This window comes from Rhodococcus opacus (genome assembly GCF_012396235.1).
Lineage (GTDB): Bacteria > Actinomycetota > Actinomycetes > Mycobacteriales > Mycobacteriaceae > Rhodococcus_F > Rhodococcus_F opacus.
In genome coordinates, this window is record NZ_JAAXPA010000041.1 from 1 (window position 1) to 51289 (window position 51289).

The window sequence follows — 51289 nt, forward strand, 5'->3', positions numbered from 1 at the left end:
CCGCGTCCGCGGCGAGCACCCGGATGGTGTCGACGGCCTTGGTGTCCAGTTCGGTCCAGTCGGCGGGGTGAACCGGTTGCGTGAGGACGTGGATGTCGTCTGTGATCGACACGGGCAGAAGTCTCCTATTGCGGGGTGGGAAATATGGGCACTCGATCGCTGCCGGTGCCGGGACTGATTCTGGCCGTCCATTTCTCGACGGGTGGTCTGGACTATGTGTAGGAGTAGAAACCCTGGCCGGTCTTCTTACTCAGACGACCGGCATCGACCATGCGCTGTAACAACGGCGGCGGGCTGTGCTGGCATTGCTGTCGAGTCGTCCCGACTTGACGGCACGGGCGAGGGACGACTGGGTACGGTCCGTTGCGGCATTGGCCGAGGTGATGTCGCGCTCGAGAATGGTCGCTGAAACACCTGCTCGTGCAACTACTTCCGACATCCCTTCCCCATTATTCCGCCGCCGATGACGCCCACTCTCTTCACGTGATCTCCTTGGTCTTCAGGCTGGTCGAGCGACTGGATCGGCTCTCGGGCAGAGTAGTTGGGTGCCCGGTGAAAAGTCGTACAGCGGCGCACCAGGCGATGGCGACGAGCGGTCCGGGTGAGTGGTGGGAATTTCCAGCCACTCCGTAGGGTCGAACACCTGGTGCGCCGCAGACGGTCATCGCACTGTCTATGGCTGGACGTGTGCGGTGACGGTCACCGCGGTGTCTGGCTGGACGGTGCGGTGACGGGCTGGGGTGAGCTAGCCGAGCCGGCGAAGCCGGGGTGCCAGGTCACGCTCGAACAACTCGAGGAAGCGCTTCTGATCGTGACCGGGAGCGTGGAAGACCAGGTGGTTCAGCCCTGCGTCGATGTAGGGCTTGATCGCCTCGACCACTTCGTCCGGGTCGGCGCCCACGATCCACCGCTTCGCGACCTGCTCGATGGGGAGCGCATCCGCGGCGGCCTCCATCTCGATCGGGTCGGTGATGTCATGTTTCTGCTCGGGTGTCAGGGACAGCGGCGCCCAGAATCGGGTGTTCTCCAGTGCCTGTGCGGGATCGGTGTCGTAGGAAATCTTGATCTCGATCAGACGATCGATGTCCTCGAGCTTCCGTTCGGCCTTCTGTGCGCCCTCGGCGACGGCTGGCATCAACTTGTCGTTGTAGAGCTCCATGCCCTTACCGGAGGTACAAATGAATCCGTCACCTGCACGACCGGCGTAGCGGGCGACGACCGGACCGCCGGCTGCGATGTACACCGGAATGCCCTCTACGGGAACGTCATAGATCGAGGCCCCGGTGGTGCGGTAGTACTGACCTTCGAAGTCGACCCGGCCGCCCTTCCACAGTTCGCGCATGAGTTGCACGGATTCGCGCAGGCGGGCAAAGCGTTCCTTGAAATCGGGCCAATCGCCTTCGAACCCCGTCGCGATCTCGTTGAGCGCCTCACCGGTGCCGACCCCGAGCATCACCCGTCCGGGATAGAGCAGTCCCATCGTGGCGAATGCCTGAGCGATGACTGCGGGGTTGTACCGGAATGTCGGTGTCAGAACCGAAGTGCCGAGCTGGATCCTCGTGGTCCGCTCACCGACGGCCGTCATCCACGCCAGGGAGAACGGGGCGTGGCCACCCTTGTGCCGCCACGGCTGGAAGTGGTCGCTCACCATGGCGCTGTCGAGTCCATGACTTTCGGCGAGCACTGAGAGTTCGACCAGTTCACGTGGGCCGAACTGTTCCGCCGACGCCTTGTACCCGAGCTTGAGTTCTGCGGTCATGTGCGTTCCTGCTTTTCTGTGTGTGTACGAAGTGGGTCGTCAGCCGTGGAAGTCCACCGCGGAGTACTCACGGAGTTTGTTCAGACTGTGTCGTCCGTCGATCATCCGGACCGTGCCGGACTTGGATCGCATGACGATCGACTGGGTGGTGGCTCCGCCGGCGGCGTATCGCACCCCGCGGAGCAGGTCACCGTCGGTGACACCCGTCGCGCAGAAGAACACGTTGTCTCCGGAAACGAGATCCTCTGTATGAAGCACCCGGTCGAGGTCGTGGCCCGCATCGATCGCTCGCCGGCGTTCGGCATCGTTGGTGGGGGCGAGCCGGCCCTGGATCGCGCCTCCCATGCATCGCAGTGCCGCGGCTGCGATCACGCCCTCGGGGGTGCCGCCGATCCCCAGCAGCATGTCCGGTGCCGAACGTGGATCCGCGGCTGCGATGGCACCGGCGACGTCTCCGTCCGCCAGCAGTTGGACCCTGGCTCCGGCGTCTCGCACGGTATTGATGAGGTCGCCGTGGCGGAGTCGGTCGAGTACGGCCACTGTCACGTCCGAGACCGACGACTTCTTCGCTCGTGCCACACGTCGGATGTTCTCGTGGACCGGCGCGGTGATGTCGATGACGTCGGCGGCATCGGGACCGACTGCGATCTTCTCCATGTAGAACACCGCAGACGGATCGAACATCGTTCCGCGCTCGGATACCGCGAGCACGGCGATGGCATTGGACATTCCCTTGGACATCATCGTCGTTCCGTCCACCGGGTCGACCGCGACATCGCACTCGGGACCGTCACCGGTGCCGACGCACTCGCCGTTGTAGAGCATGGGGGCGTTGTCCTTCTCGCCCTCGCCGATCACGACGACTCCGCGCATGGTCACGGAGTTGATGAGCTGCCGGATTGCGTCGACTGCGGCGCCGTCGCCGCCGATCTTGTCGCCCCGTCCCACCCAGCGTCCAGCGGCCATCGCGGCTGCTTCCGTTACGCGGACCAGTTCGAGGGCGAGATTGCGGTCCGGCTTCTCCCGGCGGCTCACTGTCATCGGGCCGCTGCCTTCACCTGATCGAGTGCAGCGTCTGCCCTGCTCGTGGAGTGTCCACCGAACTGATTCCGCAGGGCGGAGACCGCTTTCATCGACGGTGAGGTCTCTTGCCTGCTGGCGAACCGGGCGAAAAGTGCAGCCGAGATGACCGGTACCGGAACGGCATTGCGGATGGCCTCTTCGACGGTCCACCGGCCTTCTCCGGAGTCTTGGGTCCAGCCGGAGATCCCGGACAGCTCGGGATCGTCTTTGAGGGCGCGCACGAGGAGGTCGAGGAGCCACGATCGCACCACGGTGCCGCGGCTCCAGGCCTCGATCACTGCCGGGACGTTCTCGACGAGTTCCGTGGCCTCGAGCAGCTCGAAGCCCTCAGCGTACGCCTGCATCAGGCCGTACTCGATCCCGTTGTGCACCATCTTTGAATAATGGCCTGCTCCAATGGGTCCCGCGTGTACGAAGCCTTCGCTGCGCGGGCCTTCGGGGCGGAGGGCGTCGAAGAGCGGCATCGCCCTGTCGACGTGTTCCTCGGATCCGCCCACCATCAACGCGTAGCCGTTCTCGAGACCCCAGATTCCGCCGGACACACCGCAGTCGATGTACCCGATCCCTCGCGCGTCGAGCGCCTTCGCGTGGTGGATGTCCTCGCTGAAGCGGGAGTTGCCTCCTTCGATGACGAGGTCGCCCGGAGAAAGCGCCTGTGACAGGTGCGTGATCGTCTCCTGCGTCGGCGCACCCGCCGGAACCATCACCCAGACGATGCGCGGTGGGGGAAGTGCCTCGACGAGCGCGTCGATGGACGAGACGTCGGAGCTGTTGACGTGCGGGTCGTAACCGAGAACTTCGGTGCCCGAACGGCGGAGCCGTTCGCGCATGTTGAAGCCCATCTTTCCCAGCCCGATAAGCCCGATCTGCATAGCGTGGAGCCTTTCCGAATCGACAGAGCACAACCGGTGGGGGAGGCCGAGCCCCGTGGGCACGCGTGCTCGACCCCCCGTGGGTGTGTCAGTTCTGGTTGTCCCCGAAGATGGCCTTCACCTCGAGGAAGTCCTCCAAACCGAACTTGCCGAATTCACGACCGTTGCCGGACTGCTTGTATCCACCGAACGGCGCATTGGCGGCCAGCGGGGCACCGTTGAGGTGCACCATTCCGGTCCGCATCCGCCGAGCGACCTTCCGAGCACGTTCGGGGTTTCCGGAAGACACCATGCCGGCGAGCCCGTATTGCGTGTCGTTGGCGATGCGCACCGCGTCGTCCTCGTCTTCGTAGCCGATGAACATCATTACAGGCCCGAAGATCTCCTCCTGCGCGATCGTCATGTCATTGGTGACGTCGGCGAAGACGGTGGGCTTGACGAAGTAACCCTCCTGTAGCCCGTCCGGGCGGCCGGTGCCACCGACGACGAGCGTGCCGCCCTCGTCGATGCCCTTCTGGATGAGTCCCTGGATCTTGTCGAACTGTGCCTGCGACACCACGGGACCGACGGTCGTGCCCTCCGCATCCGGAGCTCCGACGACGATGGTGGCCGCGGCCTTCTTCGCGATCTCCACAGCCTCGTCCATGCGATCCGCGGGGATGAGGATGCGGGATCCGGCGTTGCAGGACTGGCCCGAGTTCACCACCATGCCGGTGACGTCGCGAGTGATGACGTCTTCGAAGTCGGCGTCGTCGAGCACGATGTTGGCCGACTTGCCGCCGAGTTCCTGGGCGACGCGCTTGACCGTCGGGGCCGCGTTCTTGGCGACCTCGACGCCGGCCCGCGTCGACCCGGTGAACGAGACCATGTCGACTTCGGGGTGCGCGGAAAGTGCCGTTCCCACGGTCAGGCCATCACCGTTGACGAGGTTGAAGACGCCCGCGGGAACACCGGCTTCGTCCAGGATCTCGGCGAAGATGATTGCGTTGAGGGGCGCGATCTCCGACGGTTTGAGCACCATCGTGCATCCGGCTGCGAGGGCGGGTGCCACCTTGGCGACGATCTGGTTGAGCGGCCAGTTCCATGGGGTGATGAAGGCGCAGACGCCGACCGGCTCGCGCACCACGGTCGTGGTGTCGATCTTTTCCTCGAACGTGAAGTTCTCGAGGGCGTCGAGCGTCGCCATGAAGTGCCCGAGACCTGCCGGTGCCTGAGCGGCCTCCGCGAGGCCGGTGGGCGCTCCCATCTCGCTGGTGACGGCGCCCGCGAGGTCCTTCATACGCCGCTTGTACACCTCGATGATCTTCTCCAGCAGGGCGATACGCTCGGCCGGGGTGGTCGACGCGAAGCTGTCGAACGCCGTGCGTGCGGCGGTGACTGCGAGGTCAACGTCCTGCTCGTTGCCCATCGCGATGGTGGCGATCGGCTTCTCCGTCGCCGGGTTGATCACCTCGAGCGTCTTCGAGCCGATCGGGTCTACCCAGGTGCCGCCGATGTAGAACTTCTGAGTGTGGTCCATCATTTTCCTCCGTCGAAGTGTTGGTGGTGCTGAAAAGTGCTGGGGCCAAGCGATTGATCTCGAAAATGTGCGATCGCCCCCGTCAGTTCGGCGATCTGAGATAGACCGTTTTGGTGGTGGTGAAAAATGTGCGGGCAGCCTTTCCCTGCTCACGATTCATGCTGCTCGAGGCCTTGACTCCGCCGAACGGGACGTGCGGCTCCACACTCGCCGTCTCCCGATTGACATGCACCAGGCCGGAATTGATCCGGCGCACGAACTGCATGGCTTTGGAGATGTTCGATGTGAACAGCGAGGCCGACAGGCCGAACACGGTGTCGTTCGCCGCGGCCAGCGCTTCGTCGAAATCCTCGACCTCGGTCAGGACGAGCACCGGGCCGAAGATCTCCTCCCGCACGAGTCGGCTGGACGGGGCCACACCGGTCAGCACTGTCGGTTCGAGGAAGCAACCCTCACCGTCTGCCTTGCCGCCGACAAGGATGTCCGCACCTTCCTCGTGTGCGAGCCGAAGGTACTCGACCACGGTGTCGCGTTGCTCCGGTGAGGAGATCGGCCCGATGTCGGTGGCCTCGTCGTACGGGTTGCCCACCACGAGTCGGTTGACCTGGGCGAGCAGCAGTTCGCGGAATTCCGTGGCCACCGGGCGCTGAACATACACGCGACTGGTGGCCGTGCACCGCTGTCCGGCGGCCAGCATGGCTCCGCGAACGACCTGCACGGCCGCGTCCTCGAGTTCGGCGTCCGCCAGCACGATGGCGGGGTTCTTGCCGCCGAGTTCGAGTTGCACCTTGACGTTGCGGTCTGCGACCGCCTCACGGAGGCGGACACCGACACCGTTGGATCCGGTGAAGGTCAACGCCGCCAAGCGGTGGTCCCCGGTCAACGAACCGGACAGGGAACGGCCCTTGCCGGTGATCAGATTGAGCACACCCGTCGGCAGACCCGCCTCGGCGAAAATCTCGGTGAGCAACACCGCGCTGCCTGAGGCGACTTCCGCCGGCTTCCACACCACGGAGTTGCCGAATGCGACTGCGGGAGCGATTTTCCACGTCGGAATCGCGAACGGAAAGTTCCACGGCGTGATGGCGCAGACGATCCCGAGGGGTTGCTCGACGGTGAGCAGTACGGTCTCGGGGTCTGCGCTCGGGTAGGTCTCGCCCGAGGGCTGCAGCAGATCGCCGGCGTAGTAGCGCAGGATCGCAGCGCTGCGCAGCACCTCGCCGCGGGCGTCGCGGATGGCCTTGCCCATGTCGGCGGTGAGCCGGCGAGCGGCCGTCTCGACCCTGGCCTCGAGCAGGTCGGCTGCTCGGCGCAGGACATTGGCGCGTTGGACGGCAGGCGTGGCCGCCCATCCCGGCTGTGCCTTCTCGGCCGCGTCGTAGGCGCGGCGGACGTGAGCGGGAGTCGCCGACGCGAAGGTGCCCGACAGGCGATCTGTCCCGTATGGCTCGAATCGTTTAAATGTCTGTTCCGAGGTGCACCACTCGCCATCGATGAAGAGCGTCGCGGCGTCGTCGAGGAGCGTTGCAGACACAGAGGTGTTGGACATGGTCACCTGACCTGGGGCATGGAAGGAGTCGAACGTGGGATTTCGGTTCTTTCACCTGCGGCGATGGAGCGCGATGACGTCGGAGTAGGTGTGTCGCGTCCGGGAATCCCGCCGGGGTGTCCGAGTCGGAGCGTCATCGCGGCGATCAGGCCGGCCGAGGGGCTCGGGGAATCGTGGGCCATGAGGTTGTCAGGGGCATTCGGCATGTGATGAGATTACCTCCGGGGTAGAAACGTTTACATGACAATATGTGCCCATGCCGGAACGGTCAAGGAGACTTCGAATGAGAAACGATCGAGGGCGCACTGTTCGCCCCCACGAGTACCTCGACACCGACGAAGGGCCGGCGTGGGAGGAGCGCAACTCCGCGGAATCCCCGGCCGCGTCCGGCCCTCTCCAGCGGCTGTCCGCCGCCGGCGTTGCAGTGTGGCTCGACGATTTGTCTCGTCACCGCCTGGCGTCGGGGAGCCTGGACGCACTCGTGCGGAACTGGTCCGTGTGCGGCGTGACCACCAACCCGTCGATCTTCGAGAACGCCCTGCGGTCGGGTGAGGCCGCCTACGGTGAGCAGCTCCGCGAGCTGGCGATCGCGGGGGCGGATGCCGCCGAGGCCGTACGAGCGTTGACCACCACCGACGTTCGCTGGGCCTGCGAGATTCTGCAGGAGACGTACGAACGATCCGGAGGTGCCGACGGATATGTCTCGATCGAGGTGGACCCCTACCTGTCGCGCAACGTGCCGGGCACCGTCGCAGAGGCCCGCGACCTTTTTCGCTCGATCGGCCGCCGCAACGTCCTGATCAAGATTCCGGCGACGGCCGAGTGCCTTCCCGCCATCACACAGACGCTCGCGGCCGGCATCGGCGTCAACGTGACGCTGATCTTTTCTCTCGAACGTTACGAAGGCGTCCAGGACGCGTTCCTCGCCGGTCTCGAGCAGGCCCGCGCGAACGGCCACGACCTGGCCGGAATCCAGTCGGTGGCATCATTTTTCATCTCCCGAGTAGACACGGAAGTAGACCGGCGCCTCGGCGAGGACCCTCGCGACTACTTGCGCGGGGCGGCAGCGATAGCAAACGCCAGGCTCGCCTACGAGAAGTTCGAGACGATGCTGCTGAGTCCTCGATGGCGCGCGCTCGAGGCCGACGGCGCCCACCCGCAGCGCCTCCTGTGGGCATCGACCGGTGTGAAGGACCCCGCGTACTTCGACACCCGGTACGTCACCGAGTTGATCGCCGCCCGAACGGTGAACACGATGCCGGAGGAGACGCTACGCGCCGTGGCCGATCACGGCGTCGTGGACGGCGACAGTATTTCCGGTACATACGACACCTCGCGCACGGTGCTCGACAAGCTCACGCTCGCCGGAGTCGATTACGACGACGTCGTCCGTGGGCTCGAAGCGGAGGGACTGCGGAAGTTCGAGGTCGCCTGGAACGAACTCACCTCGACCGTCGCGCTGCTTCTCGACGACGCCCGCGCGCAGATCGACCGGTCCCGTATCCCAGTACAGATGCCACCGTCGTTCCCTGTCACGGCGGTCCAGACTCGAGAAGTGTGAGGCGATGATGGAATTCCTTCAAACCCCGGTCGATCAGCGGCCGCAGTGGGCCGCGCTCGCGAAACACCGAGCACGCCTCGACGGAGTATCGCTTCGCCGACTCTTCACTGAAAATCCCGGTCGCGCTGCCGAGTTCACCCTCGGTGTCGACGGACTGCTATTGGATTACTCGAAGAACCTCGTCGACGCCGAGGTGATCGGCGAGTTGGTCGACCTCGCCTACGCCGCCGGTGTGGACCGGCGGATCGAGGCGATGTTCGCGGGGGAACGAATCAATACGACCGAAGATCGCGCCGTGGCACACGTGGCATTGCGCGCCGCACGCGGTGAGCGAATGGTGATCGACGGAGGTGACGTCGTCCCGGGGGTGCATCAGGTACTCGACGACATGGCGGCCTTCGCGACCCGGATCCGGTCGGGAGCGTGGCTGGGATACACGGGGAAGGCCATCAAGAACGTGGTGAACAGCGGGATCGGCGGGTCGGATCTCGGTCCCGTTATGGCCGCCGAGGCGCTGTCGGCCTACTCGGATCCGGAACTGAACGTCCGTTTCGTCTCCAATGTCGACGGCTCGGACATCGTGTCGGCGGTCCGGGATCTCGACCAGAGCGAAACCCTGTACGTCGTCGTGTCCAAGACGTTCACGACTGTCGAGACACTGACCAATGCGCGCACCGCGCGCCGGTTCCTGGTGGACGCGCTCGGCAACGAGGATGCGGTCCGCAGACACTTCGTCGCCGTCTCCACCAATGCGGAACAGGTGCGTCGCTTCGGGATCGATAGCGAGAACATGTTCGGCTTCTGGGACTGGGTCGGCGGTAGGTACTCCGTCGAGTCGGCGGTCGGACTGTCGTTGATGATCGCGATCGGGCCGGAGAACTTCGCCTCGATGACCGACGGCTTCCGTGCGATGGACACTCATTTCCGCGAGGCGCCGTTCGCCCGCAACATGCCGGTGCTCCTCGCACTGATCGGACTCTGGTACAACAATTTTCACGATGCTCAGACTCATGCCGTCCTGCCGTACAGCAAGTACCTCGCACGCTTTCCGGCGTACTTGCAGCAGCTGGACATGGAGAGCAACGGCAAATCGGTGGACACCGAGGGACGGCCGGTCCGGGTCCGTACCGGCCCGGTCGTGTGGGGCGAACCCGGTACGAACGGGCAGCATGCCTTTTATCAGCTGCTGCACCAGGGCACCCATCTCGTCCCCTGCGACTTCATCGGCTTTCTTCGTCCCGTCGACGGTCCTGACGAACACCACGATCTGTTGATGGCGAACTTCTTCGCTCAGACCGAGGCGCTCGCCTTCGGCCGCAGCGCGGAGGAAGTGGCGGCTGCCGGGGTGCGGGCCGACCTCGTCGCGCACCGAAGTTTCGCGGGGGACAGACCGACGAACACGCTGCTGGCGGGCAGGCTGGACCCGTTCGTGCTCGGTCAGCTGGTGGCTTTGTACGAGCACAAGGTGTTCACCCAGGGGGTTCTGTGGGGGATAAACTCGTTCGATCAATGGGGTGTGGAGCTGGGCAAAGTGCTCGCCCACCGCATCGTCGACGAGCTCTCTCAGGACGAGCCGCCCGCGCTCGGTCACGATGAATCGACCAACTCCCTGGTCTCGCTGTACCGGAAGGCCGCGGCCCGGCGGGTGTAGTCACGGACCGGTGGAGACCGACACGTTGCCGCCGTGCGCTGAGGGAACAGGGCTGTCCACGGTGCGGTATGTGCAGGTCCCGGGCCTGGGGACGGCGTCCGCGACAGGCACGCGAGAATCCTCCAGAACACTTGACGCTCCATAACCGCTCTTGTAGATTAGAAACGAATCCAGTCGGCATTACAACAGGTGGGATGCCAGATTAGATCTCAAAAGTGGAAACGTTTCACACCGGCTAGCAATCCCGGTGGTCGTCGCGGGACTCACCCGAAGATCCAGCACGAGCCAACTGCGCTCAGTCTGCCTGGCCACCATTGTGGATGCTCTCGGAAACCGACTCGAAATGAAGGGAAGACCCGGATGGCCGACTTCGATCCGTCAGCGCCGAACGCGCGACGTTACCCGCGGGTGATCACCGAAGGCGAGATCAGCAGCATGCCGCGCCTACAGTTCAACACCGGCATCGACACCGCGATCTTCCTGTCACGGGAGCGCGACGACGCACGCTACTTCCGCCAGGGCTACTGCTACCAGGAGCCCGACCACGCCCCCTACAACTGGGAGCAGCCCAACTTCGACGAGACGCACTACTGCCTCGAGGGGCACATCAAGCTGAGGGTCAAGGATGCGAACGACCGAGAGGTCGTGCTCGAAGCCGGTCCGGGAGAGCACATCTACCTGCCGGCCGGCTACACCTACACCCTCGAGAACACCGGTGTGCGGACCGTCTTCTTCTGGACCAGCGGACCGTCTCCCCGCGTGGGACTCGTCGAGGTGCCGGATTACCACAAGACCCTCCAAGAACTGAGGAAGTGAGAGAGCAATGGCCGTGACCGCAAGCCAGACCGCCCCTCTGCGGGGCGACAAGAGGTGGGGTTACCTCGACAGGGCCAAGAGCATCCGTGTGGCGAGCGTGAATGCCGACGGGAGCATCTACCTGACTCCCCTGTGGTTCGTCGTCGACGAAAAGAGGATCTTCCTCCCGATCGACGCCGGTAGCCGCCACGGTGCGAACTCCCAGGCCGGCCGGAAGATCGCCGCGCTGGTCGATTCAGGCGACGAGTACGCCACCGTCAGCGGTGTACGCATCCTGGGAACGCTGGTCGAAGCCACCGACGAGGTTCTCGTGAAGAAGCTCCAGGACAAGGTGTTCGAGAAGTACTTCGGCACGGGTCACCCCTACGCCGAGCAGTACTTCGAGTTCGGCGAATTCGCCGACCGCCGCTACCTGGAATTGGTGCCGGACAAGATGATCGGCTGGGATTCACGCGAGACGACGATGCCGCAGGTTCCGGAAGCTCGCGTGCTGCCGGACTTTGTAGGAGACCGGCCGCTCCCCAAGAGCTGACCGATCCGTTCATCGCCGCAGATCACGGCGGACCGGCATCTCTCGTTCACTGACGGGCACGCCGGTCCGCCCGCTCCCGACAACGACGACCGCGGGCGACGGCTCGAGTTGCACACACACATTCTTTTGAAATTTGGAGTAGGTATGACTTCGACTAAGGACGGCGCCACCCGGGTGCTCGTGGTCGGCGAATCGTGGATCAAGCACACGGTGCACATCAAGGGCTTCGACGAATTCCGCACAGTCGAGTACGAGGAAGGCGGCGGCGTCTTCCTGGACTCGCTGGAGGCTTCCGGGCTCGAAGTGACGTACATGCGCGCCCACGAGATCTCGGGGCGGTTCCCGAAGACACTGGAAGAGTTGCAGCAGTTCGACGTCGTGGTCCTCAGCGACATCGGAGCGAACTCCTTCCTGCTGGCCGACGAGACGTTCCTGCGATCCGAACGCAGCGTCAACCGGTTGTCGCTGCTCGCGGACTTCACCGAAGCCGGCGGAGGCCTGATCATGGTGGGCGGCTACATGTCGTTCACCGGGATCGACGGCAAGGCCCGCTACGGGATGAGCCCGCTGGCACCGGTCCTTCCGGTCACCATGCTCGACCACGACGACCGCATCGAAGTTCCCGAAGGCCTCGACGCCACGTTCGACGAGCCGAACCACGAGATCCTCGGCGGGACCCCCGCGGAATGGCCGATGCTTCTCGGCTACAACCGGGTCATCGCCAAGTCCGACGCGACGGTTGTCGCGCGCTTCGGTGAGGACCCGCTGCTGGTCGTCGGTGCAGCCGGCGTCGGCCGCACGGTGGCCTTCGCGTCGGATCTGGCGCCCCATTGGGCGCCGCCGGAATTCGTGCAGTGGCAGCATTATCAGGCGCTGTGGACGTCGATCGTGAACTGGGCTGCGGGCCTCGACACGAGCCTTCCGTCGCCGGTGCACGCAATCGCTGCGGTAGATTGAGAATTTTATGAGCAATGGTCAGCCCCCGACGATGAAAGATGTGGCCCGGCACGCGGGCGTGTCCGTGAGCACGGTCAGCTATGTCTTGAACGACAGCGGACCGGTTGCGCCCGCACGTCGAGCCCGCGTGCTCGATGCTGTGCGGGTCCTCAACTACGCACCCAACGAGGCTGCGCGGGGGTTGAAGAGACGTTCGGCGCCCACGATCGGACTCGTGGTCCCCGAACTGTCGAACCAGTTCTTCGCGCTCCTCGCGGAGGGCGTCGAACAGGCGGCAGCTGCTCGTGGAGTGCTCGTCGTGTTGTGTGCCCCCGAAGCCATCGACGGAGGAGAGTCGCTCAATGGGCGGCTGCTGCGAAGTCAGAGGCTGAACGGGATCATCTACCTGTCGGGGGCGTCGACGTCACCGACGTCGCTTCTCGAACTCACGCGGCTCGGTCCGATCGTTTTGGTGGACGAGCAGGTCCCCGGATTCGACCTGCCGGCCATCGTGTCGGACAACCGCCGCGGTGCCCGGGAAGTTGCTCAACATGTGCTCGAAGCAGGCCATCGCAAGATCGCCGTCATCGGCGGTCCCGAGGGTCTGTGGACGGCCCAACAACGACTCGCCGGTTATCGGGAAGCGTTGGCAGCCGCCGGAATCGAACCCGATACGGTTCCGGTCTTCGGTGGTAGCTACCGGCAGGAGTCGGGTACGGAACTTGCGGCGAAGGCATTGTCCGGGCCGTCGTCGGAGCGCCCGACAGCGTTGTTGTGCGCGAACGACCTGATGGCCATCGGCGTGCTCGAATACTGCCGATCCGAGGGCATCCTGGTGCCCGAAGAACTCAGCGTCGTCGGATTCGACGACTTACCGCTGGTCTCGCTCCTCACGCCGAGATTGACCACAGTCCGCCAACCGGCTCGGGACATGGGTGTGCGAGCCGCGAACCTGCTGTTCGAACTCATCGACGACAAGGTCGACGTTCCCGCTCCCGAGCCGTTCCCGACCCTGCTACAGATAAGAGATTCCGTGGCTACACCCTTAGGCAGTTCATGAGTACGCCGCTGGACGTGGGTACCACCCGGGGGCGAGTGTTCGTCGTCGGAGCGATCAACGTCGACCTGGTCGTCGCCGCTGAGAGACTGCCCGGTCCGGGCGAGACCGTCGTGGGAACCCGCGTCGAACGGTACGGCGGCGGCAAAGGCGCCAACGCCGCGGTGGCGGCCGCGCGGGCAGGTGCGGAAGTGCATCTCGTCGGAGCGGTAGGCGCGGACGCCAACGGCACCGAAGCGCTGGACGAACTCACCGCCGAGGGCATCTGGGTGGACGGTGTCACCGTCCTCGAGGACGAAGCCACCGGGGTCGCGTTGATCGTCGTCGACCCGGGCGCCGAGAACCAGATCGCCGTCGGCGCGGGTGCCAATGCCGCACTGAGTGCCGAACACGTGACGCGCGCCCTCGCTTCCCACCTGAGACCGTCGGATTCGGTGCTGGTCAGCACGGAGATACCCGATGCCGCGGTGGAGGCTGCGGTGATCGCTGCCGCCTCGGCGGGTGCACGCTGTGTCCTGAATCCGGCCCCTCCCATTCCCGGTGTTGCCGATCTCCTCGGGTACGGGCCGATCCTGACGCCCAACGCGGGTGAGTGTCTCGAACTCGCCAAGATGCTGGATGACGACCACACCCATGCCCGCGAGGCCGCCGCCGCGATTATGGCACGCACCGGAGCACCGGTCGTCGTCACCCTGGGAGGTGACGGTGCCCTGGTACTCACGCCCGACGGGAACGTCGACCACGTTCGGCCACGGCCGGCCGTGGCCCGCGACACCACCGGCGCAGGCGATACCTTCAATGGCGTTCTGATCACCCGGCTGGCAGCGGGAGACGAACTCGACGACGCGGTCCGAGCCGCGAATGTTGCTGCCGCGCTGTCTGTTGCACACGTCGGGGCCCGCGCCGGGATGCCTCGCGCCACGGACATCGAGGTCGGCAGCCGGGCGTAACCACCCGTCGAGGCCCCTGTGCGGCGAGCATCAGCGCGGCCGGAGGCTTCCCGAACCGGAGCATATGGAGCAACCATGACTATTGACGACCGTGCAGCGCTGATCGACCAGTTCGTCTACGCCTGGAACATCAAGGATGTCGACGCACTGATGAACCTGATGACCGACGATTGCATCTTCCACTCTTCGGTCGGCCCCGATCCGGGAGTCCGGTTCGAAGGTCATGCCGATGTGCGTCGCGGATTCGAGATGTACCTTCTACCAAGCGGTTCAGCGACTGAAACCGTGATGGAGAAGCCGCTTGTGGGTATGGATTTTGCTGTAACCCGGTGGACTACCTTCCAGAGGCACGAGGACGGTGCCGTTCTGGAAACACGTGCGTGCGACGTGTTCGAGTTCGGAGGCGACCGCATCAGGCGTAAGGACACCTACCGCAAGATTTCCACTCCCGTTACTGCTTCCTAGAAGTTACAACGCAGAGGAAATAACTGAATGTTGTGGGGTGGGGTTGCGGTCGGATCCGCAACGTGATCGCTCTGACGCCACTGACAAGTGTCGGAGCGCGGACCTGCCCGGAGTTGGGGTAGATTGGGCGACCGTCCCGCAATGAGCGGGAGAACCGCATGGTCGCTTCGTCGAGTCGGCACCGACCGGTCCTCGCCGTGCCGGCGCTCGGCCACGGCGCCCTCGACTCCGGCTGCGAGAATACGGCCATTCACTCGTGTGGATGGCCGTATTCGTCTGTGCAGGTGCATGTTGCATCGCCGCTACAGGTCGGTCACGCGGCCGGTCGGCAGCGCGTTCGCGAGTAGCTCAGGCCTCCGCGACCCGAGTAGAACCCTTTCTAGTTTCTGGTAGTTCTACCGGGCCCACGGGTTCTTCGGCGTCTGTACGCGGAGCGCGGACGTGAGATGCGGCCCACTGGTCGTTTACAGAGGATTGTCCAGGCCAGTGGCTACGCGACCCGGTTTCTCGAGCAGGGGCGCGAGCTGAGAATTGATCTCCGCGAACCTCTTGACTGCGAGACTATAAACGTTAATAGTAAGTGTGATGCAGCGCACTGAGAGAGCGAATCCGCTGTATGTCGCCCGCAGGACGAGCATCGGCTCGCTAGATGTAATGGGCCGAAACATATTGATAACCAACGTCATACAGTATCGGGTACTGGGTCGAACGCAGCACCTCGAAGGCGAAGGTTCGGGGCCGCATTCGCGGCAACTCTCCTGGGCTTGGAAAATCCAGACAACAGAGAAGTAGCAACGATCACACCACGAGAAAAGGCGAGATTGCGATGGCATTGGGCCGGAGTTACGACAACATCATCATCAACACCGACAGTTACAAGCATTGTCACTACCCGTTGTATCCGGCGGGGACGGAGTATGTATCCAGTTACGTCGAGTCGCGGGGTGGGGAGTTCCCGGTGACGATGTTCGTGGGGTTGCAGGCCTTCCTTCGGGAGTATCTGCTGCATCCGATCACGCTCGAGGACATCGATCAGGCGGAGAGCATCACCCGTGAGCAGGGGATGCACTTCAATCGGGAGAATTGGCTGGGGATCCTCAACGATCACGGTGGGTTCTTGCCGGTGGAGATCGAGGCGGTGCCCGAGGGCCTGGTGATGCCGACCCGCAACGTGCTGGTGCAGATCATCAACACCGACCCGAAGTACTTCTGGGTGACGAGCTTCTTCGAGACCGCCCTGCTGCGTGGGGTGTGGTACCCGACCACGGTGGGCACCATCAGCTGGCTGGCCAAGCAGGTCATCAAGGAGGCGTTGGCCCGGACCTCCGATCACCCGGAAATTTTGCGGCACTGTCTGCACGACTACGGCGCCCGCGGGGTGAGCTCGCAGCAGTCGGCCGCGCTCGGTGGGTTGGCGCACCTGGTCAACTTCAACCAGAGTGACACCGTGCCAGGGATTCTCGCGGCGAAGGAGTACTACAACGCGGTCGCGCCGGCGAATTCCGGCCCGAACTCCGAGCACGCCGGTTTCTGCGCGTGGGGTCGGGAGAACGAGGCCGCGGCGATGCGGAACATGCTCGAGGTGCACGCACCGAGCGGGGTGGTGTTGCTGCTGACCGACACCTACGACCACGAGAATGCGGTCAAGAACATCATCGGCCGCGAGCTCGCCGATTTTGTTCGGAACTTTCCCGGACTGGTCGGGGTGCGCCCGGACTCGGGTGACGTGGTGCAGGTGACCGCGGAGACGACCGAGTGGTTGATGGACAGCTTCGGGTACACCACCAACAGCAAGGGTTTCAAGGTGCTGCCCGACTATGTGCGGGTGGTGCAGGGTGACGGGGTCAATCGTGACAGTCTCCCGCGGGTGTACGCCGAGCTCGAACGCCGCGGTTTGTCGGCGGAGAACGCGATCTTCGGTATGGGGGGCGGGCTGTTGCAGCACTGCAACCGGGACACGATGAACTTCGGGCAGAAGGCCAGTGCGGTGTGTGTCAACGGTGAGTGGCGGGGTATCGCGAAGGCGCCGACCGGTGATGCGATGAAGGCGTCCAAGCGTGGCCGCCTCGGGTTGCGGCTGTCTCAGGGTGAGTATCAGACGGTGCCGCGGGAGTCGATCTCGCCGGAGGAGAACATCCTGCAGCCGGTGTTCCGTAACGGCAAGTTGCTGCGGAAGTGGGATTTCTCCGAGCTGATCGAGCGCAGTGAGCGGGAGGTGCCGGAGAGCTATTACGCCGATGCCATCGCACCCCTGCACAACGACGCTGAACTCGCACTCTCCTGAGAGCTGCCGGCGACCGGGCGCAACCTTCACAACGCCCTGGCCGCCGGCTCCCGGACAGCCTTGTAACTCGTTCCACACACAGTTAGGTTCACAGCACGATGACTAAGCTGCACGTCTTCGACATGGACGGCACCCTTCTGCAGTCCACTGCTTCGATCGAGATCTCGAGAGCGGTCGGAGAACTCGCTGCGGGCGAGCTGATCGAGCAATCCTGGTTCAAGGGCGAGATCAGCGATGTGCGTTTCTGGGAACTCTGCCTTCCGCTGTGGGAAGGGCTCAGCGAGGCGGACATCGATGACGCGTTCGCCGCCTCCCCGTGGATCGGCGGCGTGGTCGAAGTCTTCGCCGATATCCGCAACCGTGGCGAATACAGCACCGTCATCTCTCAGTCACCCCAGTTCTTCGTGGAACGTCTGACCGGTTTGGGCGCTGATTCGGCGTTCGGCGCGCAGGTGGCCTTGAGGAGCGAGGTCGGCCCGGAGAGTCTCCTCAGCGCCGAAGACAAGGTCTCGATCGTCAGCAAGCTACTCGCGGAGTATGGGCTCGCCGAAGGGGACTGCGTCGCTTACGGCGACTCCACGTCCGACATCCCGCTGTTCGGAAAGCTTCCGAACACGGTGGCCGTCAATGCGAGCCCCCGGGTCCGTGAGCTTGCGACGATCGAGTACGAGGGGTCCGATCTCCGCGGTGCATACGTCCTCGGCCGAGGACTGCTCTGACCGGCGTCGCCGCACGTCGAAGACAGGCACATCAGTACTACCTTCCACCAATACGACAGTGAGGTCCTTGAACGGTGGCCGCCTTGAGAAGCATCCCGACAAGGAGTGGTGTGGACAGCGCTACGTCCGTGGGTACCGCAACGAGCATGCCGATGAATTACGGCAAGCGGTTGAAACTGTTTTCCGGTCGGGCCAACCCTGACATCGCGAAAGCGATCGGTGCCGAGCTGGACGTGGGGCTGAGTCCGGTTGTGCTGAAGACTTTCTCGAACGGGGAGGTGTACTGCCGGTTCGAGGAGTCGATCCGCGACGCCGACGTCTTCATCGTTCAGCCGACATGTACCAATGCTGATACCGGGGTCACCACCAATGACGCACTGATGGAGCTGATGGTGATGATCGACGCCGCAGTGGCTGCCAGTGCACACCGCGTCATCGCCGTCACGCCGTGGTACGGGTACTCGCGGCAGGACAAGCAGAGCGCCCCTCGAGAGCCGATTTCCGCGCGTATGGTCGCCCGGATGCTCGAATCGGCGGGAGCAGACCGACTCCTGGCGATGGATCTGCATGCCGGACAGCTCCAGGGCATGTTCAAGATCCCGGTGGACCACATGACGGCAATGAGGTTACTCGCTCAGTATTTCATCGATCTCGAGATGGAGGACCTCGTGGTGGTGGCACCCGACGCCGGCCGGGTGAAGCTGAACAAGAGTTTCGCCAAGTGCGTCGGCGCCGATCTCGCGATTCTCGACAAGGAACGCCCGAGACATCAGGTCGCCGAGATAGGTCACGTGATCGGAGATGTTCGGGGCAAGACCGCGATCATCGTCGACGACATGATCGATACCGCCGGCACGCTCCGTGCTGCGGGGGAGATGGTGATGAGGGCAGGAGCGTCGAGGGTGTTCGCCGCAGCGACCCACCCGGTGTTCAGCGGCCAGGCCTACGACAACCTCGCCGCATCGCCGTTCGAAGAGATCGTCGTGACCGACACGATCGCACTGTCGCCCCAGGCACCGGCCAACGTGCGCGTGCTGTCCTGCGCCGGCGTCCTCGCCGATTCGATCAGCCAGGTCTTCCGAGGCGGATCCGTCAGCGAAGTGTTCGGCAGTGAGTACCAGTTGTTCTGATCGATCGAAGTGGGAGCCGCCGAGCCGCGCTCGGGGGTTCTCATCACACGGTAGAGGCGTAGAGAGCATCCCACCATGAGTCTCGATATCGGTACGAAGTCAACAATCCACCAGCTCGGCACCACGAACTTACCGTCGGTCGATGACGCGACCGTCCTCACCCTTCCCCTTCCGGAGCTGATGGAACGGGCAGCCGCACTGCGCGACGCGCTCTTCGGCACGAGGGTGACGTACTCGCCGAAGGTCTTCATCCCGTTGACCTCATTGTGCCGCGACGGGTGTGGCTACTGCACCTTCTCCCGCTCACCCGCACGCGCGGAGGCGCCGTACCTCACGCCCGATCAGGTGCTCGCGATCGCGGCGCGGGGGGCGCAGGCGGGCTGTCACGAGGCGCTGTTCACGCTGGGGGAAGAGCCCGAAGACCGATACGACGTCGCGGCCCAATGGCTGGCCGATCACGGCTACAGCTCCACCGTCGAGTACCTGGCCGCAATGTGCCGGCTCGTGACCGCGGAGACGGGATTGCTGGCGCACTCCAACGCCGGAGCCCTCGCACCGGATGCTCTGTCGCTGCTGCGGACGGTCAGCCCCGGTCAGGGCATGATGATCGAGTCGTTGAACCCGACGCTGATGGCCCACCGCGGTGCGCCCGACAAGACACCGGAACGCCGACTGGCCACGCTGGAAGCCGCGGGCGAACTCGCGATTCCCTTCACGACCGGGATCCTCGTCGGCATCGGAGAGTCCCCGCAGGACCGTGTCACGGCGCTGCGAGCCATCGCCGACCTGCACAGACGCTACGGGCACATTCAAGAAGTGATCGTGCAGAACTTCATGCCCAAACCGGACACCGTGATGCGCAACGAACCCGCCTGCCCGCAGGACGAGTTCCTCCGCACGATCGCGATGGCGCGGTTGATCCTGCCGTCGGATGTGCACCTGCAGGCACCCCCCAACCTGTCGGAAGACGTCGGTCCGCTGCTCGATGCGGGGATCGACGACTTCGGTGGTGTGTCCCCGGTGACGGTCGACCACGTCAACCCGGAACGGCCGTGGCCCGCGCTCGACTGGCTCCGCGAGGTGACCGAACGCCACGGCAAATTCCTCGCACCCCGCCTCACCGTGTACCCCGAGTTCGCGCGCCGCCCCGAACAATGGATCGACCCCGGTCTGCGCTTTGCGATCATGGACAGGTCGGACGCCGAGTCGCTCGGCCGCGACGACCCGGGCGCGATGTTCCCCGAGAGCCACGCCGACGCGAAGAACGTCGGCACCGGGGCGGAAGTCGTCCAGATCGGTCGACGCTCGACAGTGTGGAGCTCCGGCTCGGAGTTCGCGCCCACCGATCTGGTGCCGAGCCGCAGGCGAGGGTTCGGCGGCCCCGTCCGTGGCGTCCTCGACGGTATCGCCTCGGGGCAGGAACCGGGAGTGGACGAGATCGTCACCCTGTTCGGAGCTCGCGGGGGAGAGGTCGCCGAGGTCGCCGAGTTCGCCGATCACCTCCGCTCCAGGGCGGTCGGTGACGACGTGACATTCGTGCGGAACCGAAACATCAACTACACCAATGTCTGCACCTTCAAGTGCACCTTCTGTGGGTTCTCCAAGGGACCGTTGTCGCTGAACCTGCGCGGCAAGCCGTACCTGCTGACCCTTCAGGAAGTCGCCGGCCGTGTCCGGGAGGCGTGGGATCTCGGGTGCACCGAGGTCTGCCTGCAGGGCGGCATCCATCCGTCCTTCGACGGCGACTACTACATCGACGTCTGCCGCGCGGCGAAGGAAGCAGCGCCCGACATCCACGTGCACGGCTTCACGGCCCTCGAGGTCACCGAAGGGGCCAAGCGGCTCGGGGAGCCGCTCGAGAAGTACCTACAGCGATTGGTCGAGGCAGGACTGAAGTCGCTACCGGGCACCGCCGCGGAAATCCTCGACGACGACGTCCGGGCAATCCTCTGCCCGGACAAGATCGACACCGAGGAGTGGCTCGAATGTCACCGCGTCGCCCACTCGATGGGCCTGACGTCGAACGTGACGATGATGTTCGGATCCGTCGAGGAGCCCGTGCACTGGGCGCGCCACTTCCTTCGCACCCGAGAACTCCAGCGTGAGACCGGAGGATTCACCGAGTTCGTCGGTCTTCCGTTCGTACACATGGCGGCTCCAATCTACCTCAAGCGAGGTGCGCGCCGCGGTCCGACCTGGCGAGAAGTAGTGCTGGTCCACGCGATTGCGCGAATCGTCTACGACGGGCTGATCGACAACGTGCAGGCGTCGTGGGTCAAGCTCGGACTCGACGGCGTTCGTCAACTGCTCCAAGCCGGAGTGAACGACGTCGGCGGGACGTTGATGGACGAGAACATCAGCCGCGCCGCCGGCGCCGCCCACGGCCAGCAACTCGACGAGAGAGACCTGGACGCGGTGGTGCAGGGAATCGGCCGCCGACTGCGACGGCGCACGACCAACTACCTGACGCCTCCCACCCACCAGCTCGATCTGCACGGTGCGCCGACACACTCACCAGAGGTGATCCTCAGATGACACCAACAAGAACCACTTCCGCTCCCTCGAAGCCGATCCCCTATATCTACGACGACAGCGAACAGCTCGCCGGTGACGTCGCGTCGAGGTTGCTTTCGAACCTTGCCCAGGCGCAGAAAGAGCGCGCGTACGCGTCGCTGGTGCTCACCGGAGGACGAACCGGGACAGCGGTGCTCGAGAGACTACGCACCGCCCCGAATCGCGACATCGTCAACTGGCATCGAGTGAACTTCTTCTGGGGCGACGAGCGCTTCGTGGCCCGACACCACCCCGACCGTAACGAGAAGCAGGCGCGCGAGGCCCTACTGGACCACCTGCCCGTGGACCCGAGCCGTGTGCACGTCATGGCGCCCTGCGACGGCGGCTTCGGCAACGACGCCACCGCAGTGGCAAACGCCTACCAGGCGCTACTCTGCGCGTACGGTCGCCTGGACAGGACGCCTCTGTTCGACATCTGCCTCCTCGGGATGGGCGAGGAAGGTCACGTCGCCTCGATCTTCCCGGACTCACCGGCAGTGCTGGAGAAGCAGCGTGAAGTGGTGGCGGTGTACAACTGCCCGAAGCCGCCGAGCACCCGGATTTCGCTGACCCTGTGGGCGATTACGCGCTCCCGCGAAGTGTGGCTGATGACGACCGGCGACGCCAAGGCGTCTGCAGTCGCGACGCTGATGGAGGAGGGGGTGACGCCCCAACTGTTACCAGCAGCGGGGGCGCTGGGTTCGCACGCGACCCGGGTGTTCCTGGACGCGGCCGCAGCGAGCCTGCTGTCCAACTGCGCAGACCTCCGCGCCTCGGCGCGATAACTGACGATGTGAAAAGACCCACTCGAGAATCCGAGTCTTGTAATGACGAATCCGCATCGCATCGACCTGATAATTCCGGTCAAGTCACTCAACGAGGCGAAAACACGACTCCGCGGCGCGGCTGACGGCGGTACCGGAAAGATGAACGCGCACAAGAGGCTGGTCCTGGCGATCGTGCTCGACACGGTTTGCGCTGCGCTGCGGGCACAAGCGGTCGACTCTGTGCTCGTCGTCACGCCGGACCCGGTCGTGGCTCGCAGCGTCGAACGGCTCGGTGCACGCGTACTGGGAAACGAACCAGCCGGCGGACTGAACGCGGCATTGAACCACGGCGCGGCCCTGTTGGAGCGGGAACGCCCGGGCCGAGTGGTAGGGGCGTTGCCCGCGGATCTTCCGGCGCTTCGGCATCGCGAATTGTCCGCATTCATCTCGGCTGCCGACGGCAGGCGTGCGTTGTGCGCCGACCGGGATGGAAAGGGCACAACGTTGCTGCTCTCGGCGGCGGGTGAAGGACTGTTCCCAGCCTTCGGAATCGGTTCGGCGCTCGCCCACCAGGCGTCGGGTGCCATAGTTCTCGAGGGTGAATGGCCTTCGCTGAGGTCAGACGTGGACACCGCCTCCGACCTGCGCACGGTCGGGGGGTTGGGATTCGGCGCCCGCATGGCTGCTCTGGGGTCGGCGTCCGAGTTCGCGTTCTGGGACAAACACGAGGCTGCAATGATCGACTTTGCCCGCCGCTGGCAGCCCTTCGGTGGCGGAACCTCAGATGACATATTCAGTACCTTCGGCGTGCCTCCGCGACCGTACTTCACGTAATTGACCGCACTGTTGTCGTCGAGCGTGACTCCTGAGCTCGCGGAGAGCCAGCGGGTAAAACTATTGCGACAGGCGAAGTTGTGACTTGTAGAAGAGGATGGGAATATCCGAACTCCGCGATTGCAGAACCGATGAAGTCGGCCCCTCAGACTTCGGGCGCCTTGGACGCCCCCGACCACGGCTCCGTCAGTGGACTCCAGGTGTTTCCAGTGACAGGTCTGCCGGAGTTCCGGCCGGGAGACGACGTTGCCGAACAGATCGCTCACCAGGCGCCTTGGTTGGTTGACGACGACATCGTCGTGATTACGAGCAAGATCGTGTCCAAGGCAGAGGGACGAATCGTCGATGCGCCGACAGGAACTGAGGATCGTGAGGCGTTCCGGGCGCTTCTGGTCGAGCAGGAAGCCGTTCGTGTCGTTGCCCGCAAGGGGTCCACCGTCATCACCGAGAACCGTCTGGGGATCGTGCAGGCCGCTTCGGGAATCGATGGCTCCAACGTCTTCTCGCACGAATTGGCACTTTTACCGAAGAACCCCGATAAGAGCGCGCAGTCGATTCGGTCAGGGTTGCAGCATCTGCTCGGTGTCAGCGTGGCGGTGATCATCACGGACACGATGGGCCGCGCGTGGCGCCGGGGGCAAACCGACGCGGCGATCGGCAGCGCGGGCATCGCGGTTCTCCACGGCTACGCCGGTACCAGGGACGCGCAGGGCAACGTGCTGGAGGTAACCGAGGTGGCAGTGGCCGACGAACTCGCGGCCGCCGCCGATCTGGTGAAAGGCAAGGTGGCGGGAATCCCCGTCGCTGTTATTCGGGGACTGAAATCATCCGACGACGGGTCAGGTGCAACCGATCTGCTGCGTTCCGGCCACGAGGACTTGTTCTGGCTCGGCACCGCTGAGGCGCTGGCACAGGGCCGCGGTGAGGCTCAGTTGCTGCGGCATTCGGTTCGCGCTTTCAGCGGCAGGCCGGTTCACCCAGAGCTGATCACGCAGGCGGTCGCCGAATCCCTGACGGCACCAGCCCCGCACCACACACATCCCGTGCGATTTGTATGGCTGCGGTCGCACGAGGTACGCGCGAGACTCCTCGCCGCGATGCGCGAGCAGTGGCGGATCGATCTGACCGCCGACGGCTTGTCCCCGGAGCGGGTGGAGCGGCGAATCGCCCGTGGCAGCATTTTGTTCGACGCCCCGGAAGTCATCGTCCCGTTCTGTGTACCGGACGGTGCCCACGACTACCCGGACGCCCACCGTCGGTGCGCTGAGTCGACGATGTTCACCGTGGCCGTCGGCGCGGCGGTGCAAGGACTCCTGGTTTCCCTCGCCGCAAGGGAAGTGGGCAGTTGTTGGATCGGATCCACCATCTTTGCGCCGGAGATCGTTCGCACGGAATTGGGTCTGCCGTCGAACTGGAAGCCGCTCGGCGCCGTGGCGATCGGCTACCCCACCCGACCTCGGCATGTCCGTCCGCCCGCAGATGTGGCGGGGGCGCTCGTAGAATTGTGAGCTCGCACGAGCGTCTGCCCACCGGCAGCCCTTTGCAGTGTCCGTAACGCGCCGTCGCTCGGCCTCTTCAGGCCGGTGCCACAGCGAGACCGGCGACGCGGGTGAGCACGAGGGCACGGAATCGGTCGACATCCAGATCGACCGCCAGACGTGTACCCGGCGTGGCACTCCCTACGGCCGTGGTGAGAGAGCCCGACAGCGTGCACACCGTCTGTCCGCGACCGACACCGACACCGGTCTCGACTTCGACTGTCGCGGTCTGCAATCGAACGATCGCAGGGTCGACGATCGTTGCGATCACCAAGGCGTCGTGCATGGGCCAGCCGTCCGCCTGAATGTCGCCGTAGCCTCGGATCATCGTTGCGAGGAGTGACCCGGTATGTGACCGCGCCTCGAGTATTGCGAGCGCTGTCTCGTCCAGGGTCGAACGTCGCGTGACATCGAGTCCCAGCAGCCAGGTTTCGAGGTGCGAACATGCGAAGACACGTTGCGCTGCCTCGGGGTCGGACCAGATGTTGAATTCCGCAACCGGCGTGATGTTGCCCCGGCCGGTGCTCCCTCCCATGATCACCAGCTTGTCGATCCGGTCGATCAACTCGGGGTGCATGGCGACGAGCAGGGCGATGTTGGTCAACGGACCGATCGCCGCGATCGTCACGGACCGCGGTGCGGCCTCACGGAGCACCGACGCGAGGAGTCCGACGGCGTGTTCCTCGGACAACGATCGGGTCGGCGCAGGAAGTTCGACGCCGCCCAGCCCGTTCTCGCCGTGCGGTGACGGCTGGTTGTGCATCCCGATGCGAACGAGCGCGCGCGTTGCGCCTGCCGCGACCGGAACGTCTTCCCTCCCGAGTGCGCGCAGCAGCCGCAGCGCGTTGTCGGTCGCTTCCTCGACCGGAGCGTTTCCCGCGACCGTGGTGACGGCAAGCAGATCGACCTCTGGGCTCGTCACCGCCAGCGCCAGCGCCAGCGCATCGTCGATTCCTGGATCTGTATCGATGATCAATCGCACAGGCGCAGCCACTGTCGGTTCTCCTCAGGCTTCTCGGGGTCGGCAGAATGCGACCCGCATAGAAACGATACAATATAGTTTGGCGCTCTGCCGCAAAATCTGAATCGGCGCCTATGCACGAGATCCAAATGTCGTTGCTCTCGAAGTTACGCATCGTACTGCGCGTAACATAAACGTTTCCACTGCAAGAGGCGCCGCAAAGCATCCGAGAAGCTCAGATTGCTGGAGCCCGGAATGCGATCGGTCCGGTCGCCGCGCAGACGGGATTCGTGATCTTTCAAGACGTGCTGACAAAATCTTGTGGGGTCCGGCTGCGGGAGTTGTCTTGTGTCGAGATCCCAGGTCTGCCGGGGAACTGGCTTGCTCACAGCTGGGCCGTATTCCCCTACTACCGAGCGACGCAGTCTGCTCACCGCCGGCCGGTGCCAAGGTGGTCGAGTCGCAGCCAACAGGGCTGACGGCACCTTGCCTCACTTCGTAGGGAACCACGCCGTGACTACCCCACATGCCTTCCCTTTTGGAGCCCACTGCCAGCCCTCCGTCCGGCGAGTCCTCGATGACCTGCGCGCCCGCCTCACGCTGACCCGTCCGCCGCTGGGCGGGGGGATGGGGACTGGTCTTACGGCGTCCCGGCCAGCTATCTCCGTGGGCTGGGCGACTTCGGCAGGTCTCTCGAAGAGTCATGCGATGGCCGCCTTCATTGGTTTACGACACGCCGGTCAGATCCGATTCCGATTTAAAAATCATCTTCAAGAAGACTCAGTGTTGCGAAATGGGACACGAGTCACCTCATCCGTACTTCTAACCTTCCCAGGTGCGCAATCCGTGTGCATGTTCGGAACCGTTTCTTTCCCCCGCTCGAGGAGTGACCATGGCCTTGTTTGCTGTGATCTGGTCGTATACCACCGATGCCTCTGTCAAAGAGGCTGCGCATGCCGAACACCTGATTTTCGTCAAGGATGCCGCTGCCCGAGGCATGCTGCAGGAGGCCGGCGCCTGGGCCGACGGCGCCGGAGCCCTACTGGTATTCCAAGCGGCCGGCGAAGACGCTTTGCGTTCCTTGCTTGCGGAGGATCCTTACGTCAAGCAGGGTGTGGTCGTAGAGCAGCGCATTTACCAATGGAATCCAGTCATAGGCCCTCTCGTCGGCATCTAATGACAATGCGGCCCGCTCAGTCCCTGGTGGCTCGTTGTCGAGGTATCTTCACGGTTTTCCTTCGGTAAGTACTTGGTTGGCGGTGTTGGTCTAGACGAACGGCGCACAGCGGGTGCTCCATCCGTTGATGAAGGCGCGGATCTCGGTGTTCAGCTCCGTGACGGAGCCGCAAAGTCCGCGGTGGATGGCCTGCCGTTCTTATTCCGAACCAACACCTCCACAAGCCTCATCCATGATGCCGGGGCGGGGGTGAGATGCCATGAATACGAAGACTTTCGGCCGGCCACGCCCGGACTTCGGACTTCTCGTGGGTGGCGTAGTTGTCCGTCACCAGATGCAGCTTTCGCTCCGGCCGGGCGCCGGCGATGTGTTTGAGGAAGACGAGGAAACCTGACGGTGATGTCGCGGGCTGCGCAGCTCGGTGACCGTGCCGGTGGTGATGTCCGGGGCGGAGAACAGGGTGAAGGTGCGGTGTCGGGCGTAGTCGTGAGTGTGCTTCCCGCCCGAGCCGATCCGCATCGACAGCGTCGGTGTGGTCCGATCCAGGGCCTGAATCTGCGATATGTGGTCCACACAAGCACGATTGCGTTCAACTGCGAACAGTGAGTTTCAAGCCGCGGCAGTAAAGTTACCTCATACTTCTATGACGGTTGATCTCTCAACCTACGCTCCCGACTTGTGCTGTAGCTCCAGCGAAGGTGACCGCTGCCAACCCGCACCCTTCCCGCTTGACAAACGACGTCGGAACTGCGGTGACGGGCATGCCTGCATGTGAAGTCCAGACTTCGAAGTCTTTGCGGTCAAGGCAGATTGGCGCGAGTGCGTCCCCAAGAATATGTTACGCAAGGTTGTAAGGGGAGCGCGGGTATGCCGTCAGGATCGACCATCTACGCCGCCCATCACCTCGATCCCGCTAGGTTTTGTCGTGCATTTTCCCGCTCGACACAAGCCCGAACCTTCTTATATAAGTAAACTATTCCCCTATTGCGTTTTTAGGGTTTGGGTGTCATGCTTGCCCTGCGAGGTGTTCCAGGTCACTTTGGGTAGTCGTTTCTGAAGTGGGTTGCAAGGTGGCCGGACCGTCGGACGGCCCGCTGGCCATCGCCATCGCAGCGATTCGATTCCCTACGCCGCAGTAGATTTGCGAACAGGGAGCGGATGTCGTGAAGGTCGAGTCGCTGGGTGGGCGATGTCAGTCCGGGGTGCCGGCCAAAAGCGTCAGGCAGCAGCGAGTCTGATGCCTGTAAGTCTTCAAAACGCGCTGAGTGCAAGACTTTTGAGGACCAGAGAGCGAATTTCCCAATTCCTCTCGACTACAGAACTGCCGAGAAAGGTTTTCGTACTGGCACGCCTGCCGCACAGCGCGGACGACTGATCAGGCAAGTCAACTCCGCGCCGGGTGGTGAACTTCCAAACCAATTCTGCGCCTACACAGATCGGGGAACAAAGATGTCCATAAACGTGGACCACCCAGTATTGTCGTCGTCGATCGCCGACGGGAGAACGTTGTATATCGCAGGTCGATGGAGTGCTGCCACCGACACTTTCGAGCGGGTAGATCCCTCCGATCTCCGCCGCGTGACGGGAATCTACGCTTCGGCGACTCCCGGCAATGTCGAGAGTGCGTATGCGGCCGCCGCCGGTGCTCAACCAGCGTGGTCCGAGACGACAGCGATTCAGCGGTCGGACTTTCTTCGTTCTGCCGCTGACCTTTTGGAAAGCCGCGTTCACGAAGCTGCGCTGACGATCACCGCGGACATGGGGAAGGCGATCCGCGACGCACGCGCCGAGGTCCTGCGAAGTGTCGCCATTCTCCGCTACTACGCCGGTGAGATCCTGCAGCCCAGTGGAGAGACATACCCCAGTGCTGATTCACACACGATGCTGATGACGGTGGAGGAGCCGCTCGGCGTCGTTTGTGCAATCACACCGTGGAACTTCCCCTTCGCGCTTCCGGCATGGAAAATCGCGGCGGCAATAGGTTTCGGGAACGCAGTTGTGTGGAAGCCCGCCGAACCGGCCTGCGGATCCGCAGTGTTCCTGACGCGGATCCTCGCAGAAGCCGGGTTGCCCGCGGGTGTCCTCAATCTGGTGACAGGCAGCGGTAGAACGCTTTCGGCGGCACTCACCGGGAACGCGCGACTCGCAGCCTTGACATTCACCGGTTCGGGTGCAGTCGGGTCGCGACTACGTCAGGCCGTCGCCGATCGCAACGTCAAGGTCCAGCTCGAGCTGGGCGGCAAGAACCCGTCCATTGTTCTCGCCGACGCCGATGTCGAGGATGCAGCGCTACAGATCGTGAAGAGCGCGATGCTCCACACCGGACAACGCTGCACAGCGACGAGCCGGGTCTACGTCGACCGCACCGTCGCTCCCAGACTACGAGAACTGCTGGTGAAGCACGCTGACGCGCTCGTCGTCGGTGATCCGTACGACGAAGCCACCGACATCGGGCCCCTTGCCTCGGTGGAGCAACGTGACACGGTGGCCGGATACCTGCGACTCGCCCGCGACGAAAACGCCGAGTTCCTTACGGGGAGGGAGTTCGATTCCGACACTTGCTATATCGCACCAACAGTCCTGGCCGGAGTGTCGGAGGCGAGCAGGCTCGTCAGGGACGAGATCTTCGGGCCAGTCGTGACCGTGCAGGAGGTCGATGGATTCGACGGTGCGCTGAAGGCCGCAAACGACACGGACTACGGCCTGTCCTCCGGAGTGTTCACCAGAGACATCGCGACGGCGATGACCTTCATCCGGCGCACACAATCGGGGTTGGTGCACGTCAATCGCGAGACGAGCAGTGTCGAGCCGCATGTGCCGTTCGGTGGCCTCAAAGGCTCGAGCAGCATGAGCAGAGAACAGGGCAAGGCCGCACGTACTTTCTTCACAACCACCAAGACTGCGTATGTCCGCTGGACCTAGAAGCTGCACCGGACGAGCTTCCGCATTCAGCGACTCACAGTCTGCGACACAGAGCGCAATCGACAAACCCCCAAGTAGCCCTCGGCGTCAAGAGGAGACCAACATGAGCGCTGCCGCACCAGCCGTGACCGAAGTACTCGACGTTCTCGTTGTGGGAGCCGGATTCGCCGGGCTGTACCAGCTCGAAAATCTGCGGAGTCGAGGCTATTCGGTGAAAGTAGTCGAGGCGGGTGAGGGTCTGGGCGGAATCTGGCACTGGAACCGCTACCCGGGTGCCCGAGTGGACAGCGAAGGTCCCATCTACCAGTTCACGCGCCCCGACCTATGGGATGAATTCGCGTTCTCCGAGCTCTACCCCGGAGGTGACGAACTGCGCCGCTACTTCAAGTACGTCGACGCGAAGCTCGATCTGAGCAAGGACATCTACTACAACACTCGGGTCGCTTCCGCCGAGTTCGACGATTCGGCGAACACCTGGACCGTGACCGCGGAGAACGGAAGCACTTTCGTCTGCAAGTACTTCGTTCTGTGCACCGGATTCGCGGCAAAGCCGATCTTCCCGAAGCTCCCGGGAATGGACAGCTTCGCAGGGATCAACCACCACACCGGTTTGTGGCCTGAAGGCGGAATCGATTTCGCAGGAAAGCGAATCGCCTCATCGGTACCGGCGCCAGCGGTGTGCAGGTCGCTCAGGAGGCGTCGAAGGAAGCCGCACAGCTGACCATCTTCCAGCGCACCCCCGTTCAGGCGCTCCCGATGCGACAGCGCCAGCTCACCGACGAGGAAAACGCGAAGATCAAGTCCGATCTGGCGGACAGATTCAGTCGTCGTGCGGCGTCATTCTCCGGCTTCGACTTCGACTTCATACCCAAATCAGCCCTCGAGGTGAGCGACGAGGAGCGAACCACCACTTATGAGCGACTGTGGGAGTACGGTTTCGAGTTCTGGCTCGGAACGTACCAAGACGTCTTCGTCGACGATGACGCAAACGACACGGCCTACGAGTTCTGGCGTGACCGGACGCGTGCCCGGATCAAGGACCCGGTCATCGCCGAGAAGCTGGCGCCGATGACGAAGGCGTACCCCTTCGGCGTGAAGCGCCCCTCGCTGGAGCAGACGTACTACGACATCTTCAACCAGGACAACGTGCGTCTCGTCGATCTGCACGAGGACCCGATCGAGACGATCACGCCCACCGGACTGAAGACCACATCGGAAGAGCACGAGTTCGACATCATCGTCTATGCAACGGGCTTCGATGCCGTCACCGGTGGCCTGACCGCCATCGACATTCGCGGCACCGACGGTACGTTGCTCAGGGACAAGTGGTCGAACGGTGTGCGGGCAAACCTCGGGGTCGCAACGGCAGGATTCCCCAACCTGCTGTTCCTCTACGGACCACTGAGCCCGTCGGGCTTCTGCAACGGGCCAAGCTGCGCCGAGATCCAAGGTGACCTCATCGTCGACACCATCGACTACATGCGGGACAACGGATTGAACCGTATCGAGTCCGAGGCGGACGCGGATGCTGCCTGGTCCGATCACGTCGCCGAGCTGACGACCGAGGCGCTCTACGACAAAGCCGACTCCTGGTACATGGGTGCCAACGTCCCGGGTAAGCCGCGGCAGTTGCTGAACTACCCCGGTGGTCTTCCCCTCTACCTGGCCAAGTGGGACGAGATCGTGTGTGCGGGATACAAGGGCTTCACGCTTTCCTGAACAGTCAATTTGCCTCCCTCGAGTAGTGATGAAAGTGAGCAACACGTGTCCGTGAGCAAAGAATCCCTGTTCCTCAACGACCTGTACGCTTCGTGGCTTACCCGGTCCGAAGGAATGGACCTCGCCAGTCAGCGAGATATGTTCGAAGAGTGGCATCTTCCGACCATCGAACCCATCGACGTCACCTATGAGGAAGTGACAGCCAACGGTGTGCCGGCAACGTGGGCGAAGCCTTTGGGGGCCGCCGAGGACCGCGTGATCGTCTTTACCCACGGTGGCGGGTTCGTGACAGGTTCACGGTTCTCACACCGCAAGCTCGCGGCACACCTCGCCAAACTGGCGGGTGTTCACGCCCTGATCGTGGACTATCGGCTCGCGCCGGAGCACAAGCACCCGGCCCAACTCGAAGACTGCATGGCCGTCCACAAGTGGCTCCGCACGCAAGGTTACAAGGCGGAGTACACGGCGACTGTCGGCGACTCGGCGGGTGCCAACCTCGCGATCTCGACAGCGTTCGAACTCGCGAGCTCGGAACTTCCCACTCCTGCTGCCGTCGTCACGCTTTCGCCGTGGCTGGATATGGAGATCAAGGGGTTGACGGTCGAATCGAACGACGCGGTCGACGTATTGGCCAAGAGGGCGGTTCTGGAAATGATGCGGGAGATGTTTCTCTCAGAACCCGCAGATGCAACGGACCCGCGGGCGAACCCACTGCTCAACGACTTCACCGATTTCCCTCCGGTGTACGTATCGGTCGGAGGCTATGAGACGCTGCTGGACGACTCACGTCGGTTGGCCGAATTGATCGAGAAGGTGAGTGGCGAGGTCGTGCTCGACGTGGTCGATGAGCAACAGCATGTATTTCACTTCAACGCGGGGCGGGCACCCGAGGCGGATCAAGCGTTGAGCCGGATTGCCCAGTGGCTGCGACTCGAGTTGGGCCTCGCCTGAAGTCCGCCCGCGCCGTGTGCGTATGAACGCGAAGGTTCTCGGCGGCAAGAGGTGAAGGTGTTCGTCGGCGGCGGTCTACACGGGTCTGGACCGCCGCCGACGAGTTCGTTCGCGTGCCGGTCGGGTACCAGTCGAACGATCGATCCGCAGTGAAGTTAGGGGAGATACACCCATGGATAGTCCAGTCCTCGTCCAACGCGACGGGTTCATCGAGACATGGACGATTAATCGACCGGCGCAGAGCAATCCTATTTCCGGGATGGAGGTGGTCGACGCATTGGTCGCCTGCGTCGAGGCGGTCAATGCCGACTACGGTGTGCGAGCTGTCATCGTCACCGGTGCCGGTTCGACGTTTTCCGCCGGCGGCAATGTCAAGGACATGGCGAATCGTCGCGGATTGTTCGGGGGGAAGCCTCACGAACAGCGGGATGGCTACAGAGCTGGGATACAACGGATTCCGCGAATCATGTACAACTGCGACGTACCTCTCATCGCAGCAGTGAACGGTCCTGCAATCGGTGCCGGATGCGACCTCGCCCTCATGTGCGACCTTCGCATTGCCAGCGGAAAGGCCTTCTTTGCAGAGAGCTTCGTCAAGCTGGGAATCATCCCGGGTGACGGTGGCGCGTGGCTGCTGCCCAAGGCCGTCGGGATGGCGCGGGCGGCAGAGATGATCTTGACGGGCGACCGCGTCGACGCGGTCAAGGCACTCGAGTGGGGATTGGTCTCCAGTGTCGTTGCGCCGGACAAGCTGCTCGACGAAGCTCGCGCGCTCGCCGGCCGGGTGGCCGCCAATCCGCCACACTCGGTACGGATGGCCAAGAGGCTCCTCCGCGAGGGACAGCATCAAAGCCTCGACAGTCTCCTCGAATTGTCCGCTGCCATGCAGGCGCTGGTTCAGCAGACGACCGATCACACGGAGGCAGTCAACGCCTTCATGGAGAAGAGAACTGCCGCCTTCACCGGCGAGTGACGTGCCCGAGAAACCGAAGAACTCCGTGGATGCGAATTGGATGCTTCCACGGAGTTCTTCTTTCAGGTCTGCTCGCGAAACTGGTGCCCCTTCTGGTGGCGCCTGGGCACTTCAGCGGGTGATGAGGCCCCAGATATTCTCGCAACCTGCTTCGAGAGCGGCGGTAGTCAAGGTGTCGTCCCAGTAGTGGACGGATCCGAATTCCGAGCGCCACGCCAGGGCGGGTTGGGTGAATTCGTGCAGCCTGTGCTCGCGGGTGGTGCCGATCGCACCGTGCACCTGGTGGGCGTTACGGACGACGACCGATGCCGCGTGTCCAGCACATGACCGGGCGACGGCAATGAGGAGTTCGAGGTTCTCACTCGACCACTGCGTGCGGACCGCTTCCGTCAGTGCTGCTTCGGTCGCTGTTCGGGCGAGGGAAGCTTCCGCTGCCATGTCAGCCACCAGGTTCTGAACGGCTTGAAATCTGGCCAGTGGGCGTCCGAATTGCACTCGCTCGGTGGTGTGGGCGACGGAGAGATCGAGGATGCGGTCGAGGGCGGCACACACCTGCAGCGCTCGGATGAGGGCGCCCCGCAGAAAGAGTTGTCGGATCACCGAGTCCGACACTGGGGTGCCCGACAATGCGATCGTGTCGGCGGAAACGACGTCGCGGGGTTCGTCGGCGAGGTTGGACCCGGAGGTGATGTCGAAGAAGGTTGACTCGAGGTCGGCGACGACGTACGTGTCGTTCTTCCGCCAGACCGTGACGATCTTGTCTGCCTGGGACGCCCACGGCACGCCGCGGGCGACGCCTTTCTCGTCGAGTACGCATGCGGTGAGGCGCGCATCGTCCATCGGTAGGCCGGCCTCTTCGAGGAGCCAACTGGCGAGCAGGTCGTGTTCGGCGAGAGGAACCCGGACCCCGTGCGATGCCGCGGCGCGCACGAGTTCCGCGGCCTCGTACCAGCCTGCGCCGCTGCCGCCGGTCTCTTCGCGGCCGGTCAGCCGGACAAGACCCAGTTCGTCGAGTTGTGCCCACAGGGTGGGATCGCACGTGGCCATACCGTTCTCGGGCCCGTTCCGTTCCCGGTGAGCGGAAAAGACCGCGGACATCATGTCGGTGAGGTCCGCGTCGACCGTGGTTGGTGCGTGCATCAGCGCATCCCCAATCCCCGCGCGATCACGCCGCGCAGAACTTCGTTGGTGCCGCCCCGCAGAGTAAATCCCGGGCGTTGGACGATGGCGTCCTCGAGCATCGAGGCGTAACGAGTAGGCGAATATTCATCGGTGAGGAGGTCGGCGAAGTCGGCTATGTCGCCTTCGGTGGACGTCCCGAGGACCTTGACCACGGCTGCGGCGGTGTCGGCGGGCTCGTGGCGCTCGAGTGCGCCCGCCACTGCGGTCGACATCTGGTGCAGACCGGCGATCCGTCCGAAATACCGGCCCAGATTCGAATGCCGCGGCAAGGTTCCCTGCTTCATCTGTTCGGCGGTCTTCGCGAGCAGGACGAACGTCGACAGGAATCGCTCCGGGCCGCTGCGTTCGAAGCTGAGTTCCGAGGTGACCTGTTGCCACCCGTTGTCGATGGTGCCGAAGACCATCTCGTCCTCGACGAGGACCTCGTCGAGGAGGACCTCGTTGAAGTGGTGCTGCCCGTTCATCGACACGATCGGCCGGATGTCGACCCCGGGGGCGTGCAGATCGACGATGAACTGGCTGAGGCCATCGTGTCGATGTGCCGGATCGAGTTGGGCGGTGCGGGCAAGGCAGATGAACGCGTCAGCGCGATGAGCACCGGAGGTCCAGACCTTGACTCCGGTAATGGACCACCCTCCGGCCACGCGGGTGGCCTTTGTGCGCACACTGGCCAAATCGGACCCGGAATCCGGCTCGCTCATACCGATACCGAAATAGCATTCTCCGCGCGTGATCGCCGGCAAGAATTTGTGCTTCTGGACTTCGGTGCCGTACTTCAGCAGCGACGGGACGATCTGCCGGTCGGCGATCCAGTGGGCGGCGACGGGGGCGCCAGCGGCGAGCAACTCTTCGGTGACGACGAACCGTTCGAGGTGGCGGCGGCCGTGGCCGCCGTACTCGGCCGGCACGGTCATGCCGAGCCATCCGCGGGCGGCCAATGCACGTGTGAAGTCTTCGTCCCAGCCGGTCAACCAGGAGTCGACCTGTCGGCCGATCTTGCCTTCACTGAGTTGCTCGGCAAGAAACTCACGGACTTCGGTCCGCAAGTCGTCCATGGCGTGTGGGTCACTGGAGACCGGGGGCACCAGTCTGAGGTTGGTCATGATGGTTCTTCCATTCAGGAGGAGGTGGCCTGAGGCGACGTCGCCGTCACGACGGATGCATCGGCCAGCGCATGGACGCGGTCGGCGGAGTAACCGAGATCTTCGAGGATCGTGAAGGTGTCCTCACCGAGCAGGGGAGGGTGTCGGCTGAACGAAATCGGTGTGCGCGACATCGCGAACGGAGTGCGGGTGGCGTAATACTCGCCTTCGGTGGGGTGTTCACGCTTGGTGATCAATCCCTGGTCCAGGACGTAGGCGTTCTCGTGTGCGTGGGCGAGATCGAGTAGGTCGGACGCGGGAATTCCCTGTGTCTGACACAAGTCCAACCATTCCCGCGTGGTCCGGCTCGGGACGGCCTCACGGATCGCCGAGAGAAGTTCGCCCATGTGGGTGTGGCGGTCGTTCACTGAGGCGTAGCGGGGGTTGTTCACCAGATCGGCGCAGCCGGCGATGACGATGTAGAGCCCGACGACCTTGTCGGCGATGACGTATGGGGCATAACGACTCTTTCGCTGTGACAGGAAGCACTTCAAGGACTATGTCAGCCGGAGCAGTTTTCCGCAATAAAAGAGTTGATTACAGATATAAGTAATATAGAGTGGTGGTGACCGCTCGGATGGAGCAGTGCCCGTAGGGAGAATGTGCCGTGACGCAACCAGAGGACGCCCTCAATGTTCGAGGCCGCAGTCGCCATCGAACCGTGGACCGCATTGCTGCGATTCTCGAGCTCGTAGCCCGATCCCGCACCGGACTCACCTTGAGTGGGATGGCCAAAGAGCTCGACGCGCCGATCAGTTCGACGCAAGGTCTCGTCAACGGCCTCGTTGCGACGGGTTATCTCGAGGAGCACGAGCGACGGTACTCGCTCGGCAGTGCCCCGTATCTACTCAACCGCCTCGCTGGGCGGCAGCCCGTCTCGACGGTCACGCACGCCGACCTCGAAGACGTCCACGCGAGTTCCGGCTTGACGACCGTGCTGTCGATCGCCGTCGGTCCGAACATCTTCTACGTCGACTACTGCTCTTCCGACCCACGGTTCGCGTACCTCGCCGAGAACTACGTGAGGCGATCGCTCATCCGTACCTCCGGCGGCTGGATACTGCTTGCCGGGATGGAGAAGCGTGACCTCTGGGCGTACATCCAGACTCTGCCCGACGAGGATCGCGACACTGTCGAGCGGTTCTTCGCTGCCCTACCGGAGATCGAACAGACCGGAATCTGCGCCTCCCCCAACGAGTCGACCGACGGCGACGGTGTCTCGGTCGCGGTTCGTGAGAACGGCAAGACCGTCGCCGCCGTCGGTGTCATCGCACCACACACCGTGATCACGAAGGAGCGCGACAGGCTGGTCGCGCTCTTGGAGCAAGGTGCCCGGAGTTGGTCCGATCGCAGCGTACGGCCGTAATGCAGCCGACCCGGGGCACCGTGGTCAGCCGGCGAACTGCTTGCCGAGGAATTCGACGACGGCACCGTGCAGTTCAGCGCTGCGCGGAATGGCACCGGTCATCCAGTACACGGCATGGACAAGGCCTTCATACAGTTCGACCTGCACGGGGACGCCCTGGTCGGCCAACCTCCGGCCGTAGTCCACGCCCTCGTCCCGAGTGACCTCGTATTCGTTGAGCAACAGCAGAGTGGAGGGAAGCCCCGACAGATCCGCGGCCTTGGCCGGGGAGGCGTACGGATTCTCGGCGTCTTCCGGGGTGGCCAGGTACTGCTCCCAGAACCAGTCGATGGCTGCCGTGGTGACCAAGTACCCCTCGGCGTTCTCCTCGCGCGACGGGAATCGTGCCGTGCCGTCGATGACCGGATAGATCAATACCTGAGCGCGCAGTGCCGGGGCGCCGGTGTCGCGTGCCCGGAGGGCTGTGACCGCGGCCAGGTTGCCTCCGGCGCTGTCACCCATGACGGCTACGCGCGTGCCGTCGCCACCGAAGTCGGCTGCGTGCTCGACGACCCAGTTCAGTCCGGCGAACGCATCTTCGGGTGCGGCAGGAAACTTGTGCTCGGGAGCCAGCCGGTAACTCAGTGCAGCCACGACGACTTTCGCATCGGCGGCGAGCGCGCGACATGGCTGCTCGGTGACGTCGAGGCTGCCGGCGACCCAGCCACCGCCGTGGATGTACACCACGATCGGCAGAGGTGTTTCGGACTCCGGGATGTAGAGACGCACTGCCTGGTCGCCACCGGGGCCGGGGTAGACCGTGTTGACGACACGAGCGACGTCCGCCTTCGGTGCCTGGAGGCCGCTGAAGGACTCGACGACCTCACGGACTTCAGCAATGCTCATCTGCTCGAACGACTTCAGTCCCTGCTCGTTCAAAGTGTCTATCAAATTCTTGACCGCAGGATCGAGTGCCATGGTGTTCTCCTTCATGTCATGAGCAAGTCTGTTCAGTCGGCAGGTGGAGCCACACTATGGGTGCGTTCGGCGCGGGGAGTGTCCGAAAATCACACACGCATCCGCGCCCCCGGTGTCACAGGCGTGTGTTTCACAATCGGACACGCCGACGCCCTGCGGTTCTAGTTTGATTCGGAGTGATCAACAGACGGCTGGAATTTCAGCGTCGCCGACAGAGAGGAACGGCAGTGAACGCGATTGCAGCGATCGAAGGAAGCGGTGACCATCGGATCCTGGTGTTGCACGGCTGGGCGCTGGACAGCAGCGTATGGCTCACCGCCCGAGCCCGGACGAATCAGTCCCGCTTCACCTACGCGTACCTCGACTTTCCGGGATACGGGGTCAACCGGCCCGAAGCACCGGCCGACGGAATCGACGGGATGGCCGCGGTCGCCCTCGACGCCGCCGATCAGCTCGGGTGGTCGACCTTTTCCGTTCTCGGACATTCGATGGGGGGCACCACAGCGCTTCGGGTAGCGACCCTCGCACCTGAACGCGTGACCTCGGTCGTCGCACTGACGCCCGTCTCCCCGGCAGGTACCCCTCTCGACGAAGCGACCTACGGTTCCTTCGCCGGGGCCTGGGCAGACCCGGGTGCAGCCATCCGTGGCGCACTGGCACCACACATCGACGAGACAGATCTGAAGAACCTCGTCGACCGCAACCGCTCGACGATGGACCAGGCAACCTGGGAGTCCTACCTGAAGAACTGGACCAGTCCCGACTTCCTCGACCGGATGGGCACCTACGAAGGGCCTACCACCCTGATCGTGGGTGAGAGCGACCCGTTCGTCACCGCCGAGTACCTCGGGGACACGTTGGCGGCCTTGAAGAACGGGAACCTGAAGACCGTTCGGGGCAAAGCCGGGCACTACCCCATGGTGGAGAACGCTCCGGAGACGGTGGCGTTGTCGGAGCAATCTCTGTACTGATCTGACCGGGAACGCAATCCGGGTTCCGACCATGCCACGTTCGAATCACGAATCCAGGGAGGATTCTCACCATGTTGAATCACGTTGTGACATTCAAATGGAAGCAGGACATCAGTGACGAGCACATTGAGTCCTTTCACGAAGCTCTGAGCGCAGTCTCGGAGAAGATTCCGGAGGTCGTGGAATACCGTTACGGAAGGGATCTGGCCCTCAAGCCCGGCAGCGGCGACTACGCAATCTCCGCGACCTTCGAAGACGTTCCCGACTTTCGCACATACCTGGCACATCCCGATCATGTGCGCCTCGTCCAGGAATTCATCTCGGTGATGGCCGAATCGTATTCGTCCGTTCAGATCGAATTCGCCTCGCGATAGGCGCGACCGGACCGTCCTTCGTCGAACGACGGTCCGGTCGACAGTGTCGCTCGTTTCCGAAAGTTGTGATCCAGTGGTGAGTGTCGAACACACCGGGCAGGCCCCGTCACGTGGTGCCCTGAGCCGTCCCGTCTCGGTGCGTGACGACGCGGCTGCGTGGGTGGAGGCGTGGCCGGATGCCCGAATACTTCGCGTGAACGGTCGCGGTCAGGTCCGGCTTGTCGACAGACAACTGATGCTGGAACCGGCCGCCGACCTCTACTCCGAGCCTCCCGCGCGCGCCGTGCTGCTCGGCGTCTGTGGCACGGTTCACGAGTGGGCGGTGCGGGACGAGTTCCTCGCTGACAATTCCTCTGCGGGAACCAAGGTCGAACTCGGTGACCTGCGCTCACACGGAGCACTCCTCGATGCTGCTGACGCCGACCGGTATGTCACAGCGTTGGCATTGCTGACGTGGCAGGACGACGCCCATTTCTGCGCGCGGGATGGGGCGCCGACAACGATCACCTCGGGTGGTTGGATGCGCGTGTGCACGGCGTGCGGCCGGGAGGAATATCCGCGTACCGATCCCGCGATCATTTGTCTGGTGCACGACGGGGCAGAACGAGTACTGCTGGCGCGTCAGGCGAACTGGCCGGCACGGAACTTCTCGACGCTGGCGGGCTTCGTCGAGGCGGGCGAGTCTCTGGAAAGCTGTGTGGCACGGGAAGTTGCGGAGGAGGTCGGTCTCGTCGTCTCCGACGTGGTCTACGTCGGAAGTCAGCCCTGGCCCTTCCCGCGCTCCCTCATGCTCGGATTCCATGCCACGGCCGATCCCCGAGACGAGCTCGTCTTCATGGATGGCGAGATCGGCGAAGCTCTCTGGTGCACCCGCGCGGAGGTACGGGAGGCTCTGGCTGCAGGGGATTGGACGAGCTCGGCGGATGCGCACGTGTTGTTGCCCGGCGCAGTCTCGATTGCGAGGCGCATGCTCGAGACCTGGGCGCGAGCCGGTGATTGACACTCTGTCTCGATCGGCACGGTCCCCTCATCGACTGGCACTACTGCGGAAGGAACCGGCTTCCGTCGATTCCCAGGGCACGCATTTTGCGGTAGAGGGTGGAGCGAGCTACCCCCAGGCGTTGCGCAGCCAGAAGTTTGTTGCCGTCGGTCTCGACGAGTGCCCTGAGCAACGCGTCACGCTCCGCCAACTCGAGTGAGGTCGAGGCATTTCGGCGACGTAGATCACCGTCGCGGTATCCGTCGGGCAGATGCTGCACTCCGATGTCGGAGCCCATCGACCGCAGGAGCGAGGACGCCAGAACCGATTCGAGCTCTCTGACATTTCCAGGCCAGTCCCGCGCGACCAGCAGTTGCAAAGCAGTGGGTTGCAGTCGCAGGCCGTTGCGGTCCGGGGAGTGCTTACGTAGTAAGGCGACACTGATGTCGGCGATATCTTCGGACCGAAGTCGCAGTGGATCGATCTCTATGCGGCGCATGAAGTGATCGCACAGTCGTCCGGCGGGGCCTTGACGGACCCCCTCGCCGGCGGTGGCAATGATGTGAGCGCGATTGTCGACGGCCTCGCTGAGGATCGCGCAGACGTTGGAGACCAGTTGTTCCGGCAGGAGATCGAGATGCCGGATGATGAGGGCTCCGTCGACCTTGTTCCAATTGACCAGTCCGGCAATCCACGCGACGGGGTCGACGGAGGCGGTACCAGCGTCGAACACGGTGAAATGGCCGTCCGCATCCTGCATCCGATGGAGGGCGCTCGCGGCAAAGAACTTGCCGGCGCCGGGTTCTCCGGTGACGAGCACAGGTGCGTCGATCGCGGCGAGTCGCTCGAGTTCGGTCTGCAGTCGCTTCGTCGACAAACTGCGGCCGGGAATCTTGACAATCTCCGTGCGTCTTTCGACGGAGGAGGCCGACGCCAATTGACGGGCGGGCGACTTCTTCGTATCGCGGGGATGTGGCCGCATCTCGATGACGATGCCCGCCGGCGTTCGGGAGTCTCCGACTCTACGTGCAGTTGCGGAAACCGTGACGTTGTCGGCGAGTCTGACTTCCCCGATGAACTCGTCGCGGCCGGACAGCATTCGGCATGCCCAATCCCACAAGAGCGCCTGGTCGGACGTGTCGATGATCTGCGCGGCCATCGGAGTGGTCATGATGACATCTTGATTCAAGGACACCACTGCAGAGGAGCCGCGTCGAGAGGCCTGCAGGAAGGACTGGAGAAGCAGTTGCTCGCGATCGGAGGACTCGGCGTAGAGGCGCGACTGAATTTCGCGAACGGCTGATTGCGCCAGGGCACCCATCAGCGCGTTGGAGTCCGACAGGTTGGAGGTGATGTCGAGGATCCCCTCCACTGTGCGGGTGATCGGATGGATGATAGGAACACCGACGCACGCCAGGCTCTGCAGCGCCTCACGGAAGTGCTCACCACCGCTGACTTGGAACGGTCGTCGCTCCTCCAACGCGGTGCCGATCCCGTTGGTGCCGGTGTCCTCCTCGGCATAGCGGAAACCGGGTGCCACGTAGGCGCGGTCCAAACGCGCTCGCAACCCCGCGTCGCCCGCCCTGCGGTCGACGATCTGAGCGGCGGAATCGGCCAGCAGGATGGTCGCGGGCGCGTCCTGCAGGTGTAGGACGAGGTTGTCGATCACGGGATCGGCGGCTCTCCTCAACCGGCTGTCACGATCCACGTCCGGCGTATAGGGAAGGTCGCCATCGCCGGACGAGACGCCGATAACTTCACACCGCCGCCATGACGCCTCGATCTCGGGTCGGAGGGCGCTCAACTCCTGGCTCTCTCGTGATGGCGCTGATATCCAGAATCGTTCACGTTCATTCAATGGCTCGCGGCCCGCCTTGTCGATACTCATAGCCACCTTACATCACTGGTCAGGGGATTTTCCGAGCTGACCCTCCTTTCAATGTAACCTGGCTCACATCTTCGGGTGTGTCCCGTTTTGCTACAGTCCGCTCGTTGTACCGGACCTGGTGGGGATGACTGCAACGTTGTGGTCGCGCCCATCGGAGGCTGTGCTCGCCTGGTCTGTCGATGCGGGCTGACCTGTGATTTCCCGATGCTGTCGTCTGATGTCGGCTTTGTCGATCTTGCCCATTGCAGTCTTGGGGATCTCATCGACTCTCACGAAACGATCGGGCAGCCAGAATCGGGGGAGTGTTGTCGCCAGGAACGTCCGGAGCTCCTCGTCGGTCACGTCGGCGTCCAGCCGGAGCCACGCGAGGGGGCGTTCCTGCCATGTGTCGTCCGGTATGGCGATGACGGCGGCCTCCGAGACAGCAGGATGAAGCATGAGCGCATTCTCGAGGTCTACCGAGGAGATCCACTCCCCACCGCTCTTGACGAGGTCCTTTTCGCGGTCTTTGATCTGCAGGCCGGCATCTGGGTGAACGGTCGCCACATCGCCGGTGCGGAGCCAGCCGTCTCGAAAGCTGTCCGGCGTTCGTGGATCGTCCAGGTATTCCCGGGCGACCCACGGCGAACGTACTTCCAGTTCGCCGACGGTCTGACCATCCCAGTGTTGTGGTGAGCCGGATTCGTCCACGACGCGGAGCTCGAACAACGGCAGTGGCCTGCCCTGCATCGAGCCGCCGGGGGAGAACGTGCCCATCGGAGATGTCTCGGTCATTCCCCATCCATTTACGACGCGGGCGCCTTGCTCAGCCCACCACCGCGCCAGCGCGACCGGCGGCACCTGCCCTCCGAGCCACATCGTCTTCAGCTCCGAGAGGTCGTAGCCGCAGTTACGGCGTAGGTGCTCGTCGCGCATGAGGGCGGCGACCGTCGGCGAGCCGACGAAGGTGTCGGGCCGTTCGCCATGGATCAAGTCCAGGAACCGCTCGGGTGTGGGGTGCGGTCCGGGCAGCACCAGACGTGCGCCCTGGAGCGCCGCCGCGTAGGGGACACCCCAGCCGTTGACGTGCGACATCTGGGTGGCGAGCAGGTAGGCCCGCTCTGCGTCGATCTCGACTCCGCCCTTGGTGCTGATCGCCATGGCGTGGAGCACGATGCTCCGGTGGCTGTAGACGACGCCCTTGGGCAACCCGGTCGTGCCCGAGGTGAAGCAGATCGACGCCGCAGTGTTTTCGTCGACCTCCTGGAAGGACCCGTGGGTGGATGCACCTGAAACGAACTGATCATAGGGAATGACCTGGTCGAAGCCATCGATCGCACCGGGTTCGCCCACAACGACGAGGTGACGAACCGTGGGAATCCGACCACGCATCGCCTCTACCGACGGGAGGAGATCCTCGTCGACGATCAGAACCTCATCTGAAACATGGTTGATCGTATAGGCCATGTGTTCGACCGGCATGCGGTGATTTACCGTGTGCAGGACGGCCCCGAGCGCTGGGACCGCGAAGTATGCCGCCAGGTGCTGACGGGTATTCCACGCCATGGTTGCGATTCGGGACCCGCGTTTCACGCCGATCGATGCGAGCGCACCGGCCAGATCCCTCACGTCGGAGACCAGGTCCCGGTACGTGAAACTGCGAACCCCGTCCGAAGTCCAGGCCGTGTTGATCCGAGCGCCATTCACGTTCTCGGCGCGCCACAGCAGCCTCGCCACCGACAATTGACTACTCATCATCAGCCCATCCACCGGTCCTACCGCCTTTCATCAGATCGCTCCAAGTCGGGTCCTCGATGGATGCCAACTCTGCGACCACGTAATAGGCCGATCCTGTACCCCCCGTCAGGCACAAGGTGTCCTATAACGAGTCATCCCTTGCCTCAACGTGGTGTTGCATTTTCGGACATTCGTTTGATCACTCAGCCGACAACAGTGGTGGAAACCGCGGGTTTGAAATGCCGAGCCCGAAACGACTCCAAATCTAAAGGGGCACAACCATGACCGAATACACGCTGCGAACCATTGTCGACGGCTACTCGTACCTCGAGGGCCCCCGCTGGCATGACGGACGTCTCTGGTTTGCGGACTTCTACACCCACACCGTGAATGCCGTGAACGCCGACGGCAGCATCGAACTGGTCGCGACGGTCCCGCACCAACCCTCTGGGCTCGGTTGGCTGCCGGACGGGCGGTTGCTGATCGTGTCGATGAAGGACCGCAAGGTGCTGCGTCAAGAGTCGGACGGCACACTCGTCGAGCATGCCGACATCCGCGACCTATGCGGTGGCCACGCCAACGACATGGTCGTCGACGCCCAGGGAAGGGCCTACGTGGGCAACTTCGGATTCGACCTCATGGGTGGGGCGCCACACGAGCACACAACTGTCGTCCTCGTCGACACCGACGGAAGCGCCTCGATCGTCGCCGACGGACTGTCATTCCCCAACGGCATGGTCATCACTCCCGATGGTTCAACCCTGCTGGTCAACGAATTGTTCGGCAATCGGATCTCGGCATTCGACATCCACCCGGACGGCACGCTCGGCGAGCGAATCGAATGGGCCGGCTACGGAGATCTCGGTGCCGAGCCCGACGTCGGCACACGACTCGAGGCCGCCACGATCGTGCCCGACGGTCTGACCCTGGACGCCGAAGGCGCCGTGTGGATTGCCGATGCCGGGAACAACCGAGCGGTGCGGATCGCCAAGGGCGGCGAAATCCTCGACGAGGTCAGCACCGCACCCGACGGGGTGTTCGCCGTCGCGCTCGGCGGCGACGACGGGCGCACCCTGTTCTTGTGCGTCGCACCGAATTTCGACGAGACCGAACGCACCGCAACCCGGCTGGGGCGCATGCTCGCCACCGAAGTGGACGTACCACACGCCGGACGCCCCTGACCCTCCGGATCCCGCGGCGGAACCGTCTCCCACAGCGGGTCCGGCGTTGATCTCACATTTCAACTGACCAAGGAGCCCCGGGGTGTTCACTACCTCCTTCACACGGATCTTCGACGTGGAGCATCCCGTCGTCTGTGGCGGCATGACTGCGGTCGGCACTGCCGACCTCATCGCCGCCGTCGCAAACGCGGGTGCTCTCGGATTCCTCTCCGCTCTCTCCCAGCCGACACCCGAAGCCTTGGCCGAGGAGATCGCAAGATGTCGGTCCATGACCGACCGACCCTTCGGTGTCAACCTGACGATCCTGCCAACCCTCAAACCTGTTCCCTACGAGGACTACCGCGCTGCCATCATCGACTCCGGCGTGGGCATCGTCGAAACGGCGGGTAGCAACCCCGCTCCCCATCTGCACGCCTTCGCCGCCGCCGGCATCAAGGTAATCCACAAGGCCGTCTCCGTGCGCCACGCGCTGAAGGCGGAGAAGCTTGGAGTCGACGCGGTCAGCATCGACGGGTTCGAATGTGCAGGCCATCCAGGAAACGACGACGTCCCCGGTCTCGTCCTGATCCCTGCCGCCACCCGCAAACTGCCGATCCCAGTCATCGCCAGCGGCGGATTCGCCGACGGTGCCGGCCTGGCGGCGGCTCTGGCATTGGGGGCCAGCGCAATCAACATGGGAACCAGATTCGTCGCCAGCACAGAGGCGACAGTCCACGAGAACGTCAAACGCCAAATCACCTTCAACGACGAACGATCCACGCAACTGGTGTTCCGAGAGTTCAACAACACCGCCCGCGTCGCCCGTAACTCCATCTCGGAGAGAATTTCCGAGATCTCGGCGCTTCCGAACGCAACATTCGACGACGTCGCCGATCTGGCCTCCGGGGTGCGCGGTCGCCAGAAGGTTCTGGCCGGCGGTGACGTGGATGCCGGCTTGTGGTGGGCCGGGCAATCACAGGGACTGATCGACGAGATCCTCACCTGCGAGGAGATCGTGACCAGCACGGTCAACCAAGCCCATGATCTGATCGTGAACAGACTTCCCCAACTTACGGGTGCCATCAGATGATCCGCACCGTGGATGCCCAGTACGAGACGATCGCCCTCGAGCTGCGCGACGGCGTGCTCATCGTGACGCTGAATCGACCGGAGTCGCTCAACGCCTTCACCATCACCATGGCTGATGAGCTCGAGCACCTCTTCCGGGCCGTCAATGACGACGACGACGTCAACGCCGTGGTGGTGACCGGCTCGGGCCGTGCCTTTTGCGCCGGTATGGATCTCACGACCGACGGCAACGTGTTCGGCCTCGACGAGACATTGGAGCCGACCCTCCACGATATGGGGGACTTGCAGGACCCGATCATTGCCCGCGGCGTCCGCGACACCGGCGGTCGGGTCACCCTTGCGGTGTTCGACTGCCTCAAACCCGTGATCGCCGCCGTCAACGGCCCCGCCGTGGGCATCGGAGCCACCCTGACCTTGTCCACGGACGCCCGACTCGCCTCCACAGCAGCACGATTCGGGTTTGTCTTCGGCCGCCTCGGGATCACGCCCGAAGCAGCCTCGACCTGGTTCCTGACGAGGATCGTCGGACTCGACACCGCGCTCGACCTCGTGTACTCCGCCGACATCCTCGACGCGGCCGACGCGGCCGACATCGGCCTGGTTCGCTCGGTCCACTCGCCGGACGAACTTCTCGATGCAGCGCTTGCACTGGCACATCGCTTCACTCGCGGTCGGTCGCGTGTCGCGACCGCCCTGACCCGGCAGATGATGTACCGCAACGCGCTTCTCGATCACCCCGCCGAGGCTCACCGCATCGACTCACTCGCCATGTTCTACACCAGTATCGGAGATGGAAGAGAAGGTGTCCAAGCATTCCGAGAGAAGAGGAAGCCCCAGTTCAAGGGACGCGTATCAACCGACCTTCCTGACTTCTACACCGACTGGATAGAGCGGTAGCGCCGCTGAGACATAGGCTGTGATGTCGCTCGCGGAATACGGGTAGAACCATTCATCGTCACGGTCTACGGGCCAACGAAATCCCAGCAGTGTCGACGATCCCACGGGTGGCCGATCAGCTGTGACCGGGGTAGTTCCGCAGTGCCGATGGCCGCGCGAACCCGGCGTCTCTCTCCTTTCGTCCGCCTGGTGCATGTGCCCGATCGCCGCAGGGGTGAGGACTTCGCCGCGGCCTTGGCCACCGCGGTCGGCGACCTGCCGCCGATCGCGCGGCGCACCTTGACCTGGGATCAGGGCAGCGAGACGGCTCGCCACTGATCTTCTTGCCCACCTCATTGACGAAGGCATCTATGTCGCCGACCCGGAAGTCCGTGGCAACGCGGTACCAACGAGAACACGAACGGCTTGGTTCGCCAGTACTTTCCCAAGAGCACCGACTTGCGCACCTACGCCATCGACGGGTCTAGGACCTTCTCAACACTCGGCCGCGCAAGAGCTTGCACTGGGCCACACCGGCAACGGCTTTCGCCGCTCGACTGCCACAATGATTGCGCAAGCGTTGCGACGGCCACTCGAATCCGCCCGGTCGTCTTCAGTGACCAGATTTGATCCACCCGATGTCTCGGTCATGTCGATCGCAGCGAGCATCTCGCCACTGCATAACCTCGGCCAGGGCTGTTCTGCCCCTCACTGGTGAGGTGGGCAAGTACGGTGCCACGAGGTCGGCGTGGATGCCGGCACAGGAGCTGAGTTCCATGCTCTACGTGCAGAGTTGGGAAGAAGTGTCCGGATTCGCTTCAGGCCCTGTTCCGGTCAAAAGATGTTGCTGTAGTTGCATGGTGGATGCCGTCCGATGAATTGGCCGTTCGCCACGCGAGGCGTAGTGCACGTGTGCCTGGCGCCCTTCGGGTGTCTGGTGGATCGATATCGGACAGTCCCAGGTTCTCGAACGGCCCTAGCGTATGTGATGTCGGTCATACGAACGGGCCGGACTGGCACATATCGATCTGCTCCTCGGCGCGGGTCCCGGGCATTTCACTCAAGGAGGCAACATGGCCACGATATCGATCGATCCAAGGGAACTCGACGAGACGAGCGGCGTCTTGGACGTCCTCGTCGTCGGAGGCGGCTTCGCGGGTCTGTATCAACTCGATCAACTTCGTTCACGCGGATTTTCGGTGAAGGTTGTCGAAGCCGGTGACTCGCTGGGGGGCATCTGGTACTGGAATTGCTACCCGGGTGCTCGAACCGACAGCACCGGACAGATCTATCAGTACTCACGCGAGGACCTGTGGAAGGACTGGAGTTACGATGAGCTCTACCCGTCGTGGTCCGGTGTGCGCGACTATTTTGCATACGTCGACCGCAAGCTCGATCTGTCTCGAGACATCATCTTCAGTACGCGGGTGACGTCTGCGGACTTCGACGGCGAGCGGAACCAATGGACAGTGCGTACCTCCACGGGCCGGATGCTGCGTGCCAGGTCTGTGGTGATCTGCACTGGATTCGGTGCCAAGCCGTACATTCCCAGCATCAACGGGCTCAACAGCTTTGCAGGTGATTCTCACCATACCGCGTTGTGGCCCCAAGAAGGTCTGGACATGGCCGGCAAACGTGTGGGGATCATCGGCACCGGGTCGAGTGGCGTTCAGGTCACCCAGGAGGCCGCCGCGGACGCCGAACAGATCACAATCTTCCAGCGGACGCCGAACCTTGCGCTGCCGATGCGGCAGCAACAGTTGACAGGCCAGCTCAAGGAGAAGCTGAAGGAAAACCTTCCCGAGCGATTCGCCCAGCGCCGGAGGTCGTTTGCCGGATTCGACATGGACTTCATCCCGAAGAGCGTGTTCGAAGTCTCGGACGAGGAGCGGGCTGACACTTACGAACGAATGTGGGCCACAGGCGGTTTCGAGCTGTGGCTCGCCAACTATCAAGACATCTTGCTCGATGAACGCGCGAACCGCACCATGTACGACTTCTGGCGCAACAAGGTCCATCAGCGCGTCACCGATCCGGTCAAGGCTGAGAAGCTTGCCCCGATGGATCCGCCCCATCCGTTCGGGACGAAGCGACCCTCGCTGGAGCAGAACTTCTATGATGTGGTGAACCAGGAGAACGTCGACATCGTCGACGTCAACGAGGATCCGATCGAGCGGATCACCCCGGCGGGTGTCCAGACCAAGTCCGGTCTGCGCGAGTTCGACATCCTGGTCTTTGCCACAGGTTTCGACGCGAACCGAGGTGGCATCACGTCGATCGATATCCGAGGCACCAATGATCAACTGTTGAGCCACAAGTGGTCCGAGCGGCTCGATACCTTCATGGGACTCACCACTGCGGGATTCCCCAACCTGATGTTCGTGTACGGCCCGCAGAGCCCAGCCGGATTCTGCAACGGGCCCACATGCGCGGAGGTACAGGGAGAGATCGTTGTCGACTTCCTGACCCACGTTCGCGACGGCGGATACCAGCGGTTCGAGACCAGCGAGGACGCAGAGCAATCATGGACGGCGCACGTGGAGGAAGTCTTCCACATGTCGCTCTTTCCGCGGGCCAAGTCTTGGTATCACGGGGCAAACATTCCCGGTAAACCGAGCCAGATGCTCAACTACTCTGGCGGCCTTCCTTCCTACTTCGACCACTGGGAGGAAAACGTCGCGGCCGGGTACAAGGCATTCACACTGTCCTGATGACGTGCGCGAACGGCGGACAGGTCGACCGACAGCGGATCGCGCGGAAATCGTCAGGCGCAGGGTCCGGCGGCCCTCACATCCTGCCAATGAGTTCCGATGATGGCGGTTGTCGCGGCATCCGACCTGCTCGCCCTCGACGCGCGCGAGCCGCGGGCATGACGACCGTCCGGCGTCCGCTCGTCGACAATGGCCCCAAAGCGGCGCAACTGCCGTTAGAACTTGTGTATGCCGAGCTCGAGCGCCGCGGTTTCTCAGCGGAGAACGCGATCCCCGGTATGGGCGGCGGCCTGTTGCAGCACTGCAACCGCGACACGATGAACTTCGGGCAGAAGGCATCCGCGGTGTGTGTCAATGGTGAGTGGCGGGTCATCGCGAAGGCGCCGACCGGGGATGCGATGAAGGGGTCCGAGCGTGGCCGCCTCGGGTTGCGACTGTCGCAGGGTGAGTATCAGACGGTGCCGCGGGAGTCGATCGCGCCGGGGGAGAACATCCTGCTGAGCGGGTAGGCGTCCCGTGGAGTGGTGGGGTTTGGGGCTGAGCGGCGCGGCTCCGACGTAGAGTCTGACCTGTCCGAGCTACTCGACGAGTTCCGCACCGGAGACGGAGTGAATCTGATCCGTGAGTCGGTCCGGATGGTGATGCAGGAACTGATCGAAACCGAAGCCACCGAACAGATCGGCGCCGGCCGCTGTGAACGCACCGAGGCCCGCACGACCGAACGCAACGGGTCCGAGGCTTCCTCGCTTCGCTGAAGAAACGCGACTTGTCCGGTGTCCGACTGATCATCAGCGATCAGCACGCCGGTCTGGTCGCCGCCCTGCGGCGCCCGCCACTGCCGCCTCCACGTGGGACGAGGTCCGATATCCCTTCGGGCCGTTCCGGCACGGCAAGAATCCGGCACGGTTCACGGTGTTGTGACCACCACGCCCCCGAACGGACCCCTCAACCATGACCGGAAGCGTCCAGAACGAGGAAGGACAGACAGCGCGGTGGCCGCTGATGCTCAATCATCTATGAAAATCTGCACCGTACGATCACACGGTGTGGTGGTCGACGACCGGTAATACGTGACTTCGGACGAGTTCCTTATCGCGTCCCGGCGATCTACTGCTCTGACCCCGGACCGCCGGTCCGGGGTCAGAGCAGTAGATGGAAGATGTCGAAGGCAACGTTCCATTCGGCGGTGCCGGGGTTCTTGCGGTCCGGCTCGACCGTGACAAAGGTATGCGCCAGCGCCACGCTCAAGCCTCCGGCGATCAGCGGCAGTCGCTGCTCGGTCTCCTCGGAGAGGGCCACGTCCAACGGTGGGCGGGCCGTCAGTTGGTCGAGCAGAGGTTGAAGTTCGATCTCCTCGTCCAGTTTTTCGAACCGGTGGATGCTCTCCTGCAGCCCCTTGGTGATCGGCAGGTCCCACGGTTCGATCACGTCCCGCAGGTTGGCCTTGGCCGAGGCTTTGCCGATGAGGATCATGTCGTAGATCTTGTCGTCGATGAAATCCGTATAGCGCTTGAGGTCGTTCCGGTCGACCTGCAGTCCAGCCGCTGCCCGGAAGAACCGCTGAAATTTCACGGTGCCCATCACTGGCATGTCGTCAGCT

The 51289-nt window shown here is 63.5% G+C and carries 42 protein-coding genes and 4 pseudogenes; 32 read left to right on the forward strand and 14 right to left on the reverse strand.

Translation table 11 applies throughout. The features are described from left to right. Positions 1–212: 212 nt before the first annotated feature. From HGB39_RS39730 to HGB39_RS34840, 6 genes and pseudogenes are all read right to left on the reverse strand, one after another. Positions 213–299, reverse strand: a pseudogene (locus HGB39_RS39730) (3-hydroxyacyl-CoA dehydrogenase family protein); the annotation flags it as partial. 446 nt (positions 300–745) lie between these two features. Then, positions 746–1759, reverse strand: a complete 1014-nt coding sequence (gene fgd / locus HGB39_RS34820) for a glucose-6-phosphate dehydrogenase (coenzyme-F420) (RefSeq protein ID WP_005561299.1) — start codon at positions 1757–1759, stop codon at positions 746–748. 39 nt (positions 1760–1798) lie between these two features. After that, complete coding sequence (gene glpX / locus HGB39_RS34825; protein ID WP_005561301.1) at positions 1799–2800, reverse strand: class II fructose-bisphosphatase; 1002 nt, start codon at positions 2798–2800, stop codon at positions 1799–1801. Beyond that, entirely contained in the window at positions 2797–3747 is a 951-nt protein-coding gene (gnd, locus tag HGB39_RS34830) for a phosphogluconate dehydrogenase (NAD(+)-dependent, decarboxylating) (protein WP_259465779.1), read from the reverse strand. The genes glpX and gnd overlap by 4 nt, the downstream gene beginning before the upstream one ends. Before the next feature lie 55 nt (positions 3748–3802). Further along, positions 3803–5233 (reverse strand): aldehyde dehydrogenase family protein, encoded by a 1431-nt coding sequence (locus HGB39_RS34835; protein WP_005561305.1) that lies wholly within the window; start codon positions 5231–5233, stop codon positions 3803–3805. A gap of 82 nt (positions 5234–5315) precedes the next feature. Continuing rightward, on the reverse strand, positions 5316–6782 hold the full coding sequence (locus HGB39_RS34840; RefSeq protein ID WP_085999949.1) for an aldehyde dehydrogenase family protein: 1467 nt from the start codon (positions 6780–6782) through the stop codon (positions 5316–5318). Positions 6783–7065: 283 nt separating this feature from the next. On the opposite strand from HGB39_RS34840, the gene tal reads away from it, so the two are divergent. From tal to HGB39_RS34915, 15 genes are all read left to right on the forward strand, one after another. Next, positions 7066–8343 (forward strand): transaldolase, encoded by a 1278-nt coding sequence (tal, locus tag HGB39_RS34845; RefSeq protein ID WP_005561310.1) that lies wholly within the window; start codon positions 7066–7068, stop codon positions 8341–8343. 4 nt (positions 8344–8347) lie between these two features. Further along, positions 8348–9994 carry a glucose-6-phosphate isomerase gene (gene pgi, locus HGB39_RS34850; protein WP_064079802.1) on the forward strand — a complete coding sequence of 549 codons (1647 nt, stop codon included), beginning with the start codon at positions 8348–8350 and terminating at the stop codon, positions 9992–9994. Positions 9995–10354: 360 nt separating this feature from the next. Next, positions 10355–10810 (forward strand): hypothetical protein, encoded by a 456-nt coding sequence (locus HGB39_RS34855; RefSeq protein ID WP_005561314.1) that lies wholly within the window; start codon positions 10355–10357, stop codon positions 10808–10810. 7 nt (positions 10811–10817) lie between these two features. Next, positions 10818–11342: a pyridoxamine 5'-phosphate oxidase family protein gene (locus tag HGB39_RS34860; RefSeq protein WP_005561315.1), complete on the forward strand. Its 525-nt coding sequence runs from the start codon at positions 10818–10820 to the stop codon at positions 11340–11342. A 144-nt stretch (positions 11343–11486) separates the two neighbouring features. Further along, positions 11487–12299 carry a glutamine amidotransferase gene (locus tag HGB39_RS34865; protein ID WP_005561317.1) on the forward strand — a complete coding sequence of 271 codons (813 nt, stop codon included), beginning with the start codon at positions 11487–11489 and terminating at the stop codon, positions 12297–12299. Positions 12300–12306: 7 nt separating this feature from the next. Then, positions 12307–13338, forward strand: a complete 1032-nt coding sequence (locus tag HGB39_RS34870) for a LacI family DNA-binding transcriptional regulator (protein WP_240482798.1) — start codon at positions 12307–12309, stop codon at positions 13336–13338. Further along, positions 13335–14285 carry a PfkB family carbohydrate kinase gene (locus HGB39_RS34875; RefSeq protein WP_052023899.1) on the forward strand — a complete coding sequence of 317 codons (951 nt, stop codon included), beginning with the start codon at positions 13335–13337 and terminating at the stop codon, positions 14283–14285. The genes HGB39_RS34870 and HGB39_RS34875 overlap by 4 nt, the downstream gene beginning before the upstream one ends. A 75-nt stretch (positions 14286–14360) precedes the next feature. Then, complete coding sequence (locus tag HGB39_RS34880) at positions 14361–14750, forward strand: nuclear transport factor 2 family protein (RefSeq protein WP_005561322.1); 390 nt, start codon at positions 14361–14363, stop codon at positions 14748–14750. 826 nt (positions 14751–15576) lie between these two features. Then, positions 15577–17034, forward strand: a complete 1458-nt coding sequence (locus HGB39_RS34885; protein WP_005561327.1) for a nicotinate phosphoribosyltransferase — start codon at positions 15577–15579, stop codon at positions 17032–17034. Between the two features lie 98 nt (positions 17035–17132). Next, on the forward strand, positions 17133–17753 hold the full coding sequence (locus tag HGB39_RS34890; RefSeq protein ID WP_052023900.1) for an HAD family hydrolase: 621 nt from the start codon (positions 17133–17135) through the stop codon (positions 17751–17753). A 152-nt stretch (positions 17754–17905) separates the two neighbouring features. Beyond that, on the forward strand, positions 17906–18883 hold the full coding sequence (locus tag HGB39_RS34895) for a ribose-phosphate diphosphokinase (RefSeq protein ID WP_005561331.1): 978 nt from the start codon (positions 17906–17908) through the stop codon (positions 18881–18883). A 75-nt stretch (positions 18884–18958) separates the two neighbouring features. Beyond that, entirely contained in the window at positions 18959–21418 is a 2460-nt protein-coding gene (gene cofH, locus HGB39_RS34900; RefSeq protein ID WP_064079803.1) for a 5-amino-6-(D-ribitylamino)uracil--L-tyrosine 4-hydroxyphenyl transferase CofH, read from the forward strand. Then, entirely contained in the window at positions 21415–22221 is an 807-nt protein-coding gene (gene pgl / locus HGB39_RS34905; RefSeq protein ID WP_005561333.1) for a 6-phosphogluconolactonase, read from the forward strand. The genes cofH and pgl overlap by 4 nt, the downstream gene beginning before the upstream one ends. Before the next feature lie 42 nt (positions 22222–22263). Next, positions 22264–23037 carry a 2-phospho-L-lactate guanylyltransferase gene (gene cofC / locus HGB39_RS34910; protein ID WP_005561334.1) on the forward strand — a complete coding sequence of 258 codons (774 nt, stop codon included), beginning with the start codon at positions 22264–22266 and terminating at the stop codon, positions 23035–23037. 131 nt (positions 23038–23168) lie between these two features. Beyond that, a complete protein-coding gene (locus HGB39_RS34915; RefSeq protein WP_247607590.1) occupies positions 23169–24545 on the forward strand; it encodes a coenzyme F420-0:L-glutamate ligase in 1377 nt (458 codons plus the stop codon). Positions 24546–24612: 67 nt separating this feature from the next. Here HGB39_RS34915 and HGB39_RS34920 read toward each other — a convergent pair whose 3' ends face one another. Then, the gene (locus HGB39_RS34920; RefSeq protein WP_231137731.1) at positions 24613–25569 is read right to left on the reverse strand and encodes a nucleoside hydrolase; all 957 of its coding nucleotides are present in this window, start codon (positions 25567–25569) and stop codon (positions 24613–24615) included. A gap of 859 nt (positions 25570–26428) precedes the next feature. Here HGB39_RS34920 and HGB39_RS34925 point away from each other — a divergent pair. The 5 genes and pseudogenes from HGB39_RS34925 (at position 26429) to HGB39_RS34945 (ending at position 33278) form a co-directional block, all read left to right on the forward strand. Further along, positions 26429–26713 (forward strand): YciI family protein, encoded by a 285-nt coding sequence (locus HGB39_RS34925; RefSeq protein ID WP_043787215.1) that lies wholly within the window; start codon positions 26429–26431, stop codon positions 26711–26713. A 1449-nt stretch (positions 26714–28162) separates the two neighbouring features. Continuing rightward, the gene (locus HGB39_RS34930) at positions 28163–29635 is read left to right on the forward strand and encodes an aldehyde dehydrogenase family protein (RefSeq protein WP_043787208.1); all 1473 of its coding nucleotides are present in this window, start codon (positions 28163–28165) and stop codon (positions 29633–29635) included. A gap of 103 nt (positions 29636–29738) precedes the next feature. Next, positions 29739–31354, forward strand: a pseudogene (locus HGB39_RS34935) (flavin-containing monooxygenase). Positions 31355–31405: 51 nt separating this feature from the next. Further along, the gene (locus HGB39_RS34940) at positions 31406–32305 is read left to right on the forward strand and encodes an alpha/beta hydrolase (protein WP_248949537.1); all 900 of its coding nucleotides are present in this window, start codon (positions 31406–31408) and stop codon (positions 32303–32305) included. Positions 32306–32477: 172 nt separating this feature from the next. After that, positions 32478–33278 (forward strand): crotonase/enoyl-CoA hydratase family protein, encoded by an 801-nt coding sequence (locus HGB39_RS34945; RefSeq protein WP_064079804.1) that lies wholly within the window; start codon positions 32478–32480, stop codon positions 33276–33278. 111 nt (positions 33279–33389) lie between these two features. Here the strand turns inward: HGB39_RS34945 and HGB39_RS34950 are convergent, their stop codons facing one another. The 3 genes from HGB39_RS34950 to HGB39_RS34960 are packed head-to-tail and all read right to left on the reverse strand — an operon-like array spanning position 33390 to position 36096. After that, positions 33390–34418: an acyl-CoA dehydrogenase family protein gene (locus HGB39_RS34950; protein WP_005568226.1), complete on the reverse strand. Its 1029-nt coding sequence runs from the start codon at positions 34416–34418 to the stop codon at positions 33390–33392. Further along, on the reverse strand, positions 34418–35563 hold the full coding sequence (locus tag HGB39_RS34955; protein ID WP_005256198.1) for an acyl-CoA dehydrogenase family protein: 1146 nt from the start codon (positions 35561–35563) through the stop codon (positions 34418–34420). The genes HGB39_RS34950 and HGB39_RS34955 overlap by 1 nt, the downstream gene beginning before the upstream one ends. A gap of 14 nt (positions 35564–35577) precedes the next feature. After that, positions 35578–36096, reverse strand: a complete 519-nt coding sequence (locus HGB39_RS34960; RefSeq protein ID WP_005568225.1) for a CoA transferase — start codon at positions 36094–36096, stop codon at positions 35578–35580. 167 nt (positions 36097–36263) lie between these two features. Between HGB39_RS34960 and HGB39_RS34965 the strand changes: the two genes are divergently transcribed. Further along, positions 36264–36968: an IclR family transcriptional regulator gene (locus HGB39_RS34965; protein WP_005568223.1), complete on the forward strand. Its 705-nt coding sequence runs from the start codon at positions 36264–36266 to the stop codon at positions 36966–36968. A 24-nt stretch (positions 36969–36992) separates the two neighbouring features. On the opposite strand, the gene lipP1 is transcribed toward HGB39_RS34965, so the two are convergent. Beyond that, the gene (gene lipP1 / locus HGB39_RS34970) at positions 36993–37925 is read right to left on the reverse strand and encodes a LipP1 family hormone-sensitive lipase (protein WP_043790501.1); all 933 of its coding nucleotides are present in this window, start codon (positions 37923–37925) and stop codon (positions 36993–36995) included. A gap of 227 nt (positions 37926–38152) precedes the next feature. On the opposite strand from lipP1, the gene HGB39_RS34975 reads away from it, so the two are divergent. The 3 genes from HGB39_RS34975 (at position 38153) to nudC (ending at position 40270) form a co-directional block, all read left to right on the forward strand. Next, complete coding sequence (locus HGB39_RS34975; protein ID WP_005568219.1) at positions 38153–38896, forward strand: alpha/beta fold hydrolase; 744 nt, start codon at positions 38153–38155, stop codon at positions 38894–38896. A 71-nt stretch (positions 38897–38967) separates the two neighbouring features. Beyond that, on the forward strand, positions 38968–39270 hold the full coding sequence (locus HGB39_RS34980; RefSeq protein ID WP_005568216.1) for a Dabb family protein: 303 nt from the start codon (positions 38968–38970) through the stop codon (positions 39268–39270). Between the two features lie 73 nt (positions 39271–39343). Then, complete coding sequence (gene nudC, locus HGB39_RS34985; protein WP_005568214.1) at positions 39344–40270, forward strand: NAD(+) diphosphatase; 927 nt, start codon at positions 39344–39346, stop codon at positions 40268–40270. A 40-nt stretch (positions 40271–40310) separates the two neighbouring features. Here nudC and HGB39_RS34990 read toward each other — a convergent pair whose 3' ends face one another. After that, positions 40311–42137 (reverse strand): sigma-54-dependent Fis family transcriptional regulator, encoded by a 1827-nt coding sequence (locus HGB39_RS34990; protein WP_210753175.1) that lies wholly within the window; start codon positions 42135–42137, stop codon positions 40311–40313. A 90-nt stretch (positions 42138–42227) separates the two neighbouring features. Beyond that, complete coding sequence (locus HGB39_RS34995; protein WP_039951091.1) at positions 42228–43874, reverse strand: long-chain fatty acid--CoA ligase; 1647 nt, start codon at positions 43872–43874, stop codon at positions 42228–42230. Positions 43875–44134: 260 nt separating this feature from the next. Between HGB39_RS34995 and HGB39_RS35000 the strand changes: the two genes are divergently transcribed. From HGB39_RS35000 to HGB39_RS40415, 8 genes and pseudogenes are all read left to right on the forward strand, one after another. Beyond that, positions 44135–45034, forward strand: a complete 900-nt coding sequence (locus HGB39_RS35000) for an SMP-30/gluconolactonase/LRE family protein (protein ID WP_005256223.1) — start codon at positions 44135–44137, stop codon at positions 45032–45034. Between the two features lie 82 nt (positions 45035–45116). Continuing rightward, positions 45117–46103, forward strand: a complete 987-nt coding sequence (locus tag HGB39_RS35005; RefSeq protein WP_005568207.1) for an NAD(P)H-dependent flavin oxidoreductase — start codon at positions 45117–45119, stop codon at positions 46101–46103. Next, positions 46100–46999: a crotonase/enoyl-CoA hydratase family protein gene (locus tag HGB39_RS35010; RefSeq protein WP_005568205.1), complete on the forward strand. Its 900-nt coding sequence runs from the start codon at positions 46100–46102 to the stop codon at positions 46997–46999. Before HGB39_RS35005 ends, HGB39_RS35010 begins: the two co-directional genes overlap by 4 nt. A gap of 231 nt (positions 47000–47230) precedes the next feature. Further along, positions 47231–47547, forward strand: a pseudogene (locus HGB39_RS39300) (IS30 family transposase); the annotation flags it as partial. A 504-nt stretch (positions 47548–48051) separates the two neighbouring features. After that, positions 48052–49689, forward strand: coding sequence for a flavin-containing monooxygenase (locus HGB39_RS35020; protein ID WP_005568202.1), 1638 nt, complete (start codon positions 48052–48054; stop codon positions 49687–49689). A gap of 158 nt (positions 49690–49847) precedes the next feature. Then, a complete protein-coding gene (locus tag HGB39_RS35025) occupies positions 49848–50198 on the forward strand; it encodes a nicotinate phosphoribosyltransferase (RefSeq protein ID WP_005568200.1) in 351 nt (116 codons plus the stop codon). Positions 50199–50213: 15 nt separating this feature from the next. Continuing rightward, a pseudogene (locus tag HGB39_RS35030) lies at positions 50214–50438 on the forward strand (transposase); the annotation flags it as partial. A 17-nt stretch (positions 50439–50455) separates the two neighbouring features. Then, a complete protein-coding gene (locus HGB39_RS40415) occupies positions 50456–50644 on the forward strand; it encodes a hypothetical protein (protein WP_100229377.1) in 189 nt (62 codons plus the stop codon). Positions 50645–50829: 185 nt separating this feature from the next. On the opposite strand, the gene HGB39_RS35040 is transcribed toward HGB39_RS40415, so the two are convergent. Beyond that, complete coding sequence (locus tag HGB39_RS35040; protein ID WP_005259205.1) at positions 50830–51270, reverse strand: DUF1931 family protein; 441 nt, start codon at positions 51268–51270, stop codon at positions 50830–50832. Between the last annotated feature and the right edge of the window lie 19 nt (positions 51271–51289).

What these genes read in the sequence shown, in the direction of transcription:
- fgd (WP_005561299.1), bottom strand. Translation starts at nt 1,759, where the DNA reads ATGACCGCAGAACTCAAGCTCGGGTACAAGGCGTCGGCGGAACAGTTC.
- glpX (WP_005561301.1), bottom strand. Translation starts at nt 2,800, where the DNA reads ATGACAGTGAGCCGCCGGGAGAAGCCGGACCGCAATCTCGCCCTCGAA.
- HGB39_RS34835 (WP_005561305.1), bottom strand. Translation starts at nt 5,233, where the DNA reads ATGGACCACACTCAGAAGTTCTACATCGGCGGCACCTGGGTAGACCCG.
- HGB39_RS34840 (WP_085999949.1), bottom strand. Translation starts at nt 6,782, where the DNA reads ATGTCCAACACCTCTGTGTCTGCAACGCTCCTCGACGACGCCGCGACG.
- tal (WP_005561310.1), top strand. Translation starts at nt 7,066, where the DNA reads ATGAGAAACGATCGAGGGCGCACTGTTCGCCCCCACGAGTACCTCGAC.
- pgi (WP_064079802.1), top strand. Translation starts at nt 8,348, where the DNA reads ATGATGGAATTCCTTCAAACCCCGGTCGATCAGCGGCCGCAGTGGGCC.
- HGB39_RS34855 (WP_005561314.1), top strand. Translation starts at nt 10,355, where the DNA reads ATGGCCGACTTCGATCCGTCAGCGCCGAACGCGCGACGTTACCCGCGG.
- HGB39_RS34860 (WP_005561315.1), top strand. Translation starts at nt 10,818, where the DNA reads ATGGCCGTGACCGCAAGCCAGACCGCCCCTCTGCGGGGCGACAAGAGG.
- HGB39_RS34865 (WP_005561317.1), top strand. Translation starts at nt 11,487, where the DNA reads ATGACTTCGACTAAGGACGGCGCCACCCGGGTGCTCGTGGTCGGCGAA.
- HGB39_RS34870 (WP_240482798.1), top strand. Translation starts at nt 12,307, where the DNA reads ATGAGCAATGGTCAGCCCCCGACGATGAAAGATGTGGCCCGGCACGCG.
- HGB39_RS34875 (WP_052023899.1), top strand. Translation starts at nt 13,335, where the DNA reads ATGAGTACGCCGCTGGACGTGGGTACCACCCGGGGGCGAGTGTTCGTC.
- HGB39_RS34880 (WP_005561322.1), top strand. Translation starts at nt 14,361, where the DNA reads ATGACTATTGACGACCGTGCAGCGCTGATCGACCAGTTCGTCTACGCC.
- HGB39_RS34885 (WP_005561327.1), top strand. Translation starts at nt 15,577, where the DNA reads ATGGCATTGGGCCGGAGTTACGACAACATCATCATCAACACCGACAGT.
- HGB39_RS34890 (WP_052023900.1), top strand. Translation starts at nt 17,133, where the DNA reads ATGACTAAGCTGCACGTCTTCGACATGGACGGCACCCTTCTGCAGTCC.
- HGB39_RS34895 (WP_005561331.1), top strand. Translation starts at nt 17,906, where the DNA reads ATGAATTACGGCAAGCGGTTGAAACTGTTTTCCGGTCGGGCCAACCCT.
- cofH (WP_064079803.1), top strand. Translation starts at nt 18,959, where the DNA reads ATGAGTCTCGATATCGGTACGAAGTCAACAATCCACCAGCTCGGCACC.
- pgl (WP_005561333.1), top strand. Translation starts at nt 21,415, where the DNA reads ATGACACCAACAAGAACCACTTCCGCTCCCTCGAAGCCGATCCCCTAT.
- cofC (WP_005561334.1), top strand. Translation starts at nt 22,264, where the DNA reads ATGACGAATCCGCATCGCATCGACCTGATAATTCCGGTCAAGTCACTC.
- HGB39_RS34915 (WP_247607590.1), top strand. Translation starts at nt 23,169, where the DNA reads ATGAAGTCGGCCCCTCAGACTTCGGGCGCCTTGGACGCCCCCGACCAC.
- HGB39_RS34925 (WP_043787215.1), top strand. Translation starts at nt 26,429, where the DNA reads ATGGCCTTGTTTGCTGTGATCTGGTCGTATACCACCGATGCCTCTGTC.
- HGB39_RS34930 (WP_043787208.1), top strand. Translation starts at nt 28,163, where the DNA reads ATGTCCATAAACGTGGACCACCCAGTATTGTCGTCGTCGATCGCCGAC.
- HGB39_RS34945 (WP_064079804.1), top strand. Translation starts at nt 32,478, where the DNA reads ATGGATAGTCCAGTCCTCGTCCAACGCGACGGGTTCATCGAGACATGG.
- HGB39_RS34950 (WP_005568226.1), bottom strand. Translation starts at nt 34,418, where the DNA reads ATGCACGCACCAACCACGGTCGACGCGGACCTCACCGACATGATGTCC.
- HGB39_RS34955 (WP_005256198.1), bottom strand. Translation starts at nt 35,563, where the DNA reads ATGACCAACCTCAGACTGGTGCCCCCGGTCTCCAGTGACCCACACGCC.
- lipP1 (WP_043790501.1), bottom strand. Translation starts at nt 37,925, where the DNA reads ATGGCACTCGATCCTGCGGTCAAGAATTTGATAGACACTTTGAACGAG.
- HGB39_RS34980 (WP_005568216.1), top strand. Translation starts at nt 38,968, where the DNA reads ATGTTGAATCACGTTGTGACATTCAAATGGAAGCAGGACATCAGTGAC.
- HGB39_RS34990 (WP_210753175.1), bottom strand. Translation starts at nt 42,137, where the DNA reads ATGAGTATCGACAAGGCGGGCCGCGAGCCATTGAATGAACGTGAACGA.
- HGB39_RS34995 (WP_039951091.1), bottom strand. Translation starts at nt 43,874, where the DNA reads ATGATGAGTAGTCAATTGTCGGTGGCGAGGCTGCTGTGGCGCGCCGAG.
- HGB39_RS35000 (WP_005256223.1), top strand. Translation starts at nt 44,135, where the DNA reads ATGACCGAATACACGCTGCGAACCATTGTCGACGGCTACTCGTACCTC.
- HGB39_RS35010 (WP_005568205.1), top strand. Translation starts at nt 46,100, where the DNA reads ATGATCCGCACCGTGGATGCCCAGTACGAGACGATCGCCCTCGAGCTG.
- HGB39_RS35020 (WP_005568202.1), top strand. Translation starts at nt 48,052, where the DNA reads ATGGCCACGATATCGATCGATCCAAGGGAACTCGACGAGACGAGCGGC.
- HGB39_RS35025 (WP_005568200.1), top strand. Translation starts at nt 49,848, where the DNA reads ATGACGACCGTCCGGCGTCCGCTCGTCGACAATGGCCCCAAAGCGGCG.
- HGB39_RS35040 (WP_005259205.1), bottom strand. Translation starts at nt 51,270, where the DNA reads ATGGGCACCGTGAAATTTCAGCGGTTCTTCCGGGCAGCGGCTGGACTG.